37 protein-coding genes and 1 pseudogene are annotated in these 43,767 nt (G+C 39.9%); 26 read left to right on the top strand and 12 right to left on the bottom strand.

What is annotated here, in order from left to right; all coding sequences use genetic code 11:
• On the bottom strand, window positions 1-1,017 hold a 1,017-nt coding region (locus tag JMY00_RS12025; RefSeq protein WP_201580307.1), incomplete at its 3' end, for an ESPR-type extended signal peptide-containing protein.
• 704 nt (window positions 1,018-1,721) lie between these two features.
• Window positions 1,722-3,146: a solute carrier family 23 protein gene (locus JMY00_RS12020; protein WP_240990743.1), complete on the bottom strand. Its 1,425-nt coding sequence runs from the start codon at window positions 3,144-3,146 to the stop codon at window positions 1,722-1,724.
• A gap of 801 nt (window positions 3,147-3,947) precedes the next feature.
• Here JMY00_RS12020 and JMY00_RS12015 point away from each other — a divergent pair.
• Complete coding sequence (locus tag JMY00_RS12015) at window positions 3,948-5,381, top strand: L-serine ammonia-lyase (RefSeq protein WP_201580306.1); 1,434 nt, start codon at window positions 3,948-3,950, stop codon at window positions 5,379-5,381.
• 126 nt (window positions 5,382-5,507) lie between these two features.
• Here JMY00_RS12015 and JMY00_RS12010 read toward each other — a convergent pair whose 3' ends face one another.
• The 3 genes from JMY00_RS12010 to xthA all read right to left on the bottom strand — a co-directional run bounded on the left by JMY00_RS12010 (window position 5,508) and on the right by xthA (window position 8,504).
• The gene (locus tag JMY00_RS12010) at window positions 5,508-5,906 is read right to left on the bottom strand and encodes a DUF4377 domain-containing protein (RefSeq protein WP_101204449.1); all 399 of its coding nucleotides are present in this window, start codon (window positions 5,904-5,906) and stop codon (window positions 5,508-5,510) included.
• A gap of 358 nt (window positions 5,907-6,264) precedes the next feature.
• Window positions 6,265-7,488, bottom strand: a complete 1,224-nt coding sequence (argJ, locus tag JMY00_RS12005; RefSeq protein WP_201580305.1) for a bifunctional glutamate N-acetyltransferase/amino-acid acetyltransferase ArgJ — start codon at window positions 7,486-7,488, stop codon at window positions 6,265-6,267.
• Between the two features lie 191 nt (window positions 7,489-7,679).
• Complete coding sequence (xthA, locus tag JMY00_RS12000; protein ID WP_057759777.1) at window positions 7,680-8,504, bottom strand: exodeoxyribonuclease III; 825 nt, start codon at window positions 8,502-8,504, stop codon at window positions 7,680-7,682.
• Between the two features lie 205 nt (window positions 8,505-8,709).
• Here xthA and JMY00_RS11995 point away from each other — a divergent pair, with 205 nt between their 5' ends.
• From JMY00_RS11995 to JMY00_RS11975, 5 genes are all read left to right on the top strand, one after another.
• Window positions 8,710-9,297: a thioesterase family protein gene (locus tag JMY00_RS11995; RefSeq protein ID WP_201580304.1), complete on the top strand. Its 588-nt coding sequence runs from the start codon at window positions 8,710-8,712 to the stop codon at window positions 9,295-9,297.
• 7 nt (window positions 9,298-9,304) lie between these two features.
• A complete protein-coding gene (locus JMY00_RS11990) occupies window positions 9,305-10,144 on the top strand; it encodes an ATP-binding cassette domain-containing protein (protein ID WP_201580303.1) in 840 nt (279 codons plus the stop codon).
• A 147-nt stretch (window positions 10,145-10,291) separates the two neighbouring features.
• Window positions 10,292-11,068: an iron export ABC transporter permease subunit FetB gene (gene fetB / locus JMY00_RS11985; RefSeq protein ID WP_201580302.1), complete on the top strand. Its 777-nt coding sequence runs from the start codon at window positions 10,292-10,294 to the stop codon at window positions 11,066-11,068.
• Between the two features lie 461 nt (window positions 11,069-11,529).
• On the top strand, window positions 11,530-13,227 hold the full coding sequence (locus JMY00_RS11980; protein ID WP_201580301.1) for an AMP-binding protein: 1,698 nt from the start codon (window positions 11,530-11,532) through the stop codon (window positions 13,225-13,227).
• 642 nt (window positions 13,228-13,869) lie between these two features.
• Window positions 13,870-15,570, top strand: coding sequence for an AMP-binding protein (locus tag JMY00_RS11975; protein WP_201580300.1), 1,701 nt, complete (start codon window positions 13,870-13,872; stop codon window positions 15,568-15,570).
• 88 nt (window positions 15,571-15,658) lie between these two features.
• Here the strand turns inward: JMY00_RS11975 and JMY00_RS11970 are convergent, their stop codons facing one another.
• The 5 genes from JMY00_RS11970 to sohB form a co-directional block, all read right to left on the bottom strand.
• On the bottom strand, window positions 15,659-16,528 hold the full coding sequence (locus JMY00_RS11970) for an SDR family oxidoreductase (protein WP_201580299.1): 870 nt from the start codon (window positions 16,526-16,528) through the stop codon (window positions 15,659-15,661).
• Between the two features lie 121 nt (window positions 16,529-16,649).
• Complete coding sequence (locus JMY00_RS11965; protein ID WP_102092865.1) at window positions 16,650-17,414, bottom strand: histidine phosphatase family protein; 765 nt, start codon at window positions 17,412-17,414, stop codon at window positions 16,650-16,652.
• Between the two features lie 48 nt (window positions 17,415-17,462).
• On the bottom strand, window positions 17,463-18,707 hold the full coding sequence (locus JMY00_RS11960) for a phosphotransferase family protein (protein ID WP_201580298.1): 1,245 nt from the start codon (window positions 18,705-18,707) through the stop codon (window positions 17,463-17,465).
• A gap of 241 nt (window positions 18,708-18,948) precedes the next feature.
• On the bottom strand, window positions 18,949-20,199 hold the full coding sequence (locus tag JMY00_RS11955; protein WP_240990744.1) for an acyl-CoA dehydrogenase family protein: 1,251 nt from the start codon (window positions 20,197-20,199) through the stop codon (window positions 18,949-18,951).
• A 258-nt stretch (window positions 20,200-20,457) separates the two neighbouring features.
• The gene (gene sohB / locus JMY00_RS11950; protein WP_160021877.1) at window positions 20,458-21,438 is read right to left on the bottom strand and encodes a protease SohB; all 981 of its coding nucleotides are present in this window, start codon (window positions 21,436-21,438) and stop codon (window positions 20,458-20,460) included.
• A gap of 374 nt (window positions 21,439-21,812) precedes the next feature.
• Between sohB and aspS the strand changes: the two genes are divergently transcribed.
• From aspS to JMY00_RS11930, 4 genes are all read left to right on the top strand, one after another.
• Window positions 21,813-23,639 (top strand): aspartate--tRNA ligase, encoded by a 1,827-nt coding sequence (gene aspS / locus JMY00_RS11945; protein ID WP_191115386.1) that lies wholly within the window; start codon window positions 21,813-21,815, stop codon window positions 23,637-23,639.
• Between the two features lie 67 nt (window positions 23,640-23,706).
• The gene (locus JMY00_RS11940) at window positions 23,707-24,738 is read left to right on the top strand and encodes a lysophospholipid acyltransferase family protein (RefSeq protein ID WP_201580296.1); all 1,032 of its coding nucleotides are present in this window, start codon (window positions 23,707-23,709) and stop codon (window positions 24,736-24,738) included.
• A 234-nt stretch (window positions 24,739-24,972) separates the two neighbouring features.
• On the top strand, window positions 24,973-25,689 hold the full coding sequence (locus JMY00_RS11935) for a glycosyltransferase (RefSeq protein WP_201580308.1): 717 nt from the start codon (window positions 24,973-24,975) through the stop codon (window positions 25,687-25,689).
• A gap of 96 nt (window positions 25,690-25,785) precedes the next feature.
• Window positions 25,786-26,646 (top strand): hypothetical protein, encoded by an 861-nt coding sequence (locus JMY00_RS11930; protein WP_201580295.1) that lies wholly within the window; start codon window positions 25,786-25,788, stop codon window positions 26,644-26,646.
• A 48-nt stretch (window positions 26,647-26,694) separates the two neighbouring features.
• Here JMY00_RS11930 and JMY00_RS11925 read toward each other — a convergent pair whose 3' ends face one another.
• The gene (locus JMY00_RS11925; RefSeq protein WP_201580294.1) at window positions 26,695-27,843 is read right to left on the bottom strand and encodes a glycosyltransferase; all 1,149 of its coding nucleotides are present in this window, start codon (window positions 27,841-27,843) and stop codon (window positions 26,695-26,697) included.
• Between the two features lie 256 nt (window positions 27,844-28,099).
• Here JMY00_RS11925 and JMY00_RS11920 point away from each other — a divergent pair, with 256 nt between their 5' ends.
• From JMY00_RS11920 to rfbC, 12 genes are all read left to right on the top strand, one after another.
• The gene (locus tag JMY00_RS11920; RefSeq protein WP_201580293.1) at window positions 28,100-28,849 is read left to right on the top strand and encodes a hypothetical protein; all 750 of its coding nucleotides are present in this window, start codon (window positions 28,100-28,102) and stop codon (window positions 28,847-28,849) included.
• 5 nt (window positions 28,850-28,854) lie between these two features.
• Complete coding sequence (locus tag JMY00_RS11915) at window positions 28,855-29,706, top strand: glycosyltransferase family 25 protein (RefSeq protein ID WP_201580292.1); 852 nt, start codon at window positions 28,855-28,857, stop codon at window positions 29,704-29,706.
• A gap of 29 nt (window positions 29,707-29,735) precedes the next feature.
• Complete coding sequence (locus JMY00_RS11910) at window positions 29,736-30,656, top strand: hypothetical protein (protein ID WP_201580291.1); 921 nt, start codon at window positions 29,736-29,738, stop codon at window positions 30,654-30,656.
• A 10-nt stretch (window positions 30,657-30,666) separates the two neighbouring features.
• On the top strand, window positions 30,667-31,062 hold the full coding sequence (locus JMY00_RS11905; protein ID WP_201580290.1) for an FdtA/QdtA family cupin domain-containing protein: 396 nt from the start codon (window positions 30,667-30,669) through the stop codon (window positions 31,060-31,062).
• Window positions 31,059-31,793 (top strand): acyltransferase, encoded by a 735-nt coding sequence (locus JMY00_RS11900; protein WP_201580289.1) that lies wholly within the window; start codon window positions 31,059-31,061, stop codon window positions 31,791-31,793. The genes JMY00_RS11905 and JMY00_RS11900 overlap by 4 nt, the downstream gene beginning before the upstream one ends.
• Before the next feature lie 106 nt (window positions 31,794-31,899).
• The gene (locus JMY00_RS11895; RefSeq protein ID WP_201580288.1) at window positions 31,900-33,003 is read left to right on the top strand and encodes a DegT/DnrJ/EryC1/StrS family aminotransferase; all 1,104 of its coding nucleotides are present in this window, start codon (window positions 31,900-31,902) and stop codon (window positions 33,001-33,003) included.
• A 39-nt stretch (window positions 33,004-33,042) separates the two neighbouring features.
• Complete coding sequence (locus tag JMY00_RS11890; RefSeq protein ID WP_201580287.1) at window positions 33,043-34,230, top strand: glycosyltransferase 61 family protein; 1,188 nt, start codon at window positions 33,043-33,045, stop codon at window positions 34,228-34,230.
• 106 nt (window positions 34,231-34,336) lie between these two features.
• Window positions 34,337-35,395, top strand: coding sequence for a glycosyltransferase family 2 protein (locus JMY00_RS11885; RefSeq protein WP_201580286.1), 1,059 nt, complete (start codon window positions 34,337-34,339; stop codon window positions 35,393-35,395).
• Window positions 35,396-35,476: 81 nt separating this feature from the next.
• Window positions 35,477-36,541 (top strand): dTDP-glucose 4,6-dehydratase, encoded by a 1,065-nt coding sequence (gene rfbB, locus JMY00_RS11880; protein ID WP_201580285.1) that lies wholly within the window; start codon window positions 35,477-35,479, stop codon window positions 36,539-36,541.
• A gap of 35 nt (window positions 36,542-36,576) precedes the next feature.
• On the top strand, window positions 36,577-37,482 hold the full coding sequence (rfbD, locus tag JMY00_RS11875; protein WP_201580284.1) for a dTDP-4-dehydrorhamnose reductase: 906 nt from the start codon (window positions 36,577-36,579) through the stop codon (window positions 37,480-37,482).
• Window positions 37,479-38,369 (top strand): glucose-1-phosphate thymidylyltransferase RfbA, encoded by an 891-nt coding sequence (rfbA, locus tag JMY00_RS11870; RefSeq protein WP_201580283.1) that lies wholly within the window; start codon window positions 37,479-37,481, stop codon window positions 38,367-38,369. The genes rfbD and rfbA overlap by 4 nt, the downstream gene beginning before the upstream one ends.
• Window positions 38,370-38,396: 27 nt before the next feature.
• Window positions 38,397-38,969: a dTDP-4-dehydrorhamnose 3,5-epimerase gene (rfbC, locus tag JMY00_RS11865; RefSeq protein WP_201580282.1), complete on the top strand. Its 573-nt coding sequence runs from the start codon at window positions 38,397-38,399 to the stop codon at window positions 38,967-38,969.
• Window positions 38,970-39,152: 183 nt separating this feature from the next.
• Here rfbC and JMY00_RS13640 read toward each other — a convergent pair.
• A pseudogene (locus tag JMY00_RS13640) lies at window positions 39,153-39,311 on the bottom strand (branched chain amino acid aminotransferase); the annotation flags it as partial.
• A 259-nt stretch (window positions 39,312-39,570) separates the two neighbouring features.
• Between JMY00_RS13640 and JMY00_RS11860 the strand changes: the two are divergent.
• From JMY00_RS11860 to JMY00_RS11845, 4 genes are read left to right on the top strand one after another with little or no spacing between them, the layout of a single operon-like run.
• Window positions 39,571-41,133, top strand: coding sequence for a glycosyltransferase family 39 protein (locus JMY00_RS11860; protein ID WP_201580281.1), 1,563 nt, complete (start codon window positions 39,571-39,573; stop codon window positions 41,131-41,133).
• 11 nt (window positions 41,134-41,144) lie between these two features.
• Entirely contained in the window at window positions 41,145-42,248 is a 1,104-nt protein-coding gene (locus tag JMY00_RS11855; protein ID WP_201580280.1) for a glycosyltransferase family 2 protein, read from the top strand.
• 7 nt (window positions 42,249-42,255) lie between these two features.
• Window positions 42,256-42,669 carry a GtrA family protein gene (locus JMY00_RS11850; RefSeq protein WP_201580279.1) on the top strand — a complete coding sequence of 138 codons (414 nt, stop codon included), beginning with the start codon at window positions 42,256-42,258 and terminating at the stop codon, window positions 42,667-42,669.
• Window positions 42,670-42,683: 14 nt separating this feature from the next.
• Window positions 42,684-43,616 (top strand): ChbG/HpnK family deacetylase, encoded by a 933-nt coding sequence (locus tag JMY00_RS11845; protein WP_201580278.1) that lies wholly within the window; start codon window positions 42,684-42,686, stop codon window positions 43,614-43,616.
• Window positions 43,617-43,767 lie beyond the last annotated feature (151 nt).

The raw sequence follows: 43,767 nt of genomic DNA, 5'->3' as shown, positions 1-43,767 counted from the left end.
ACCAGCTGCAGAGCCAACGTAAATATCATCATCTATCCTAGCTTCACCGCCAGCTTCTATAGTAACGCTACCTTTACCTTCATCTCCGACATATAAATCATCGCCACTAACCAGTTTTGAGTCCACACCAGTTACGTTCAAATTACCTTCGCTACCAGCTGCAGAGCCAACGTAAATATCATTATCTATCTTAGCTTCACCACCAGCTTCTATAGTAACGCTACCTTTACCTTTGTCTCCAACATATAAATTATCATTGACTATCAGTTTCGAATCATTACCATTAACCTTTAATTCACCTAGATCATTAGCACCTATGCCAGTACCAGTACCAGTACCAGTACCAGTACCAGTGCCGATAGCAAACCTACTAGTATTTACTTTTCCGCTATCATTGATATTTAAGGTTCCACCATTGATAAAAATATTTTCAGTAGCAAGTTTTGAGTCAAGTCCAGTGACAGTCATACTTCCTAAATTGCCATTAGCAGAGTCAGAAAAAATATTTACTCTATCACCTACTAAAACTTTACCACCCTCTTCAATAATTACGCTACTTTCACCACCAATACCGATGTCTAATGCATCAGCGGTTATTTGTGAATTAAGACCTGTGACAGTTACCTGACCACTTGCACCGGAAGCACTACCTACGGCCATGTAACCTGCATTTTTAAGCTTACCCGACTCTTGAATTCGTAACACACCATTGTCAGAGTCACCCACTAGAGTACTATCAGTTTTTAAGACAGTTCCTTGACCCGTTATTACATCATCGATAGGCTTATAAACACCAGATAATGGTTGTGTATTACCACTGTTATAAATAGCTGCTTGCGCAACATTTGCCGCCATTGTACTTAGTATCGCTATAGATAAACTAGAAACAATGAATGATGAACGTTTACCACTAATTGCCGAACGACCAGATGATTTACCCTGTGCTTTTGCAAGCTCAGACACACATTGATACACGCCCAAAGAACGGTTAAAAACAACACGGTAGATATGATTCATATTGATAGTCCTTTCAGTTATGTTAAATCAGGGATAGAATTATCAATATATAACAATATGTATTTTTTCTGTTATTAACACCTACTAAACTGTTGATAAATCCGATGATAGGTATTTCTTTAGCGATAAACGGTTTGCTTATGAAAGTTTATACAATCCTACCTATGATCTTATTGTTTGGGATAGTTTTTTAAACTAAAGAGTTGCTTGTAATCGTTTTAACCGCTAATTGAAGACTAGCTTCTATGAAAAAAAATATTAACCTAAAAACAAAAGCTGGTACGAAATGAATATTCATTGATAGAAACTATCATACAATGTCATCAATATGTGAGTGGCACTCGGACTGATGAATATCGAGCAATTGGACAAAGCTGCGATAGAGAAACTATAAAAATATACCTATCCTACGATACTGATGAATATATGCTCGATTTTGAAGTCATTATGCAAGAGGTTTTGTTCATAATAGTCAAGTTGTAATTGAATTGACTCAGCTCACAGGCCAAGCTAACGGGTTTATATGATTGGTAAGATCTACGAATCAGAACTATCAAACCTCTACAGCAGAAAGGCTCACTGATATCCATGCTTGCCATAAAAAAGCGCCCATGCTATCTATAGCATGGGCGCTTTTTGTTAGATGAGATATGCTTTGACCATCTTTATTTGATAGGCGCAAACTTCACTCTCATCAGTATTACTTATTTCGCTTCAAAGCTTTGGTTAAACAAGGCATTCAACACAATAGCGGCTAAAGTAGCAGTACCGATACCGCCTAAATCAAAGCCACCCAAATGCAAGCTAAAATTACCAGTACCCATAATGACCGTTACTGCTGCAATAATCAGATTGCTGTTTTTACTAAAATCAATATGGCTATCGATCCAGATTTTTATCCCAGCAACCGTGATAAGGCCGAAGACAACAATAGAAGCACCGCCCAATAGAGCCGCTGGGATGGTCTGAATGATCGCACCAAACTTTGGTGACAGTCCCAATATGATAGCAACCAAACCTGCTACGACAAATATCGTCGTGCTATACACTTTGGTAACCGCCATGACACCGATGTTTTCAGCGTAAGTAGTAACACCTGTACCACCAAATCCTGCTGAAAAGGTCGTGGCTAAACCGTCCGCCAAAAATGCTCGGCCCATATAAGGAGTTACACGAGCCTTGGTCATGCCCTCTACTGCCTTAAAGTGCCCTAGATTTTCAGCCACCAAAATAAAGGCCACAGGTGCAATTAGGATAATAGCGCTCATCTCAAAGCGCGGCGTATGAATGCTTGGTAGTCCAAACCATGAAGCGGCGGCTACCGTACTAAAATCAATCGCAGTACCAAAGCCTAGAATATTGGTCATGACAAAATAAGCAACATACGACAGAACCAAACCGACGAGTAGCAACAGACGACGCAACATACCGCGAGTAAATACTGCCACACCACTAATGAGCAGTACGGTCAAGGTGGCCATCCAAGCATCAAACTGATTGGCAGACACCCCTTGAATGGTCACTGGCGCCAAGTTAAGACCGATAATCATGACAATCGCACCCGTCACAATAGGCGGCATCAAACGCTCAATCCAACCTGTACCCGTCTTCATCACTAGCAGACCAATCAATGCATAAATAATACCACAGGCCATAATACCGCCTAGCGCAACATTTAGATTGTCATTGAACCCTGCGCCTGCATAAGCGGTCACCGCGATGACTGGACCAATAAAAGCAAAGCTTGATCCCAAGTAGCTCGGCATGCGCCCACCGGTAATCATAAAAAACATTACCGTACAGATACCGGACATCAAGATAGCTAAGTTAGGATCAAACCCCATCAATAAAGGTGCAAGCACGGTTGCACCAAACATCGCAAATGTATGCTGTATACCGAGCAATACGCTTTTTGACGGAGGTAGATAGTCGTTGATACCAACTGGGTCACGATCCAAATCGCCCTTATAAGGACGCCATGTCGGAAACCAACGGCCATTTTCGAAGTCTGGATTGTGCGGGTAATTGATAGCGGCTGAATCAATGCCTGCAGACTCCAAGGCATTTTGAGTCGATAGATCTTGAGCGCTATTGTCTGACGCTGTTGAAGGGTCTTTTTGAGATGGCATGCGCGCTTGTCCTATGTGAGCTAAGCTAAAGTAATAGGCTGGGGCGTGTTGAATATTCGACCATGGCACTGACAGAGACTATTTTTTAGACAGTTCGACGTTAAAAATAGTAAGTTTAGTTATTCTAAGCGTCTATTTTTAACAGTGAAATGGCAAAAAATAGCCCTGTCTCCTTCTGTTAATATTGGAGCTGATGCTAAAACTGTCCTATACCGCGTTATAAATCTAGTTAAGGCACGAACATGACCGTCGTTTTACGCCTTGCCTAGAACAGTTTTAGCAATCAGCAGTGCCTATTTGTGAATGTTCAATACGCCCTTGAATAACTGATAAAATAAGAATATTAATAAATGGACATATTTCTAAGGGCTTGTATAAATAGCAGAACGTTAAGTCCTTCTATCTATAATATGTCATCCCAATTCATTCATTTATGTTGTAATATGACAAACCAAAAGTATTATTTGGTATGATAGCCATATCTTGCTAGATGTATGAATACGGATATGTCTGACTGAAAAATTTAGTCTTTTTTAATCCGTCTTATTTTACGATGATAACCAACTTACAGGATGTTACATAGTTGTTGACTGCGAGCATGATAACGGAGTTTCAAAATAAATAAAAGTTATTATTCAACTGCCCTCAGTGCTCATTTACCTTATAACCTTCATAAATAGTGTCTCGCGCCCACCTATCAATGGTGACTAGGAGCGATGGCTGTCTATTATATTTTTCACAAAAGCGCCCAATGCCATAGATAAAATAGGCTAAAGCGCTTAAAATTTTTGGTGACTTATTATGATCAGTGTTTTTGATTTATTTAAAATCGGCATCGGCCCATCCAGTTCGCATACAGTCGGACCGATGGTCGCTGCAAACTTATTTTTGACCTCGCTAACTGAGCAAATGGAACTGACTGCAGTTAAGACCATTGAGATTGAACTGTATGGCTCTTTGGCGGCGACCGGAAAAGGGCATGCAACAGATACCGCTATTTTACTAGGCCTACTTGGGCACACGCCTAGCACGATAGACACACGCATGACCAGTAGCTACCTATCTCCTATCTTCTCTGACAAAATTCTCAATGTATCAGGCACGCATACGATTGCTTTTGATACAGAGCAAGACATCTACTGGTATGACGATACTGTGCTGCCTTATCACCCTAATGCATTGACGCTACGCGCTATCTCAACTGAAGGCATTCGCTATCAGCAGACGTACTATTCAGTTGGCGGCGGTTTTGTCATTAATGAAGAAGATGCAACTAACCCAGACGAAGATCATGCCAGCCCGACCATCGATAGAGTTCCTTACCCGTTCAATAACGCAGCAGAGCTACTAGAGCAATGTCGTGAGCATCACTTGAGCATCAGCGAATTGGTACTGGCAAACGAATGTCACTTCCATGCCAAAGAAGAAGTATTTGCTTATCTAGATAGCATTTGGGAAGTGATGCAAGACTGCGTCAAACAAGGCTGTGAAAATGGCGGTATCCTACCGGGTGGATTAGATGTAAAACGCCGTGCCCAAGATTTGCATACGCAGCTGTGTGCGGAAAAAGACCAACCGATAACCAAGACTGATAAGTTAGCAGCTATGGACTGGGTCGATTTGTACGCGCTCGCCGTCAATGAAGAAAATGCCAATGGCGGTAAAGTAGTCACGGCTCCAACCAATGGCGCAGCAGGTATCATTCCTGCCGTACTGCATTACTATCGTGATTTTTTGCCCAACTACAGCCAAAATGGTGTTCGTAAATTTTTGCTAAACGCCACTGCTATCGGTAGCCTTATCAAGCAAAATGCTTCAATCTCTGGTGCTGAAGTCGGTTGCCAAGGTGAAGTTGGTTCTGCGTGTGCAATGGCAGGCTCTGCACTGGCAGAAATCATGAATGGCACACCAGCTAAATGTCTAAATGCAGCAGAGATTGGCATTGAGCACAATCTAGGTCTTACTTGTGACCCTATTGGCGGACTGGTACAAGTGCCTTGTATCGAGCGTAATGCGATGGGTGCAGTTAAAGCAATCAATGCAGCACGTCTAGCCTGTAGAGGGAATGGTCAGCACTTCGTCTCTTTAGACAAAGCGATAGAGACGATGAAGCAAACAGGTGCCGATATGTCTGATAAATATAAAGAGACGGCACGAGGCGGCCTGGCGGTTTATGCTGATAATAGAATCCCTACAGCAACGCGCGGCGTCAGTGTCAACTACAGTCAATGCTAATCCGACTTCTCGAAAAATAATTTACTAACAATAAGCACGTAAAAAGGCCTCTAATTCGTTAGAGGCCTTCTTGTCATGTATAACTGCTTTTGTAACTGGTTTATCGTCTATATATTGCTATCAATATTATTCAGCAGTTTTTGATACCACTTCGTTTAAAATCCAAACTGGCTGTACGACATTAGAGCCCTCTGCTGTTACTGCTTCTTGACGTACATCTAGGACATAACGATAGTTTGGCTCATAGGTAAAGCCTTGAATATTACCATTTAGCGTGGTGTAGTTTTTCTGATAAGTTTGACGATACTGTAAGCACTGTGATTCAACCATGCTGCCATCAGTAGCAGTTAAGTCGCATACTGCTTTACGCGGTGCGATTTCTACTTCAAAACTTGGGATGTTTACTACTTTTACATTCATAGGTTGTCCTTCAACAACCATCGTGCGCTCATCATCCATACTCATCGTAGAGCAACCAGAAAGGGCAAAAGTCGTCATCAATGCTGCAAGTGCTAATTTCTTCATTATTCAATCCTCAGATAATTGTTATTGATTCTTTATTGATAGCTTAGTTACTGGCTTATTTATTGATTTAGCTAGTAATTCATTGTTACTTAGATAAACTTATTGTTTTGAACACCTTATCTTGCTTTGCTACAAGCTAACAAGGTCATTTGCTTTTTACTGAAACCAGTATAGGCCGCTATTCGTCTTACCCTCTATAACTGCTTTGTAAAGTAACGTCAGCTTTTGCAACTGATGTTAATGAAGCGTATTGAATAGCGGAGTTATTTGCTACTGAGCAGAAGTTTGACATTAAAAAGCCAGAACAATATTTGTTCTGGCTTTGATACAACTATGCACATTCTGTTTTTTAAAATGACTAGCTACGATAATCAGCATTTATTTTGACGTAATCGTATGATAAATCGCAGGTATATACGGTATCACTGGCATCGCCACGTGCAAGGTCGATATGAATGGTAATCTCAGGTCGGCTCATGACTGTTTTGCCCGCCTCCTCTGTATAGTCAGGTGCAACACCGCCATTTTGACAAATCATTACCTCGTCTAGATACACATCAACTTGCTCTGTATCTAAATTTTCGATACCAGCATAGCCCACTGCTGCTAATATGCGTCCCCAGTTAGCATCACTGGCAAAGAATGCCGTTTTTACTAAAGGTGAATGTGCGACTGCATAAGCCACATCGCAGCATTCTTGCGTGGTTTGACCGCCAGTCACCTTGACCGTCATGAATTTAGTAGCGCCTTCGCCATCACGTACAATCAGTTGTGCCAGACGAACAAACACATCAGCCAATGCATCAAATACAGGCTGATAATGTGGATGCTCTGGACTATCAATCACCTCTGAGCTAGCAGCACCTGTTGCGATTAACACACAACAGTCATTGGTTGAGGTATCGCCATCGACAGTAATGCGGTTGAAAGACTGCTCATTGATAGCGCTTAGCATCTCTTGCAATAAGTCAGCAGCGATATTAGCATCTGTCGCCACATAGCCCAGCATAGTCGCCATATTTGGGCGTATCATTCCTGAGCCTTTAGACATACCAGTGACATGATAGCTAGTACCTGCTACATCAATTTTTTGGCTGGCTAATTTAGGAATGGTATCTGTCGTGCGAATGCCATTAGCAGCGGCTAGCCAGCTATCAGGCGCTAGATTAGCCAATGCATTATCCAGACCTGCGATGACCGCATCACTATTTAACGGCTCACCAATGACACCGGTAGAGAATGGCAATATCGTATTGGTATCTACACCGGCTTTGTCAGCTAATGCTGTACAGATATCAATAGCGCGGCGCTTACCATCAGCGCCCGTACCTGCATTTGCGTTACCTGTATTGGTGACTAAATAGCGCGGACTAACCTTAGCAAAGTGCTCACGCAATACTCGCACTGGCGCGGCACAAAAGGTGTTTTTAGTGGTTACAACCGCAGTAGTAGCTCTGTCAGATATTTCGATGACTACTAGATCATCTCGGTCCTTATAACGGACACCTGCCGCTGTGGCACTGAGTTTGATACCATCGATAGGATAGATAACGTCAGGTACTGATACATTTCCAACAGCCATAATAAGATCCTTATTTTTCAATTTTTATCGTTATTTACGGAATACGAAGTGATAAATATATAGTCAGTTCAAGATTATTCAAATACAAGAAGAACTAGCTAAAATACTACGACCAGCAGACTGAACAAGCTAATCATCGTATCTAATTGACATGATAATTGACTATATGTAGGTATCACGGTATATAAGTATTACGGTTTCTTTAGGTCAAATGCTGACCAAATCGGTGCATGGTCAGACGGTTTTTCCATAGCACGTAGCTCATAACTGATACCAGCATCGATACATTTATCGATTAAGTCTGAAGTGCATAGGATATGATCAATACGTAAACCGCGCTTAGGCTCATCATTGAAGCCGCGACTGCGATAATCAAACCAGCTGTATAACTCGGTGCTCTCTGGATAATGCAGACGGTAAGTATCTGTCAGCTCACGCGACATCAATGCTGAATACCATTCGCGCTCTTCTGGCAGAAATGAGGTTTTTCTGTTTTTCAACCAACGTTTGGCATTGACTTCACCAATACCAATATCGATATCTTCTGGTGCAATATTCATATCACCCATGACGATAATCGAACGACCTTCCGCTTTTAGCGTATCAATATAAGCCATCAAATTGGCATAATAAGCGCGCTTCATAGGAAATTTAGTCGGGTGATCTTGGCTCTCTCCTTGCGGAAAGTAACCATTGAGCACATCCACTTCACGACCTTCAAACTCATAACGTGCATGGATAAAGCGTTTTTGGGCTTCTTCATCTTCGCCAGGGAAGCCTTTTTGTACGAATACAGGTGCAGCTTTGGATAATAGTGCGACGCCGTAATGCCCTTTTTGTCCAAAGTACTCTACGTGGTAGCCTAGCCCTTCGATATCGCTAAGCGGAAATTGATCATCATGAACCTTGGTTTCTTGTAGGCCCATGACATCAGGATCGATTACCTCGCGCACCGCCTCGAGCTGATGCTGACGTGCACGGATACCATTGATGTTAAAACTGACAAAACGGGTCATAAACTGTCCTATACTGATTGGTTAGAATATAGCGCTCTATAAATGGGTGAAATATAAACGACTATGATAACAAATGTAAGCGGTTCTAGCGGTTGCATGGCCTGAAATCTTGAGCTAGAGTAACTCTATTATAAGCACTATCTATTATTGGTCTATCTGAAACACTTTTATTCAACAATACTTATTAAAAATATCGAGCATCACTATGACAACAATTAAGCAAAAAAATACGACACCAACCATGAATGATAAGACCAAACCATTATTTGCTAAAGATTATAACGTTTATATTAACCATACTGATGCTGGCGGTATAGTCTATCACGCCAATCACTTGGTGTTTTTTGAAAACTGCCGACGCGACTGGTTTACTGAGCTGGGCTTAAATGGATATTTTTTGCAGACTGACAGTGGTGAAGTGCAGCATTTTGTCGTGAGTCAGGCCGACTTGCAATACAAAAGAGCCATTCTATTAGATGAGGTAATTAGCGTACGTATTGATAAAGTGGAGCTAAAACCTGCCAGCATCATATTTTACCAAAGTATATATCGCAATCTACCAAATCATAGTACTACCGAAACAGATGATAGCCAGCTCCTAAGCAGCACCAAAATCGTTATTGCCTGCGTACAAAACCTCGTCAAACCAGAGCCAATGAGTAATGACGAGATAGGCAGCGATAAACCAGATACTTCAGCGACAACCCCACGAATGCGTCCTATTCGTGTGCCAAAAAAACTGCGCGTTACGATCAAACAAGCTATCGACGAGCAAGTGAATGATCAGCAGTAGAACTGCTATGAGCATAGATACGGATAGAGTATTGCTTGAATTTGATAACCTATGGGTACATAGCCAACGGACAATAAACGCTCAAAGCATTAAAAATAGCAAAGAAGCACTGAAAAAACCTTCTATGCCGTATAGCATTTATCAAAAATGGGCAAGCAAGCTAACCGCAGACGCTTCACTGGATAAAGAGCCATCAACTCCTGATCGAACGCTAATAAGCGGTGCGAGCGGTACGCTACTGTCAGGGCAAGTTACTGTTTTGACAGGAGCGTCTGGTAGCGGTAAATCAGTACTGTTGCGAATATTGGCAGGGTTACTTCCCATGAGCAGCGGTACTGTTCGTTTGCGCAATGATGGCAAGTTGAGTAGTGATTACTATGATATTCACAAAACTGCACCTGTACTGTGGCGCCAGCAAGTTGCCCTACTCGCTCAGCATCCACAATTGCTAGACGGCAGTGTCCTTGAAAACTTACAAATGCCTTATCAACTGCATGCTCATCAATCGCAGACTTTTGACATAGACTGGCATGTTGCTCAGCTTGAACACTTAGATAGAAGTGCAGATTTTTTGCAACAAGACGCCAAGCACTTATCTGGTGGCGAGCGCCAACTGGTCAATACATTGCGTCTATTACAACTCAGTCCACAAGTTCTATTGCTAGATGAACCAACTGCCGCTTTGGACATGGACACTTCAGCACAGATAGTCAATTTACTTATCAACTGGTTGCACACAGATGCACAGCGCACACTCCTATGGGTAACTCACGACACAAAAGATATTATGCCTTTGGCAAATAGACATTGGCATATGCAAGCAGGTGTACTTACCGCAGACTCTTGACATCTTCTTGATTGGCAATATTTAATCAAATGAGTAAGTCTTCATATAGCTGCTCGGACAATTTAGCACGTTAATAACTTCAACCCTCACCATGTACTATTACCATAATCACTTCCTAAATAAGCTCATACGAGTGGTACGAATGATATGCAAATTTTTCTCACTTATGGTGATATCGCTCTTGCCAGCAGTTTAATTATTATCGTATTGCTCATCTCTTGGCGCTTACGTTTAAAGCTAAGCAAGACCCTTTTAATAGCGGCACTTCGTACGATCATACAGCTGAGCTTTATTGGGCTGATACTGGCGTGGATTTTTGCACGTGAACAATGGTATGAAGTGCTACTTATTTTAACGGTAATGACTCTAATTGCAGGAAGCGCCGCCAAAAATCGTGTCAAACGCAGCTATAAAGGGTTATTAACAGATACGTTATTGGCAGTCGGCATTTCAGCAATATTAGTAACGACGATTGCGATTATAGCGATTTTGAATGTTGAGCCTTGGTATACACCGCAATTTATTATTCCTATATTGGGTCTGATATTAGGTAACTCTCTGACTGCCATTTCGTTGACGAGCAATCAATTGATTGAATCCTTTCATGAGCAATCAGGGCGTATCGAGATGATGCTCAGTCTATCTGCTAAGCCATTCGAAGCCGTCCATGAGCAGATAAAGGCAGCTATCACTAATGGCATGACTCCAACTTTAAACTCTATGCTAGTCGTCGGTATTGTTAGCTTACCAGGCATGATGACGGGTCAAATCCTAGCGGGCGCAGATCCCACTCAAGCCGTACGCTATCAAATAGTCACTATGTTCCTGATATGTGTCAGCAGCACGCTTGGCTGCACCATCAGTGCATTACTCATTTATCGACGTTTCTTTAATAAAAAAGATCAATTCATTTTACCGCAATAATCTTAGCATCTACATTCCTGTGTTTTTTGTCAGCTCACCAATATTAATTATCTAATCCTTCTTTTGTCAGCCAGCAAAGTTACTATATTCTTATAAGTTAATATATGTACTGATCAGTATCGCTTACTGTTATTGTTTTAGACTAAATTCATGCTAATGTATTGCTCAAATGTATCGTTTTTTTGATACTTTATTTGTGAGCAGCAGATAAATAGTTTTAGAACGAGCATTATTTTTATTACTGAACTTTTTATTTATTTGTTCTATTTAATGCTTTATATAAATACTCATTGAATAAAATGCTGTGACAGCAGCAAAAAAACTAGCTATTAATCAAGAGACAGGGATGCTATTGATTACGGTAGATACCACTTAAATAAGTAGTGGTTTGTACCATTGATAGATTGATAACTACCTTTTCAAAATACTTTAGCCTATATCAAATCGCAAGGATGCTAACTATGATATCGAACAAACCTTGGCTTTCTCAATATCCAGCCGGTGTGCCAAAAACCATTAATCCCGATAGATATAGCAGCATTATGGAGCTGTACGAAGAATGCTTCGATCGCTTCCGTGGGCACCCAATGAGCATCTGTATGGGAGTGACTCATACCTATGGTGATATTGATAACGCTTCAATGGCAGTCGCTGCTTGGCTACAGAACCAAGGCTTGCCAAAAGGTAGTGTCGTCGCTCTCATGATGCCAAACGTTCCACAGTATCTGCCCACCATGATTGGGATACTGCGTGCAGGCTATGTGTGCACCCCTGTCAACCCACTATATACTGGCCGAGAATTACGCCATCAGCTGAACGATTCTGGTGCCCAAGCAATTTTTGTGGTCGATAACTTTGCCCAAGCACTTGAGCAAGTTATTGAAGAAACGGCTATCAAACGTGTCATCCTATCGAAAATGGGCGATATGATGGGTTTGAAAGGTATTTTGGTCAATACGATTATTCGTCAGGTCAAACGCTTAGTACCCAAATACAACCTTAACGACCCTAAATACCATGTCACTAAGCTTCCTGAAGTATTGAAAAAAGGCAAAAACCTACCTTTTCAGCAACCAAAAATGTCTTTGGATCAAAAAGCATTTTTACAATACACAGGTGGTACCACAGGACTTTCGAAAGGCGCTATTTTGTCACAGCGTAATATCGTAGCAGCAGCGATGCAATCAGAAGCATGGACTCGCCCTATCACATCAGAAATTAACGAAGTGTATATCAATATGGTGATGGCACTGCCGTTGTATCATATCTTTGCATTCATGCTGAGTTTACTTGGTATGCGCTCAGGCTATACTTTTATACTAGTACCTAATCCACGTGATATTCCTGGATTTGTTAAAACTTTATCAAAACAACCATTCCATATTTTCCCTGCGGTTAATACCCTCTTTAAGGGGCTGCTCGATAATCCTAATTTTAAAGATTTGGACTTTAGCTCTTTACGTATCTCACAAGCTGGTGGTATGGCGGCTACTGAGCAAACTGCGAATCGCTGGTTAGAAGTGACGGGCTGCGCGATGATCGAAGGTTGGGGTATGACAGAAGGCGTTGCAGTCGGCACCGCCAACGTTATTACCAATCGTGAGTTTAACGGTACTATCGGTGTACCAGCCCCTGGTGTCGATGTCATTATTATCGATGAAGACGGCAAGCATGTAGGTTTAAACGAAGGGGGCGAGCTATGTATTAAAGGCCCTAACGTAACCTCTGGATATCTAAATAGAGACAGTAGTGCTGATTTTACTAGTGATGGTTATTTCCGCACTGGTGATATCGTCAGCATGGATGACAAAGGTTATATTAAACTGCTAGATCGCAAAAAAGACATGATTTTAGTTTCAGGCTTCAATGTATTTCCGAACGAAATCGAATCTGTGATGCTTGACTGTGACGGCATTCTTGACTGTGCGGTCATTGGTATTCCTGATAGTCATCAAGGTGAAGCGGTCAAAATATATGTAGTACCTGAAGACAATAATGTTACCAAAGAAGTCATTACAGATTTTGCGCTAGACAATCTAACGGGTTATAAGTGTCCACGTCACATCGAGTTTGTGAGTGACCTACCAAAGAGTAATGTCGGTAAAGTACTGCGTCAAAAATTGCGTGAAAAACACAATGCAGACTACCCTCAAATATAAATAGAGGCAATTTTTAAAAAACTCTAAAGACATGAATTTATTTTTATTAAAGGGCATCTTACAGTAATTGTAAGATGCCCTTTTTATATATTCATCTTCTGTCATTCAATTATAAAATTTCTCTATTACCATTACTACGAATCTACCTCTACGTTCAACTATATGACATTTTTTGAATAAATTTCATGTTAATTACTTGTTAAGAAAGTAAATTATTTGTCTAGGTATTCTCTGATTATTCAACATATATTATTTCATTTATCAAATTTAACTGTAAACTATCAAGTTCTTGTATAAGAATAACAGGCACGGTTGTAGTTATGTTAATGTATTGCCAAAATGTGTCACTATACTTTCTGTTATTTTGATCTTATATAATTATGATTCATATCGATTGATTAGCAGCATTACTAGTAGCTATTTCCATTACCAAAACATTAATTGGTTTTTTAATCTGATGAGCTATTTATGCTCTGTGATTAAATCAAACTTTATAAGGGCCCCGTATTTTAGCAGTATGTGAACATATAGGATAGCACTCGACAATTTCTTGCTAACGGAACAGCGATTTAAATTGTTGACATGGATGTGACTACTTTTTTATAGAGCCTTAATTTATTTTAATATTTAAGGACGCTAATCATGACTGTAGATAAACCTTGGCTTGCTCAATACCCAGAAAATGTACCCAAGACGATTAATCCTGATCAGTATGAAAGCCTCATAGAGTTATATGAAGAGTGTTTTAACCGCTTTCGTATGCATCCGATGACTATCTGTATGGGTGTTACGCATACTTATGGTGATGTTGATAACGCTTCACTGGCAGTCGCAGCATGGTTACAGGCTCAAGGTTTACCTAAAGGTAGCGTAGTGGCCCTCATGATGCCGAACGTTCCACAATACCTACCGACTATGATTGGTATTCTGCGTGCAGGTTACGTTTGTACACCTATCAATCCGCTATATACAGGCCGTGAGCTACGTCATCAATTGAACGACTCGGGCGCTCAGGTTATTTTTGTTGTGGATAACTTTGCCCAGGCTTTAGAGCAAGTCATTGAAGAGACCAATATCAAACGTATCGTGCTATCGAAAATGGGCGATATGATGGGTCTAAAAGGTATTTTGGTCAATACGGTCATTCGTCAGGTCAAACGCTTGGTTCCAAAATACAATCTAAATGATCCTAAGTACAATGTCACTAAATTCCCTGAAGTATTGAAAAAGGGAAAAAACCTACCGATTCAAGCACCAAAAACCACCCTACAACAAAAAGCAATTTTGCAGTATACAGGTGGTACGACTGGTTTATCTAAAGGTGCTGTCCTAACACAACGTAATGTCGTTGCTGCTGCTATGCAATCAGAGGCATGGTATCGCCCTGTGACCTCAGGTATCAACGAGGTATACATCAATATGGTTATGGCCTTACCGCTGTATCATATTTTTGCCTTTATGCTGAGTTTGCTCGGTATGCGTTCAGGTTATACCTTTATCCTAGTGCCTAATCCGCGCGATATGCCAGGGTTTGTCAAAACCTTATCAAAACAACCGTTCCACATCTTCCCTGCAGTCAACACTCTATTTAAAGGGTTACTTGACCAACCAAACTTTAAAGATTTGGACTTTAGCTCGCTACGTATTACGCAAGCAGGTGGTATGGCGGCAACTGAGCAAACCGCAGCACGTTGGTTAGAAGTGACTGGCTGCCCTATGGTTGAAGGTTGGGGTATGACTGAAGGCGTGGCTGGTGGTACTGCCAACGTTATCACTGACCGCAAGTTCAACGGTACTATTGGTATACCTGTACCGAGTGTCGATATTATCGTGATTGACGAAAACGGTGAGCGTGTTGGCATGCATCAAGCAGGCGAGATGTGTATCAAAGGTCCAAACGTAATGTCAGGATACTTTAATAAAGACAATAGCAATGACTTTACTCGTGATGGCTACTTCCGCACTGGCGATATCGTTAGCATGGATGAGAAAGGCTACTTTACTCTACTAGATCGCAAGAAAGACATGATCTTAGTTTCAGGCTTCAATGTATTTCCGAATGAGATCGAATCTGTCATGCTTGATTGTGATGGTATTGTCGATTGTGCCGTAATTGGTATTCCTGATGAAAATCAAGGTGAAGCGGTTAAAATTTATATCGTACCTGCCGATAATAACGTCACTAAAGAAGTCATCAAAGAATTCGCACTTGAAAATTTGACTGGTTATAAATGTCCACGTCATATTGAGTTTGTCAGTGAACTACCAAAGAGTAATGTTGGTAAAGTACTACGTCAAAAGCTGCGTGAACAGCATATGTCAAATAATCCTCAAACGTTGTAATACTTGCTCTGCTATTTCAGAGCAAATAGAAGAAGCCTACTATTATTGTAGTAGGCTTCTCCTTTTCTACCTTAGGAAACCAATTTTATTAACTTAGTTTATTCATTACTTGTAATGGCAAGTGCTTCATCGCATGGCTGACCATAGACCAAGGCAGGCTCGGCACACAGGCTTCATCCACACCCGCTTCGATAGCTGCGACAATTGCTTTAGTACCCGTATCTGTATCGACTTCGAACGGTAATGGCTTAGAGCCTTCGTTGATTTCGGTGCGAATATAACCTGGGTAAATCGTAGAAACTTTAATAGGTAAATTGGTCAGAAGCATATCAGCACGAATGCCTTCTGCTAAGTGAGCCAAACCAGCTTTACTTGCCCCATAGGTCGTCAGATGCCTAGGCAATCCGCGCATGGCTGACATGCTCGATATCACGACCAAATGGCCATTGTTCTGAGCACGGAAGATATTCATGGCAGCTTCACACTGTGCCAGTGCGGCGACAAAATTGACATCAGCAGTGCGACGATTGGTTTCAAAATGCCCTTTACCAATGCGGCGACTATCACCAATGCCAGCATTGACCACTACTCGCTCAATGCTACCAAAGTCATCTGCAAAAGCATCAAATACTTGAAAAACCGTATCATAATCACTCACATCTAGTGCTTGGTATTCGACTCGGATATCAAGGTACTTGTCCATCATCTCTGATTTTAGATGCTCTAAACGATCAGTGCGACGCGCACATATAGCCAAGTTGTAGCCAAGGCTAGCAAACAGTCTGGCCATGCCCTCGCCCAGACCTGAACTGGCACCTGTGATAAGCACCGTTTTACCTTTGCCTACTTGCTGCTTACTCAAGTCTTTTAGATAACTTGCAGGTCGAACCGCGCCTACTATCTGGTTTTTGCTATGGCGCGCACTTTTAGCAACCAATTTTATTAATTTGTTTTGCATGTACCGTCCTTTGTATATCGATATTGCACAGAATCAAATCAGTATTTCTTAGTATAAACGCTGATAGTGCTTATACTTTAAGCAAGTATGACACTACATTATTCGCAAGTCATATGTAAATTTATCGCCATGTCACAAACGGTTTACCATCAGAGAATAAATGACTGTATTCATTTAAAGACAATAAGCGAGAACTTTGATTTTTTAAAGTAATAGAGGTCACACCCGTATTAACCAAGCTTTTATTCAGCTGATAAGCGGTCTGACTGCCTTGTCGCAATAACTGTGCAGTGATTGCAGCGATGACGCCGCCTGAAGTGAATACGAGTACGGTGCTGTCCTGATCTAAGCTCATGCTTGCTACTTTCGTACGTACTTGTTCAAGGGCCTGCTGTGCACGATTATTAAACTGTGGCCAACTTTCAAGATAGTCTTGATCATTATCACCAGCATGCCAGCGCTGCATCGCTTGATCAAATAGCTCAGCCAGTCGTGTCGCTGGCGATTCTGCTTTGGCGATTTCAGCTGAGATGTCAGATCGATTGCCAGATGCCTCTGCTGACTTCACGAACACGTCTTTATGATTAAATTCATCAAATTGCGGCAGAATATAACTATCTGGCTGATCAAAGTTGATTGCGGGCGCAACAGCTGTGCCATTGCTATTATTAACATGTACAGATGATTGGTAACGCTCCCAAAAATGACGTGCTGAGTCTTGCTGTCGAACCAACCTACCAGTAAATATGGCATCAATACGGCGCTGCGTAGCTGCATAGTGCTGACCTAACATTTGTGCCTGAACAGTGCCTAGTTCTGAGAGTTGATCATAGTTTTCTTGTCCAAAAGACGCTTGGCCATGACGTGCTAAAAGTATGGTTGTCATAAATTATTACCTTTTATCATATTTGCTAAAGTACGGTTTGCTGAATGCTTACGCTTCAGGAGAGTCAGGTGCTTTTGCAAAATAGCCTTTTGGTAAAATACTTTTGACCACTTTTTGAACAGGGCTTGGCAACTGCTCGATAGCAGCAGCATCTACGCCTATGTCTTCTAAATGCGGCTGAACGTGCGCATTGAATAAGGCTTCGCCTTCATATTGCGCAATCAGTTTCAAACATTTAGCATGCATGACATGTATAACGAGCCAAGCATTTTTGAACGCTGGATTGGTGGTTTGCTTATGATAATAACGATAGTAGATTTGCTGAATAATGCCTGAGAGGCGGAACAATCCGAACACTTCATAAAAGGTCCAATTATCTATCTCTAAACCTGACTGTTTTAGATAATATTCAACCACTTCATCACGCGTCATCATGCCTTCTAAATGTGTTGGCTGACGACGGAACTGCTGCATGATGATATTGTCATCTTCTTCAATCCAGTAAGCCAACGCACTACCCAAGTCCATCAATGGATCGCCAAGGGTTGCCATCTCCCAGTCGAGCACGCCAATCACTTTGGTCGGCTCATCCGCATCAAGTATGACATTGTCAAAGCGCCAATCATTATGAATGATACAAGTTTTGCTATCAGCAGGCGTGTGCTTAGCAAGCCATTGTCTGACCAGCGCAAAGCTTGGTACGTTTGGCGTCTTTGCTTTAACATAACGTTTATCCCAACCACTGATCTGGCGTTCGCAATAACCTTCACCGCGACCCAAATTAACCAAATCAGGATGCTCGGTATAGTCTATCTGATGTAACTCTACCAGAGCGTCTAATACATTGGTGCAAAGCAGACGCGTTTGCTCAGGATTTAGATCGATACCTTCTGGCAATTCTGCACGAGGAATAATACCTTCCATCCGCTCCATCACATAAAAGTCAGCGCCGATAACAACTTCATCCGTACACAGCGCAATCATCTCAGGTACATAAGGATAAGCATCTTTTAACGCTTTTTGAACGGTGTACTCACGCACCATATCATGGGCAGATTTTGCCTTGGTACCTTTTGGTGGACGACGTAATATGAGATCTTGGTTTTTATCTTCACCTTCATACTGTAGTCGATACGTCCAGTTTGATGCGCCGCCTGAGAACTGAGTGACCGTAGGCTCGCCTACCACGTCGACACCTTGACCGCGAAGCCATGCGCTTACTGCTTTGGCATCAAGCTCTTCACCTTCGCGTACGGCACCGCCTTTGTCTAGTACTTTATTATCAGTTGCCATGAGACATTCCTTATCATGTGGTCATTTATTTTTATAACAGATATGCGAGCTAGTTCTCAATTCAATTTATCTCATTCTTCTCGCTATTTTTGAAATGAGGACTCGCTCTAGTGATGAAAAATTCACTACTAAGTTGTTAATAGTGAATTTTCAATTAGAATTTTTATTGGCTTATTCTTGATAGTTGCGTGAGCAAATCGAAACTAACTCACACAACCGTTTGTTAAGATTAAACTTAAGGCTAAGCTTTGTCAGATTTAGCAGAACGACTAAAGCCCTGACGTTTTAGTTCCAGCTTAGCAATCATGGTTTTATGCACTTCATCTGGACCATCTGCCAAACGTAGTACACGTGCTTGCGCATAAAAGTTCGGTAGCAAGGTATCTTGACAGACGCCCATACCACCATGAATCTGAATCGCCATATCAACGACTTCTTGTAACACAGTTGGCGCCACTACTTTGATAGCAGAGATTTCAGTCAATGCGGCTTTTGTGCCCTGAGCATCCATTTTTTGGGCGGCGTACAATGTGAGCAAGCGTGCTTGGTCGATTTTGATACGGGCTTCGCTGATACGCTCAAAGTTACCACCCAATTGTAGTAATGGCTTACCAAAGGCAGTACGTGACATACCACGCTTGACCGCTAATTCAAGAGATTTTTCGGCAGCACCGATACAGCGCATGCAATGATGAATACGGCCTGGCCCTAGACGACCCTGTGCAATCTCAAAGCCCTTACCAGGTCCACCAATGAAGTGGCTGACTGGCACACGTACATTTTCAAAGCTAATCTCACCATGGCCGTGCGGTGCATCATAATCACCAAACACTTTAAGCATACGTTTGATGTTCACACCTGGTGTGTTGACTGGCACAAGCACCATCGAATGCTGATGATGACGGTCTGCACTTTCATCCGCGGTATATGCCATCACAATCAAGACATCAACTGCTGGATCGCCAAGACCAGATGACCACCACTTGCTACCATTAATGACAATCTCATCACCATCTACTACGGCTGTTGCTTGCATATTGGTTGCATCACTTGACGCCACATCAGGCTCAGTCATACAGAATACAGAGCGTGTCTTACCTTCTAGGATTGGGGTAAGCCACTTGTCTTGCTGCTCTTGAGTACCGTAACGCCATAACAGCTCCATGTTACCGCTATCAGGGGCATTACAGTTAAATACATGAGGTGCTAGCAAGCTACGACCAGTCAACTCTGCGATAGGCGCATAATCAGTGACTGACAGTCCTGCACCTAGTGTGTCATCTGGCAAGAATAAATTCCACAAGCCCTCTTCACGTGCTTGATTGCGCAGGTTTTCGTAGGCTTCTGGCCACTCCCAGTTTTCCCAATTACCATCAGGGTTTTTCTTATGACAATCTTCCCAGAATTGGGCTTCGATAGGCTCAATATTCGTTTCGATGAACGCTTTGACTTTGGCATGCATGGCTTGACCATGTTCTGTTGCGGTAAACATTAAATTGTCGTTAGACATAAATGACTTCCTTTTCTTTATTGATTGTCTAAATCAAATGTTAATAAAAAGCTCTACTAGAGCTTTAGTGCACGCACGTATACTGTTTTCCGTGTGCTACATTTATAACACAGCAATTGTCAATAAACAGCAAAAAGGCGCGACCAGCTAGGCCACGCCTTTTACAAAATATAAACAATGTATCCAAAAAATTCTGAGCGCTGAAATACCATTATTTAACTATCATAATGATAACTAACATTATTTCAGAATATTTAGGCGGCTGTTCAAATCAAAACGTGCAAGTGCATCAGGTAATTTATCTACAGCCATGCTCAGTGTCGCTTCTGCTGCTTGAGCCAATCCTAGCTTTTCTGCTAACGTCGGCTTCTGACGTGAATAAAGTGCGTACACTTCGTTGTCTTCCATACGCTCTAAAATATAGCTGTCTGAAGTTTGTAGACTGTCAATTAAGTTAAGCTTTAACGCATCTTCGCCATACCAATGCTCACCCGTAGCTACTTTGGCAACATCTAACTCTGGACGATAGGTATTAACAAAATGCTTGAATAGCTCATGCGTCTGCTCTAGTTCTTCTTGGTATTTGGCACGGTCTTCGGCATCGTTTTCACCAAATACAGTCACCGTACGCTTGTAGTCACCAGCGGTAAACATCTCATAATCAACGTCATGGTTTTTTAGCCATTTATGAAAATTTGGCAATTGTGACACCACACCGATTGAACCAATGATAGCGAATGGTGCGGCTATTACCTTGTCTGCAACGCAGGCCATCATATAACCACCGCTCGCCGCCACCTTATCAACACAGACAGTCAATTTTAAGCCAGCATCCTTTAGGCGAACCAATTGCGCTGCGGCCAAACCATAACCGTGTACCAAACCGCCGCCTGATTCAAGACGGACGATAACTTCGTCACCTTTATTTGCGGTACTAATTAAAGTACTGATTTCTTCACGCAAATGTTTGACCGCAGTTGCTTTGATATCACCGTCAAAATCAAGGACAAAAACTTGGGCCTTATCATCGGTATGTTTTTTCTTATTTTTAGTTTTTGCTTTCAATGCTTGCTTGGCTTTTTTGGCCATGACTTTTTTGAACTGTTTGAGGGCAGCTTTGCCTTGGGTGGCTTCCATCAAATCTTCGCGGCGCTGCTTTTGAGCATCATTTAAGTGGCGTATTTTAAGCTCAACAGGGTTTTTAGGGGGATGAAATAGCATGATTACAAATCCTCAAGTCAGTAAATATATTGATATGGCTGTTTTTATTAGCGTGCGGTTGATATATGCACACTAAGCGGTGTTTTCAAGCATGATGACAATATTTAACCCAATATAAATATCACTGAATAAATACGTCAGATACTTGCAGACTCCCGTTCTTTGATTGAACTCAGCTGGTTGTATAACAAAGGCAGATTAGGCATAATATGCGTTTATATCAAATTTTCTGCAGCCAACGTGATGACCATATGTCTTAATCGCGTTGTTTGTGTGTTTTTTTTGCAAATAGCTTGAAACGCACAACAATGGCTGCATTATTGTACTTCGAATTGGGCTGATAACTGGATAACTATATTATGACGCAAAGCACTATGACGCATAGCGAATACCGAGACGAGTATTGCGGAGCCGTAACCGAGAGCTTGCTTGAGCAAACCATTAGTATCGTAGGCTGGGTACATCGTCGTCGCGATCACGGTGGCGTGATTTTCTTAGACATGCGTGACCGCGCAGGTATCTTACAGGTCGTGGTCGACCCTGATACCCCAGAAGCTTTCGCAGCAGCTGATGCTGTACGTCCTGAATACGTGCTAAAGATAACTGGCCGCGTACGTCGTCGTTATGAAGGTACTGAAAATAATAATATGACCAGTGGCCAGATTGAGCTATTGGGCAAAGAAATTGAAGTATTGGCTAAGTCTGAGACACCGCCATTCCCATTGAATGACGAAAAAACAACTGTATCTGAAGACCTGCGTCTGAAGTATCGTTATCTTGATATGCGTCGTCCGCAAATGCAAGAGCGTATGGTGTTCCGTGCCAAGGCAACTTCAGCGATTCGTCGTTATTTAGACGATCATGGTTTCTTGGATGTTGAGACACCTATCTTGACTCGTGCAACGCCTGAAGGTGCGCGTGATTATCTTGTACCATCACGCACTCGTCCAGGTAACTTCTTTGCCTTGCCGCAGTCACCACAGCTATTTAAGCAATTATTGATGGTGTCAGGTTTTGACCGTTATTATCAAATTGCTAAATGCTTCCGTGATGAAGATTTACGTGCCGATCGTCAGCCTGAATTTACTCAGGTGGATATCGAGACGTCTTTCTTAAACGAAGAAGAAATCATGAACATCAACGAAGGTCTTATCAAGCATTTGTTTAAGACAATGATGGACGTTGAGTTTGAACAGTTCCCTCGCATGACTTACGCAGAAGCCATGCGTGACTATGCATCAGACAAGCCTGACTTACGTATTCCTCTAAAGTTGGTTGACGTTGCAGACTTGATGAAGGACGTTGACTTCAAAGTATTTGCAGGCCCTGCTAACGATCCTAAAGGTCGTGTGGCTGCCCTACGCATCCCTGGTGGCGCATCATTAAGCCGTAAGCAAATCGATGCTTATACCAAGTTTGTTGGTATCTATGGCGCACGCGGTTTGGCTTACATCAAAGTCAATGACGCTAGCAGCATCAACAACGGTGTGGATAAAGAGTCAGGCCTACAGTCTCCAATCATCAAAAACATGACTGATGACGTGCTTGTGAGCTTGATCGAGCGTACTGCTGCAGAAGATGGCGACATTATCTTCTTTGGTGCGGATAAAGCCAGTGTCGTGAACGATGCAATTGGTGCATTACGTCAAAAAATCGGTCTAGATCTTGAAATGACGACTTGTGAATGGGCACCACTTTGGGTAACTGACTTCCCAATGTTTGAAGAGACTGACGATGGTCGTTGGACGTCAATGCATCATCCGTTCACTAAGCCTAAAGGCTCAGTTGAAGAGTTGAAAAACAACCCAGAATCTGCCCTTTCTATCGCTTATGACATGGTATTGAACGGTACTGAGATTGGTGGTGGTAGTTTACGTATCAATACTTACGATATGCAGCAAGCTGTACTTGAAGCCTTGGGCATTGGTGAGCAAGAAGCTGAAGACAAGTTTGGTTTCTTACTTGATGCTCTAAAATTCGGTGCGCCACCGCATGGCGGCCTAGCATTTGGTTTGGATCGTTTGATTATGTTGATGGTAGGCGCAAGCTCTATCCGTGACGTTATCGCCTTCCCAAAAACCAAAACAGCTGATTGCCCATTGACCCAAGCACCTGCTGGCGTTGATAGCAAACAACTACGTGAGCTTGGTATCCGTGTGCGTGAAAAAGCACAGGCTGATACCAACAAGCCTGCTGAATAAATCGTTTGATGATGCGCGGTTGCTGTCTACAGTGCTTGTTACGTGATTCATTACCATGTGAGTGGTCATGAATCCGTATCATATTTTCAAAGTCGTGCCATTGTCTGTACTGCAGATGCTGGCACGTTTTGCCGCTTGGGTTATCATTAAGATACCCAGTCTAAGTATCATGCGTACCATTCAGATCAATATGGCGCTGATTACTCATACACTGTCTGAGCAGCAAAAGCGCGCATTGACCAAAGACATCATCTATCATCAATGTTTGACTAGTATTGAATCTATAAAAAGCTGGGCGATGCCACCTGAGTGGAGTATCGCTCAGATTCGTGATGTCCATAATAAAGATATTCTTTTAGAAGGTCTTGCCAATCCAAATGGCATGCTTGCTATCGTACCGCATCTCGGCACTTGGGAGATGATGAATGCTTGGCTCAACCAATTTGGTGCGCCAACCATTATGTATAAGCCAGTTGAAGGCAAATTCGCTAATGAGTTTATCCTTCAGGGTCGAGCCCGACTTAATGCGACTTTGGTACCTACTGATGGTAGCGGCGTCAAAGCCGTGTTTAAAACACTCAAGCAAGGTGGTTTTAGTATCGTACTGCCCGACCACGTTCCAGAGCCATCAGGCGGCGTTGTCGTTCCGTTCTTTGGTATCAAAACATTGACCAGTACACTTGCCTCCAAATTGGCAAGCAAAACCAAATGTGCGCTGGTTGGCTTATCTTGTATTCGCCGTACCGATGGACGCGGTTTTGATATTTACTGCTACAAACTCGATAATCCTGCTTTATACGATCGTAATGCTGAAGTGGCAACTCATGCTCTCAATCAGGCCATGGAGCGTATGATTACAGACAACTACAGTCATTATATGTGGGGCTATCGACGTTTTAAGCATATACCAAGTTTGAATAATCCTTATCAGGCGGATAAAGAGACTTTAGCAGCCTTTATTCAATCTCACCATTCTAACGTTTCTAGTCGCTCTGCTAGCGATATCAACAATAGCGTTAAAAATGACAACGTTAAAAGCGAAAATGCTAAAAACGATAGTGCTGTTAAAAATGATAACACTAAGCTCAACAATCATTAGTCATCACCAACCTAACGTTGCACTATTTAGACGTACTATCAGTTTAAACGTTTCATCAGTCACAGCTATGCTAATATTGGCTGAACTCTATATTCTTTTACTTTTATTAGTCCTTCATTTATCTGACTATTATCTCAATACGAGTGCATTATGACATCTGACGTAACTAAGACCTCATCTACAGACCCTAAGCAAACCAGTATAAATGCTCCTGAACAGCGTTATATCATCTGTATGAAATGGGGCGACAAATATGGTCCTGAATACGTCAATCGTCTCTACAACATGGTTAGTCGACATCTAACCTTAGATTTTCAGATGGTTTGCTTGACCGATGACAGCACAGGTATTGACCCTGCGATTGCGTGTTATCCGATACCCGATATGGATTTACCAGCAGGTCCTGAACGTGGTTGGAAAAAACTGACTACCTTTAAGCCTGAGCTGTATGATTTAAAAGGTGTGGCGCTATTTTTAGATATCGATATCGTCATTGTCGATAATATCGATGCGTTTTTCACTTATCAAGCAGAACATGAAGACAGCGTCGTCATCATCCGCGACTGGAAAAAACCTTGGCGCATGATTGGCAATAGCTCTGTTTATCGCTTCAATATTGGTATGAATACCTATCCTGATTTGCTGTCCAATTTTGAGCGGAACTTTGAAACCATTCGCACCCAAGTACGTCACGAGCAGGCTTACCTCTCTAACTATTTGCGTGAGCATCATAACCTAGAGTATTGGGACAAAACATGGTGTGTTAGCTTTAAGTACCAATGTATTGCGCCGATTCCTTTTAACTTTGTACGCACACCTACTCTGCCGGATGATGCCAAAATCGTTATTTTCCACGGTGAGATTAACCCGCCCGATGCAATTGCTGGTAGTGGCGGTAAATGGTATCGACATGTGAAGCCAAGCCCATGGTTAAAAGACCATTGGCAATAAATGCTTAGCAATTAACTATATTTAGACAATTTATAATTAGCGTAAAGGCAGTGTATTAAGATATAAGATAGGTGAAATAAACGACTGGAAAATAGTATGGCGCTATATTTGAGATTACCTGCTACTGCTGGGTTCAATATTGATAATGAGCTCATCATTATCAATGCTTTTAATGCCAATGAACCAGCACAAAGCCTGCATGGAAAAGATGTCAATATTATCGCCTCAGGGCCATCTATACAGCAGCTACCGTTAGCAGCGCTACTAGATACGCCTACTATTTTTGTCAATGGCAGTATCAGCCTGATTGGGCAGCATCAGTTTACCGATATTGCTGGTTACGTCATCAGTGATGCGCGCTTTATCAATCATCAGCCTGAGATTTTACAGCAGTACTATACGGGTCAACCTCTATATGCAACATTAGCTGTCTTTGAAGCGATGGCCACCACGCACCCTGATATTATGCAAACCTACCATCATGCCATGCGAGTATTGTACCCAGTAGATAGGCCATGGGGAGTCAAGTCAAACAAGCTATCTTTTAATAAGCTGATCTTTAAGAAAAAACGACTCAATAAAAAAATGCCGCTATCGTACTTTATCAATAATCCAAACTTTATTATTGATAGCGATCATAAGGCGGCTGACATTGGTGTCTCTCTTAACATTACTCATGGATTTGTGGAAGCAGGAACCGTTGCTTATGTCGCAGCGCAATTGGCGTTTTCGCGTCAAGCAGCGTGTATTCATCTATATGGTATTGACCTACTTAACAGTAAGCAACCACGGTTTTATGAAAATAAAAACAATAGTGCGCCAAGTATGCTCAGCAAAGTCATGCACGAGCGCATTATCCCTTCGTTTAACTTACTCGGCAGAATCTATCAATCGCATGGTGTCCCCGTCGTCAACCACTCTCCTATCTCTAAATCGCTATTCGACACTTTTAATTAATAACTTGTAATTGATAACTTCTACTTGATTGCGTTTAATTAAGAACCACTACGAGTTATAACCCTCATTTTTATCTGAATCCAAAACAGAACCAAACGCTAAGTACTGTCTTGCAATATGTTGAGGCAGTAACTGCTGGTTTAGCGGCACGATATAATCTGTAAGGTTATCTATGGCTTGATCGATGAGTAACGCCAAGCCATCAATATCACCTACCGCAATTAAGTTTTGCTCAGGTAATAGCTCTCGTGGACCAAAAGGACAATCCGTACTGATTACTGGTACGCCCAGGGCTTGCGCCTCTACGATGACATAGCCAAAGCCTTCAAAATTAGAGGTGAGTACCATCAGTGCAGCTGATCTAATTAATGGATAAGGGTTGGTCTGAAAGCCTAAAAATTTAATACAATCGCTAATATCTAGTTGAACAGCCAACTGTTCAATCTCTGCTTCAAGCCTACCTTTACCTACTAGTACTAATGGTAGCTTTCGTTCTGTTTTGGCATATGCCTGTAGCAAGTCTCGATGACCTTTCATGTCATCAAATGAAGCGACATGTATGATGTATTCTTTATCTACTAAGCTGAGATGTTCAAGATGGCTAGACGCTGCTGCTTTGGTATTTATATCAGTAGCATCACAAGGATTGTAGATTGTTGTGGTTTTGGTGATATCTCCTATAATATCAATCAAATCTTGGCGTGCACCCTTACTTACACAGCTACAAAGATGAGCGCCATAAACCATTTTCAAATGATTTATACTCTGTACTGGTGCCCCTAATAATTGATTTTGGAACTGCTTTGATAGCGCTGTATGCAGTACATTTACGATATTTGGCAACTGGCTATATGCCATAATCCAGTTTATTTTATAGATATTAGCCAGTATCAAATCTGGCTTCCCTATTTGGCTAAGCACGTAAGTATCAATACGTTTAGCAACTGATTCGTAGGCTTTTGCTTGCGTAGATTCTGGGTCGAGATTCTGCTCAGAAAACACCTCGTCATATGGCACGATGTGATATTGCACACGAGCGTCTAGTAGCATATCTTGCGTCGCTTCCAAACATAGGATATGAGTACGATAGCCCATATCTGCATAAGCGCTTGCCAAAGTCGTAACCATACGCTCAGCACCGCGACCTTCAAGCGCTTTTAAAACAAGTAGAATAATAGGTTGATTGTTGAACGTCATAGTAAGCCATCTCTCATTATAATCGACGTTCAAAACACGTATAATGTCGATAATCAAATCAGTTAATATTGCGGGGCTCTAGCTTTGTATGTTAGTCTTCTCTCTTTTTAGATTAAGACCCAACATATATTAAGACATATCCTCATCAGTAAAGAAATACTCTCTCTTATTATATCATTAAGCTTGAGTATTTTAACTCTGGCAGTAAGCACTATTTGAATGCAAGTCAAAAATTGTTGTTAGGAGAATATGAGGTATGCAGAAACCTAAAACCAAAATTCAAAAGATTTTTTCGTTCAACCACTATCGAAAACGTTTTGGAGCATCAAAGGTTGTCTCTAATATTCATAATAACGAATGGCAAGTTATGAAAAAATGCATCATTAGTGGTGATAATGCAGTACATACTCATGGTGCTGATAAAAATATACAACAGCATACTGAGAACCTGAAGAAAGAGTTTATTGGACAGCCTCAGTTAAACTATCATCATGCGATTCTTATATTACTTATACGTCGTGAAGTTGATGTGCATAAACACTTTCTCCGATTTCAGCAGCTCTGGTTACAAGAGCATAATTTTTTATTAAACTCACTTAATACCCGTTGGCTTATTTCCGCTTGCGATACGTTTATCGATCACAGTGAAGATGATTCCTTAAAGGCGCTTTTAATGAATGCCGTGATTTTGATAAATACCATTAAACTACAAGAAAGTGAGCGCTATTTAACTGTCTCTGATACTGCTATACCTGATTCTAAACGTCACGACTTTTTACAGAATGAAAGATTAGCTTTGTTTGATGGTGTAGCAGGATTTGCCGTTGGGACTGATGACACTTTACGTAATATGCGATGGCGTTTAGATAAGCTGGCACAGTCTCATCCGCTAGGAGACTTGGTTATTGAGATATTTGAACGAGTTCAAAAGCCCAATGCTGATACGGTATACTCCCGTTTCCGTGCTTTGCATCATCGTGATAAAACTGCTTGGTGGACGGAATAAAGATAATGCCCAATCAATCAAAAATAGCAGCCCTAGTAATTAACCTAGATAGTGCTAAAGAACGCTGGGATTTCCAGCAAAAACAATTAAGTGAACTAGATATAGACTATCAACGGTGGGAAGCGAACTCTGTTGACACCTTAACGGATAAAGAATACGAAAGGTGGGCAAATGATTGGCAGCGTAAGCTTCGCCGTACAGAAGTAGCCTGTTTTTTAAGTCATTATCGAGCTTGGAAATATATTGCTGACAGTGGACAATCATTTTTAATTCTTGAAGATGACGCCCTATTGTCTCAGCACTTACCAGATGCTCTTCTTAAACTTAGTACGGATAACAATGTTGTATATCATCACCTAACTTTTGAAACTCGTGGACGTAAGAAATTAATTAGCAAGCAAGGCTTTGATCTTTGTGACAGTATTGCGCTACATGAGTTATTTTTAGATAAAACGGGTGCCGCCGCCTATTTATTAACACCAACAGGTGCAAAAATACTGATTGATCATGTCGTTCAACATGGTGCAGGTTTGGCTGATGCGCTACTATGCCATACCAAGAGACTAAAAAGCATACAGTCTGTACCGGCACTCGCTATCCAAATGGATATGGCTACTCATTACGAAATGCCTGAGTTACAATGCGAGATTATCGCTACTAGTAACATCTCTACTCCAAACAACATTAAACCGCTTTCTAATGGCATAGTTAAGACTTTAAAGTATAAATCGAAACGTATTAGTGCACAATTAGGTATGGGCATTAATCAATTAAAAAACTCATCAGATGGTTGCTATCAAGAGATCATACCTGACAATGATAGCTTTGAATATTTGTATCGTTTAATTGATGGTTAAATTTATATATCTCCAAAGGCAATATGTTTATGCAAAAACAGAAAGTATGTTTTTTAGGATTTTTCCCTGATTATGAATATCTTTTTTTTCGAGAAATTAAAAATGAAACTCTAGATATTAGCTTCTTTAATCCAATAGATATTACTGATACAAAAAAATGGTTTGAAAAACTACCAAGATATTTTAAAAATAAATATCATAGAAAACTGATAAAAAAACATATTAAAGAAAATACTAATACACATTTTATCTTTACTGAGCATCGACTGGTGCTTCAATCGATACTTAATTATCTAGAGAATACAAAAAAACCTAACTTTAGAGGCATCTTATTAATAAGAAACCCTCTTAACAATAATCATAAAGTCAGATTACTATTACCCAGACTCGAGAAACACAATGTAAATATCTTTACTTTTGATAAAGTTGATGCTGAAAAATATGGTTATAGATCTTATTCACAGTTCGCGTCCAAATTATCTCAAGTTTCAGATGTACCAATAACTTATGACTTTAGCTTCGTTGGAAGAGATAAAGGTCGTAGTGAGATTCTGAACAATTTAAAATCTCAGCTTGAGGGTATGGGTTACCGTTGCAATTTTGACATTCGCTCAAGTGATCAGCCTAATATTTCATATATTGATTACTTAAAAGTATCATTATCTGCTACGTGTATGATTGAAATCCTTCAAGAGAACCAGTCAGGTATGACTTTACGAGCTATAGAAGCCATCCTTTACGGTCGCAAATTATTAACTAATAATGCTAATATTGAAAAAGAGCAACTGTATGATGCATCTGACATATTGATTTGTGATGATAATTTGAATCGTGAGAAAATACACCAGTTTATGAATGTTGCTACGAGAAATTTGGACTCTCAGGCATCTATCCACTCTCATGAATCAGAGACTGTTATAAAATCTATAATTGAATCAATCAATAAATAGTGAGTTTACAATGAAGTTGGCTAAAATCTTAACCTTTCCAATAATCGGTGATAATAGAGGTTCTCTAATCGCTCTCCAAACCTTTCAAAATATTCCTTTTGATATAAAACGTATATATTATATTTTTGATACTTTGAGCGGTGTCTCTCGAGGTTTTCATGCTCATCAAAAATTACAACAAGTATTAATCTGTGTAAAAGGTAGCTGCCGTATTTTATTAGATGATGGTAAACATAAAGAAAATATTATCCTTAATAGCCCTCAGACTGGCTTACTTATTGAAAATCTAATTTGGCGAGAGATGCATGATTTTTCAGAAGATTGTGTATTATTAGTTTTAGCCAGTGAGTATTATGACGAAAGTGACTATATTCGTGATTATGATAACTTCTTGAGGTGTTTATGAATATTCATCCTACTGCTATAGTTTCTGATAAAGCTATAATTAATACTAATGTCAGAATCGGTGCTTATACAATAATTTATGATAATGTTGAAATAGCTGAAAACACAATCATTGAAGCGTTTTGTGAGATAGGTGTTGCTAACAACTTTTCAAATGGTGACAAACTATATATAGGCGCAAACTCACATATTAGATCGCACAGCATTTTCTATGAAGGATCTGTTTTTTTAGAGTCATTAGTAACAGGTCATCGGGTTACTGTTAGAGAAAAGATAAAAGCTGGAAAAAACTTACAAATAGGTACTTTGTCTGATTTACAAGGTCATTGTGAAATAGGAGACTTCGTTCGCTTCCATAGCAATGTTCATATTGGTCAAAAAAGTAAAATTGGTAATTATGTATGGATATTTCCCTATGTTGTGTTGACCAATGATCCACACCCTCCTAGCGATACTTTACTTGGTGTGAGTGTTGAAGATTACGCCGTTATAGCAACGATGAGCATAATACTGCCAGGAGCATATATTAGGAAAGGCTGTTTAATAGGTGCTCATTCTTCTATAAAAGGTGAGACAGAAGAAAATATGATTTATGCAGGCTCTCCTGCTAAAAAAATATGTTCAACGTCCAAGATCAAGTTGCACGATGGTAGCGGAGATGCTTATCCATGGCGCAAACACTTCCATCGTGGTTATCCAGAAGAATTAGTAAAATCATGGATTAATGAGTAGGCAAAATAGGAATTTCTGAAAGCCGTTATAGGCTAGAGTCAATCATTAAACACATCAATACTCAATTCAACTATTTGTTTAAATATATATGTTGCAGGTCTACAATATGATCCCCTTCCTTGACCTCAAGGCCATTAACGCACAATATCGCGATGAACTTATTACTGCTTGTACCCGTGTGATTGATTCAGGTTGGTATATTAACGGTAACGAGCTTGAACAGTTTGAACAAGACTTTGCTAGTTATTGTGGCACTAAACATGCTGTTGGTGTCGCCAATGGCTTGGATGCTTTAATTCTTACCTTAACGGCTTGGAAAGAACTGGGTAAGCTTCAGGACGGCGATGAAGTTATCGTTCCATCCAATACTTATATTGCGAGTATTTTAGCTATTAGTGCCAACAATTTAATACCTATTCTAGTTGAGCCAGATATCACAACTTATAATATTTGCCCTGATAAAATCGAAGCTGCGATTACAGATAAAACAAAGGTAATATTACCTGTTCATTTATATGGGCAATTGGCTAATATGCCATCTATCATGGATATTGCTAAGCGCCATAACTTATTAGTCTTAGAAGACGCTGCCCAAGCTCATGGTGCAAGTATCGATGGTCAAAAAGCAGGCAACTGGGGTGACGCATCAGGATTTAGTTTTTATCCAGGTAAAAACTTAGGTGCACTAGGTGATGCAGGGGCAATAACGACTAATGATGATGAGCTGGCAAATACATTGCGCGCTCTACGTAACTACGGCTCACATGAAAAATATAAAAACCTCTTTCAAGGCGTAAACAGCCGATTAGATGAGATTCAAGCGGCTATGCTTAATGTAAAACTACATCATCTTGATGAAGAAATTATACATCGTCGTAAAATTGCAGAAGCTTATATTGAGGGTATTGATAATCCAGCGATAATACTGCCCTCTCAGCAAGATAAAAATCATGTTTGGCATGTATTTGTCATTCGTTGTCAGGAGAGAGATGCTTTACAGAATTACTTAGCTGAGAATGGGATACAGACATTAATACACTATCCAATTCCACCGCATAAGCAGCAAGCATATGAAGAATGGAATAAATTAAGCTATCCTATCTCGGAAAAAATACATAAAGAAGTATTAAGCTTACCAATTAGTCCAATTTTAACGCTAAACCAAGCCCAAGAAATTATACAGCTTTGTAATAATTTTAGGAAAAAATAATATCTCTATTGGATTACGATAATAAAGTATGGGTTAATTATGATTGATAGTGTGATAAAAAACATAAAAACTTTAAAGAATAAAATAAAAATAAAAAGATTGAAAATACATTCTATTATCGAAATAGATAACTATTTTACCTTAGAGAAAGGAGATCAAAAAGGTACTTCTGTTAGCCCGAAATATAAAGGTACTTCTCAATATAAGAAAGTGTACGATGTTGTAGATATACATCTCTTTAACTTGGAAAATGTATATTGCAACATTAGTTCTCAAAGCTTCATCACAGAAGACATGACACGTATTTTCCTAGAGTTCTTTCCTTATATTGATAACAAAAAAATAAAATACTCAACTGGGCTTATAAGAAATCACGACGACAATTACGCCTATATTAAGAAAATCAAAAGAAATGTAAAAGTATATAATAACGCTCTGTTTTTAGGTGGTAACGGTTCTTCTAATTTTTATCACTGGCTGATTGAGATAGCTCCAAAACTCCTAATACTAGACAATGTCTGTTTAAAAAAACACCATATAGATACAATACTAGTAAACGAATGTGTTAAAAAAAATGAAAATTATTTTCATATTTTGGTTAAATCCAGTGCACATCTAAAAAATATTAATATTGTTTATGTTGATCCTAACGAAGCCATCCTTCTAAAAAGCGTGTTTTTTTTAAACACTTTCAATCAAACAGTTTATAACTTTAGAGAAAAGAGTGGAAATTACGGTACAACCACAATATACAATAAAAACTCTTTAAAGCTATTGAAAGATACATTATCTTTTGGAATTAGTACGGAAAATCATGAGAAGTATGAAAAAATATTCATTTTGCGTAATGAGGAAACCGTAAGCAAATATAATAACAGATCTTATAATCAAGATGAAATTTTTAAGTTTTTTGAAGAGGAAGGGTTTACAGGCATATACCCTGATAAACTTACATTTAATGAGCAAATAAATATATTTAATAATGCTAATTTTATTATTGGCCCTTCAGGTGCTTCATGGTCCAACTTGGTTTTCTGTCAAGATAAAATTAGAGCAATAAGTTGGCTACCTAGAAATTTAGAGAACTTTGATACCTATTCCACATTAGCTTATTTAAAAAATATAAATATGCAATTTGCAAAATATGATACTTCAAGCGATGATATACATAGTTCATACATAATTGATTTAGAAGATATAATTAAACTGTATATTAGTATGTTATAGAAAACCTAGTTATTATAAAAAAATATATAAGTATTATATTTTTTATTGAAAGCAAACAATCTTTCCGATACTAACTTTTTTAAACTTTATGAATGTAAGAAAAAATATGAAAGAAAATTCAAAATTTTTATCTATTTGCTGCCTTGGGTACAACCACGCAGAGTTTTTACAAGAAAACTTAGAATCTATTAAACGAATAAACTATCCTTATATTGAAGTGATTGTCGTCGATGATGGCTCTAGTGATAATAGTGTTAAATTATTAAGCGAGATCCAAAAAGACTTTCCTTTTGAGCTAAAGATAATCACTCAAAAAAATACGGGTAATGTTGGAAGAAACTTCAACAACGCTTATCATATTGCTAAGGGTGATCTAATAACATTTATTTCACTAGATGATATTTTTAATTCGGAAGTTATTTTAGAAGAAATTAAAATAATGAATGATAACCCTAAACTAGCCTTTGTTGCTGCTAAAAAAGCAGTTGCTATTGATAAAGATGGCTTTATTAATGATAACTTACCTAAACTGCCCATAGAATCTTTAGAGAATCCAAGTATAGATGAGTTGTTAGAGTTTGATTATTCTCATTTTGGTGCTTTCTATATCCAAGGTGCAATCTTTAGAAAAAAAGTCATAGATAAAATCCAGTGTTTTGATGAAGACATGACTGGGGATGATATTGTCTTAAGAACAAAATTATTTAAAGAAATGCTTGATAGTCAAGAGTGGGACCATAAATTCATCAGCTCTAACAATGTTTTTTATCGACTGCATGATAATAATATTCATAAAAACTCAAGCAGACAGATAAAAATTGTGACTGAATATCTTGATAGGTATTGGCCTGATAGAGAGGACCCAGAAATCTTAATTGATTGGATTTGCAGTATAATTCGCAATAAACCACTAAATGAGTCTCTAGCGGTGTTTTCACAGAATAACCGTGCCTCTAGACTATTAACAAACGAAAGGGTTCAAAAATCTATCAAAAGATCCATACTATCTAATAGACTCAATATTACCAAATTCATATTTTTAAAGAAAAAAATAGATAAAACCACTAGGCAGATCTTACTATTTAACCTTATTAAGATAGGTTACAAAAAGAATGTTAAAGCGAAGACAAACGATAACTGCCACTTTCTAGATTACAATGATTAGCGGATCCTACTTTAGAGACATGATCATAAATCTAATTGCAAGAGCAGTATTATAACGAAGTTTAACTACGGTGATACACCCATGAATATACTAATCACAGGCGGCGCAGGCTTTATCGGTTCAGCCGTTATTCGTCATATTATAGCTAACACCACAGATAAAGTTTTAAATATAGATAAGCTCACCTACGCTGGTAATCTAGAGTCTTTAGCTAGCGTATCAGATAGCACACGTTATCAGTTTTCTCAAACCGATATTTGCGATCAACAAGCTATCGAAGTACACTTTGCTGATTTTCAGCCAGATATCGTGATGCACTTAGCAGCAGAGTCGCACGTTGACCGTTCTATCACTGGTTCAGCTGCATTCATGCAAACCAATATTATTGGCACGCATACCCTATTAGAAGTGGCTAGACATTACTATGAAACGCTAAGCAGTGATAAAAAAAGCAACTTCCGTTTTCATCATATTTCAACTGATGAAGTCTACGGAGATTTAGAAGGCACAGATGATTTATTTCTTGAAACAACTCCGTATGCACCAAGTTCTCCCTACTCAGCTAGTAAGGCCAGCTCAGACCATCTCGTACGTGCTTGGAATCGGACTTATGGCCTGCCAGTGGTAATTACCAACTGCTCTAACAACTACGGTCCTTATCATTTCCCAGAAAAGCTAATACCGTTAGTCATTCTAAATGCCTTAGCGGGTAAACCTCTACCTGTATACGGCAATGGGCAACAGATTCGAGATTGGTTATACGTTGAAGATCATGCCCGTGCCTTATACTTAGTCGCTACCGAAGGTAAGATAGGTGAAACTTATAATATTGGTGGACACAATGAGCATACTAATATTGAGGTCGTGCAAACGATCTGTGCATTATTAGAAGAACTGGCACCTTATAAACCTCACGGTGTTACAAGTTATAATGAACTTATCACCTATGTAAAAGATCGTCCTGGACATGACTTGCGTTATGCCATTGACGCCAGTAAAATTCAGCAATCATTAGGATGGACACCACAAGAAACATTCAGTTCAGGTTTACGCCAAACCGTCCTATGGTATCTAAACAATTCAGAATGGGTTGAGCATGTGCAGAGTGGTGAGTATCAACACTGGGTAACTCAGCAGTATCAATGATAGATAAAACTAATAAAAAGACTGACAAAACGATTATGAAAATTGTATTACTGGGTAAAAATGGTCAAGTTGGCTGGGAGTTACAGCGTGCACTGCAACCGTTAGGACACGTTATTTCACTAGATCGTCAAATAAATGATAATGGGTTGTGTGGTGATATAACCAACTTTGCCGCTATAGAAAAGCTCTATGCTACCATAGAGCCTGATATAGTTATCAACGCCGCCGCTTATACTGCTGTAGATAACGCTGAAAGTGATTATGAGCAGGCCGATTTAATCAACCATATAGCTGTTGAGCATTTAGCTACTATGTCTGAACAGTATAATAGCTTGCTAATTAATTACTCTAGTGACTATGTATTTGATGGCACTCTAGATATGCCTAGGTCAGAAATAGATGATAGAATGCCTATAAATAACTATGGCAGGACTAAGTATGATGGAGAAATTGCATTAGAGAAAAGCGGTGCGAGGTTTATTAACTTTCGTACCAGTTGGGTGTATGGCGCACATGGTAATAACTTTATCAAAACCATGTTAAAACTTGCTCAAAGCAAAGAAGAGCTTAATATTATCGCTGATCAGATTGGTGCTCCAACGGGGGCAGCTTTAATTGCTGATATTACAGCACAAGCACTACGTTACTATTTACTAAACAAACAATCCAGCAGCCTGCTTGGACATTACAACTTAGCAGCAAAAGGTGAATGTTCTTGGTTTGATTATGCTCAGTTTATCTTTGCGACCGTGCAAAAAGATATCGGTACAGAACTACTAATAAAGCAGCTGAATCCTATTCCAACATCAGAATACCCTACCCCTGCAAAACGTCCGCTCAACTCGCGTTTAAATACTGAAAAACTACAAACCCACTTCCAACTGCACTTGCCACATTGGCAACAAGGTGTTGCTCAAGTACTAGGAGAGCTATTATCATGATTCAAACTAACCGTAAAGGGATTATTCTTGCTGGGGGTTCCGGTTCACGCTTGCACCCTATCACTCTAGGTACATCGAAACAGCTTCTTCCGATATATGATAAGCCTATGATTTATTATCCTTTATCGGTACTAATGCTCGCAGGCATTCGTGAAATTCTAATCATATCCACTCCAGAAGACTTACCAAATTTTGAAAAGCTACTTGGTAATGGCGATGATCTAGGGATAAAACTATCCTATAAAGTCCAGCCTTCACCTGATGGCCTAGCTCAAGCATTTATTTTGGGTGAAGATTTTATTGGCGACGATAATGTTTGCTTAGTATTAGGGGATAACATTTTCTACGGGCAAAGCTTTAGTAAGCAGTTAATCCGAGCTACTGAACAAGAAGCAGGAGCGACCGTATTCGGTTACTATGTGAGTGATCCTGAGCGTTTTGGCGTAGTAGAGTTTGACCAAGATGGTAAAGCACTAAGTATTGAAGAGAAGCCAAATCATCCTAAGTCAAATTATGCAGTGACCGGTTTATATTTTTATGACAATCAAGTGGTAGATATTGCTAAAAATGTGCAACCATCACATCGGGGTGAGTTAGAGATTACTGACATTAACAATGCTTACTTAGAGCAACAGCAACTTAATGTAGAACTTCTAGGACGTGGTTTTGCTTGGCTAGATACGGGTACTCACGATTCATTACTAGAGGCTGGGCAATTTGTGCAAACTATTGAACATCGTCAAGGTCTAAAAATAGCCTGCCTTGAAGAAATTTCTTATCACAACGGCTGGATTGATGACTCTCAATTGCTAGAACGTGCGAACTTTTTCAAAAAGACAGGTTATGGGCAGTACTTGTTAAAATTACATCAAGAGCATCAACACTAACTTTATGACTGTATTAGTATATGCATTATGAATATTATTGAAACCAAGATACCAGAATTGTTAATCCTTGAACCCCACGTTTTTGAGGATGACCGTGGCTGGTTTATGGAAAGCTTTAATCAAAAAGTCTTTGTCGATATTTTGAATGAGCGTGGGTTTGAGGCACCACATTTTGTCCAAGACAATCATTCCAGCTCTGAAAAAGGGGTACTACGTGGTTTGCACTATCAACTAAACCCTTTTTCTCAAGCCAAGCTTGTGCGCGTGGTACAAGGACGAGCTTGGGATGTAGCGGTAGATATTCGCCAAAACTCATCTACTTTTGGTCAATGGGTAGGTGTAGAATTAACAGCCACTAATCATCGTCAATTTTGGATACCTGCAGGATTTGCACATGGTTTTATCGCACTCGAAGATAATACTCAGTTTTTGTATAAAACCACTAGCTATTATCACAAAGAAAGTGAGAGAACTATTCTATGGAATGATGATAGCCTGAATATTGATTGGCCAGTTGAGGGTTTAGAACTCAAGCTAACTGAGAAAGATAAGGAAGGCTTAACTTTTGAGCAAGCCAAGATGATGAATGAAATTTTCTAATTCCATGCCCTATCTTCTAACTAATGGTTATTACTACTAGTATTATTTTTTTGAAGATAAAAAAGACAAATACTAAACTCCCCTATTATCGGGAATGATAATTTTTACAAAGATACTGGTCAATCATACAAAAAGGCTGAACAATTATGTACAGCCTTTTTGGTCTTTAAAATAACGGCATTATTAATCAATAAAACTTAACCAGTCCATATATTTCTCATTACGACCATGGTCCACATCAAAGTATAGGATTTGTAGCTTCCCAGTCAACTCACCGCGGTCACCATTACCGAAGATACGGTCGTCATATTCACAGATAGGAGTAACTTCAGCAGCGGTACCTATCTCAAAACTCCACTAGTAACCTTGCATATATTTATATCCAGTATGTGATAAATATATAAATAGATTCTCAAATAGTTGTTAACCTTCAATTTACTATTTTTGGTAGTTTGCACCTCTTTCAGATTATTACTAACAGTTTAAATATAGTTTCACAATTATATCTATAATTGTCTACAATGCACACGAACTATTTAATACAGTTGATATGTAAGCGAGCTTACATATTAGCATTCATAATATATGTGCGAGTTTATCCATGTCCGATCAGCATCAGCTGCAAAGCTCTTTTAAGCAATGGCGACTATTTTTTGTATTTGTATGCTTATATTTTACCGTCTGGAGTATATTACCTACCTTTCTCGCTAGCAGCGTACCTTTAGATGTGAGTGAAGGCATCAATTGGGGCAGCGAGTGGCAATGGGGCTACTATAAACACCCCCCCTTTTCATCATGGATATTATACAGCTCTTATCAACTTCTGGGCCATATTGGTCCTTATATACTTAGTCAACTATGTGTTTTGTTAACGCTGTTTTTTATTTATCAATTAGGCAAAAAACTCTGGTCACCTGCGATCGCTCTACTTGGCAGCTCGTTAACCTTAGCCGTTATCTACTATACTTATCCTAGCCTTGAGTTTAATCATAATGTTGCCCAGTTCCCTATTTGGGCAGGACTATACTTAGCATTTTATCAATCGCTGACTCAAAACCGTCTCAGAGATTGGGTATTTCTCGGTGTGCTTGGGGGTATCGGCATGCTGATCAAGTACACCGTAATATTTTTACTCATACCAATGGCATTGTATTTCATACTACCAAGGCAATGGCCCTTATTAAAGCAGCCAAAACCTTGGTTAGCAGCGTTCATTATGTTGGCAATATTTGCACCGCACTTATATTGGTTGATAAACCATGATTGGTTGCCACTGAGTTATGCAAATGGTCGTGCGCAAGATATCAGTGAAGCAGCAAGTAATGTTCAACGACATTTTAGTTGGGTGAACTTTATTGTCGCGCAGCTCGGTGCTCATATTCCACTACTAATTATGCTAGCCTTTAATCGAAAAAAACTATTAGGCATCAATAAATATAGACAAAGATTACCTGATGGTGCGTCACTGCTATGGTATATGTATTTATCACCGCTGGTTGTAGTAGTGATATTAAGCTTGGTGTTTGGGGTTGGCCTGAGAGACATGTGGGGCATGCCGATGTGGGCACTGTCAGGACTGCTAGCAGCGTCCTTCATTGCATCGGCTTCTCAAGTATTTACTATTGCCAGACTACGTAAATCGCTTGTCACTTGGCTAACACTAGCAACGGTTCTAAGTTTTATTTATATTGGTCTTGGTGATCAAATACGTCATAAAGCCTCTCGTATGCAATGGCCAGAGCAGAAACTAACTAATCAAGCAATAGAGACTTGGCAGACGCTTAGTAGTTGCTCACTCGACAGCATTTCAGGTGACCGCTGGCTAAGTGCTTTAGTTGCGATGAATAGTGACTTCCCCTCTCTAATGATCTCAGGTCCTGCTAGCCACTCACCATGGATGAATGCGGAAAGACTACAAAAAAATGGTACGTTAGTAATATGGCAAAACGATGATCATGTGCTGTTACCCTTACTAAATAAACTAACTGTACTTGATAGCAAAGTAGCTGATGTTAGCAACCCTATTGCAAATGACACTGATGCATTAATAAAACAACAGGGTCAATGGCAAATTGCATGGCGAGATACAAATATTACTAAACCATTAATGGTAAACTGGGTTGCTTATGTCCCCATTCATTGTTTCCGCAACGTTCCACCTTGATGAGTGCCTTTATGTCTCAAAATAATCTTCATGACTCAAAACTACCTTATTTATCTATTATTATACCGGTCTATAATGATGCCGAAGCGTTACAGGCATTCTTACCAACGTTGTTCGTGTTTACTAAAACGTTGAACACACCAGAAAATAATGATGTTATAGAAATAACAGGTAAACTAGAGTCTGTAAAGTGTGAGATTATTATTGTTGATGATGGAAGCTCTGATAATCTAATAGAAGTGGTCGCCACGTCGATGACTGCCTGTCCAGACAATACCGATTTGCATTTGATACGTCTGTCTCGTAACTTTGGCAAGGAGCCAGCACTTAGTGCCGGACTAGCCCAGTCCCAGGGCGACTTAGTGGCAATGCTGGATGCTGATGGTCAACACCCTCTATCAGTATTGCGGCAAATGCTAAGCATGATTGAGCAGTCAGATCTTGATATGGTTGCTGGGATTCAAGCTAATCGGCCTCATGAGAGCCGTCTAGCAAAAGCGTTTAAAAGCAGCTTCTATCATTTCATTCAAGACAAACAGCGTTATGAGATTCGTCCCAATGCAGGTGACTTTCGAGTGATGAATCGTAAAGTAGTACTGGCGCTACGCTCACTACCTGAACGCCAACGGTTTATGAAAGGTCTCTATGCTTGGGTAGGATTTAATACCGTCTACTTACCATTCACTGCAGATAATCGCGGAACTGGTGTAAGTAAATTTAATTTTGGAAGCCTCTTTGAGCTGGCGATAGTGGGTATTACCTCTTTTTCACAAAAACCCTTACGATTGATATCAAGAATGGGTTTCGTGGTTAGCGCTTTAGCTTTTTTGTACGGCTTATACATCGTCATTGAGACTTTGCTTTTCGGAAACAATGTCGATGGCTGGGCAACGGTTGCAGCTGGTATTATGTTTTCAACTGGTATCCAGTTGGTCTGTATTGGCGTAATTGGCGAATATGTCGGTAGACTATATGAAGAAGTCAAACAGCGTCCACTATACTTGATTAATGAAACCATTAGTATTAGGCCTAGCAGCAATCATGCTAACTCGCTTAGAAACACAGATCCTACACATATCATAAACAAACATTTTGATAGCCAAATAAGTGAATAAAATTGCTATGAAAAACGTTGCATCTCGGCAAGCGCTATGGTTCCTAGTCGTCGGTGCATGCGCAGCATTAGTACACTTTTTAGTATTGGTCAGTATTGTTAGCGTTACTTCCATTACGCCCGCTTGGGCTAATGCTATGGCTTTTCTAGTCGCATTTTCGGTGAGTTTTTTGGGACATTTTTATCTGACTTTTTCTCAGTCAGACTCTTCTTCTAAATATCAGCCTTGGCATCAGTCACTACCATTTTTAGGGAAATGGTTTGCCAGCTCCGTAGCCGGATTTATTGCTAATCAAGCCCTGTTTCTACTTGGTTTGAACTTATTTGGCGAACGTTATTATATACTGGTATGGATCATAGTCACTGGAGTTATTACCATAATGACTTTTGCTCTAGGTAAGTTTTGGGCATTCAAATCATGATACTAAGCAATCTTATGTCTAAAAACAAAGAGTCCGAAAAAAGAAAATTTTACGACGATGAGACTAACCCATCAAAAAACATGCGTGCTGTAATTATTAATGTTGATGACTTGGGATTATCTGGTGCGGTAAATGAAGCAGTGATCCATCTTGCCGAGCTTCGCCGTATCTGTGCTAGTAGTTATATGGTAGGTGGCGTCATTACTGATGGTGATATACGTAAGCTCTCTGAGCTGAACATTGACATTGGTCTGCATTTGGACTTAACCGGAGTGTTTCGCTCATCCTTACAAGGATCTCTCAAATCTCTCATTTTAGCAAGCTATCTACGCCAGCTTAATACTGAGCAAGTAACTAATATTATAAAACAGCAACTCGATGCATTTGAAGATAAATTTGGGCATGCGCCTGTCTTTATTGACGGTCACCAGCATATTCATCAGCTTCCTGTTATTCGGTATTGCTTAGCTAATGAGCTGAACAGACGCTACGGTGGTAATAACGCTCAGACAGATATCAGTGCGCGCATCACCACACCATTAATCAATGATTTTAAGTCCTGGGTCATTTATGTGCTCGGTGGTTATGCTTGGCGCAAACTGTGTGAACATCACCATATGTCCACCAATGATTACTTTGGTGGTGTTTATGATTTTAATGCGAATAGCCTAAAGTTGGCCCTATTGTGGGAAAAGTGGTTAATTAAAGCACCACGTACTACTGGTCTGTCGTCAATGTTTGCAAAGATACCTACATCCATACATACTAATTTATCTACCACTCTTATTATGTGCCACCCAGCTGTACCTGATAATAGCTGGCAAGATGAGATTAAAGTAGCAAGAGAAACGGAATATACTTGGCTAATGAGCCATGAATTTTCAGAGTTAATACAACGGAAGGACGTGAAGTTAGTTAATTGGTCAAATAATATAGCAATAAATTAAGTATTGGCTAATAACACCTTGTAACCTGCCCACTATAAAAAAGCTAAGACTATTGAAGTCTTAGCTTTTTTATTGGGGCTGTAGTAGATAAGGATTAAATATCACACCATTTTCTCAAGGTTTTCAGCTGATTAGATGGTGAGCCATAGTT

This window comes from Psychrobacter sp. Pi2-52 (genome assembly GCF_904846705.1).
Taxonomy (GTDB): domain Bacteria; phylum Pseudomonadota; class Gammaproteobacteria; order Pseudomonadales; family Moraxellaceae; genus Psychrobacter.
The sequence above is the reverse complement of the archived record's forward strand: the minus strand, read 5'-3'. Positions and strand labels throughout refer to the sequence as shown.

Excerpts from the sequence above, each read along its gene's own strand:
- JMY00_RS12020 (WP_240990743.1), bottom strand. The coding sequence starts at position 3,146 with ATGCCATCTCAAAAAGACCCTTCAACAGCGTCAGACAATAGCGCTCAA.
- JMY00_RS12015 (WP_201580306.1), top strand. The coding sequence starts at position 3,948 with ATGATCAGTGTTTTTGATTTATTTAAAATCGGCATCGGCCCATCCAGT.
- JMY00_RS12010 (WP_101204449.1), bottom strand. The coding sequence starts at position 5,906 with ATGAAGAAATTAGCACTTGCAGCATTGATGACGACTTTTGCCCTTTCT.
- argJ (WP_201580305.1), bottom strand. The coding sequence starts at position 7,488 with ATGGCTGTTGGAAATGTATCAGTACCTGACGTTATCTATCCTATCGAT.
- xthA (WP_057759777.1), bottom strand. The coding sequence starts at position 8,504 with ATGACCCGTTTTGTCAGTTTTAACATCAATGGTATCCGTGCACGTCAG.
- JMY00_RS11995 (WP_201580304.1), top strand. The coding sequence starts at position 8,710 with ATGACAACAATTAAGCAAAAAAATACGACACCAACCATGAATGATAAG.
- JMY00_RS11990 (WP_201580303.1), top strand. The coding sequence starts at position 9,305 with ATGAGCATAGATACGGATAGAGTATTGCTTGAATTTGATAACCTATGG.
- fetB (WP_201580302.1), top strand. The coding sequence starts at position 10,292 with ATGCAAATTTTTCTCACTTATGGTGATATCGCTCTTGCCAGCAGTTTA.
- JMY00_RS11980 (WP_201580301.1), top strand. The coding sequence starts at position 11,530 with ATGATATCGAACAAACCTTGGCTTTCTCAATATCCAGCCGGTGTGCCA.
- JMY00_RS11975 (WP_201580300.1), top strand. The coding sequence starts at position 13,870 with ATGACTGTAGATAAACCTTGGCTTGCTCAATACCCAGAAAATGTACCC.
- JMY00_RS11970 (WP_201580299.1), bottom strand. The coding sequence starts at position 16,528 with ATGCAAAACAAATTAATAAAATTGGTTGCTAAAAGTGCGCGCCATAGC.
- JMY00_RS11965 (WP_102092865.1), bottom strand. The coding sequence starts at position 17,414 with ATGACAACCATACTTTTAGCACGTCATGGCCAAGCGTCTTTTGGACAA.
- JMY00_RS11960 (WP_201580298.1), bottom strand. The coding sequence starts at position 18,707 with ATGGCAACTGATAATAAAGTACTAGACAAAGGCGGTGCCGTACGCGAA.
- JMY00_RS11955 (WP_240990744.1), bottom strand. The coding sequence starts at position 20,199 with ATGTTTACCGCAACAGAACATGGTCAAGCCATGCATGCCAAAGTCAAA.
- sohB (WP_160021877.1), bottom strand. The coding sequence starts at position 21,438 with ATGCTATTTCATCCCCCTAAAAACCCTGTTGAGCTTAAAATACGCCAC.
- aspS (WP_191115386.1), top strand. The coding sequence starts at position 21,813 with ATGACGCATAGCGAATACCGAGACGAGTATTGCGGAGCCGTAACCGAG.
- JMY00_RS11940 (WP_201580296.1), top strand. The coding sequence starts at position 23,707 with ATGAATCCGTATCATATTTTCAAAGTCGTGCCATTGTCTGTACTGCAG.
- JMY00_RS11935 (WP_201580308.1), top strand. The coding sequence starts at position 24,973 with ATGAAATGGGGCGACAAATATGGTCCTGAATACGTCAATCGTCTCTAC.
- JMY00_RS11930 (WP_201580295.1), top strand. The coding sequence starts at position 25,786 with ATGGCGCTATATTTGAGATTACCTGCTACTGCTGGGTTCAATATTGAT.
- JMY00_RS11925 (WP_201580294.1), bottom strand. The coding sequence starts at position 27,843 with ATGACGTTCAACAATCAACCTATTATTCTACTTGTTTTAAAAGCGCTT.
- JMY00_RS11920 (WP_201580293.1), top strand. The coding sequence starts at position 28,100 with ATGCAGAAACCTAAAACCAAAATTCAAAAGATTTTTTCGTTCAACCAC.
- JMY00_RS11915 (WP_201580292.1), top strand. The coding sequence starts at position 28,855 with ATGCCCAATCAATCAAAAATAGCAGCCCTAGTAATTAACCTAGATAGT.
- JMY00_RS11910 (WP_201580291.1), top strand. The coding sequence starts at position 29,736 with ATGCAAAAACAGAAAGTATGTTTTTTAGGATTTTTCCCTGATTATGAA.
- JMY00_RS11905 (WP_201580290.1), top strand. The coding sequence starts at position 30,667 with ATGAAGTTGGCTAAAATCTTAACCTTTCCAATAATCGGTGATAATAGA.
- JMY00_RS11900 (WP_201580289.1), top strand. The coding sequence starts at position 31,059 with ATGAATATTCATCCTACTGCTATAGTTTCTGATAAAGCTATAATTAAT.
- JMY00_RS11895 (WP_201580288.1), top strand. The coding sequence starts at position 31,900 with ATGATCCCCTTCCTTGACCTCAAGGCCATTAACGCACAATATCGCGAT.
- JMY00_RS11890 (WP_201580287.1), top strand. The coding sequence starts at position 33,043 with ATGATTGATAGTGTGATAAAAAACATAAAAACTTTAAAGAATAAAATA.
- JMY00_RS11885 (WP_201580286.1), top strand. The coding sequence starts at position 34,337 with ATGAAAGAAAATTCAAAATTTTTATCTATTTGCTGCCTTGGGTACAAC.
- rfbB (WP_201580285.1), top strand. The coding sequence starts at position 35,477 with ATGAATATACTAATCACAGGCGGCGCAGGCTTTATCGGTTCAGCCGTT.
- rfbD (WP_201580284.1), top strand. The coding sequence starts at position 36,577 with ATGAAAATTGTATTACTGGGTAAAAATGGTCAAGTTGGCTGGGAGTTA.
- rfbA (WP_201580283.1), top strand. The coding sequence starts at position 37,479 with ATGATTCAAACTAACCGTAAAGGGATTATTCTTGCTGGGGGTTCCGGT.
- rfbC (WP_201580282.1), top strand. The coding sequence starts at position 38,397 with ATGAATATTATTGAAACCAAGATACCAGAATTGTTAATCCTTGAACCC.
- JMY00_RS11860 (WP_201580281.1), top strand. The coding sequence starts at position 39,571 with ATGTCCGATCAGCATCAGCTGCAAAGCTCTTTTAAGCAATGGCGACTA.
- JMY00_RS11855 (WP_201580280.1), top strand. The coding sequence starts at position 41,145 with ATGTCTCAAAATAATCTTCATGACTCAAAACTACCTTATTTATCTATT.
- JMY00_RS11850 (WP_201580279.1), top strand. The coding sequence starts at position 42,256 with ATGAAAAACGTTGCATCTCGGCAAGCGCTATGGTTCCTAGTCGTCGGT.
- JMY00_RS11845 (WP_201580278.1), top strand. The coding sequence starts at position 42,684 with ATGTCTAAAAACAAAGAGTCCGAAAAAAGAAAATTTTACGACGATGAG.